Genomic DNA, 55643 nt, shown 5'->3' on the forward strand with positions numbered 1-55643 from the left:
CTCCACGCCAAGTACCGGACACCAACCGGCGGACTTCTGTTTCTCTCTCTATGTTTTGTCCTCGTTCTCGGTGTACTCTATTTCGACATGATCGACTTGTCCAGACTCATCGAGCTGCCTAATGCAACCTTTTTTGCGACTTACATCGGCGGGTGTCTGGCTGGTGTACGACTCTTGCGTAATAGTCGCGTAGGCCGAATCGCTTCCTGGACTTCTCTCGTCTGTACAGTAGGACTCTATCCTTTTTTGGGATGGTCCGCCCTCTATCCCCTCGTGATTGCATTCGTCCTTTTTATCTGGCAAAAACGGCATGCCTGACACAAAAAAAGGCTGGGGTCATATCCCAGCCTTCTTTTCTTATTCATCTTTTCCAATCAGTCTAAACGTTTTGCCATCGCTCGAGGAAAGGTAAAACGTGCGATCGACACTTCCACCCAAATCCCCTGCGTAATATTGAACCGTCATTCTGTATTTATTCATTCCGATTTTTGCAAAGTACATCAGCTCATTAAATTGCGGAAACCGGACATAATCATACACTTCATACTGCATAAACGAAAAATGCTCACGTAAAAACGATTCGCTGACAGGTAGATTGTTTTTCTTTACATACGCGGACAAGTCATCAAAGCGACGAATCTTTTGCTTATCCATCACGTCTCCCACAAATGACGAGACGGCTTGTGTCATTGCCTTTTTCTCGCTCTCTGCTACATTGCCAGGGTACAGCTCGTCGATTTTTGTTTCCAAACGATTTAACAGGACGACTGCCTGTGCTCTGTTGATTTTGTCATCAGGACGAAAGCTTCCATCTGGAAAGCCAGCCAAAATCCCCATTTTGTAGGCAGGGTAGACCGTCATCACCTGTGTTTCATTTTCGACTGAAAGATCCGTGAAAAATTTCGCTGTCGTTCCCCGATATTTTTCCCCTTCTGATTGATGCCCGATGGCTGCCAGCAAGGTTCTTGCCGCTTCCAACCGTGTCATGCTATGCGTCGGCTTCCCGGATGGCATTATACCCGCTGAAGCCAAATGGTGATAGGTTTTTTCCGACCAACGTCCCGCAGCATCCTGCAAGTAGGTCTCTTTGCTAAAGCTGTCAGGCTCATGACCTGTAAAGGAAGGAATGACGCGTTCAATTAGGGATAAAAACTGTTCTTGCGTCACTGTTTGTTCTGGCTTAAAGGTCCCGTCGGGAAATCCTTTAATTAATCCTTTTTTGGTAGCGATCCCTATTTCTTTTGCTGCCCAATGTCCATTTGTGTCGATAAATGCAGGTGAATTGGCCACGTATTCTTCCCGTGCGTCGGCCTTTTTCAATCCTGCAGTTGCAATGCCCGTCAATAAAACCGACAAGCTAACAACTAGTAGAGTGGCTTTTTTCCCGATTTGTTGTAATGTAATCTGCATCCCGAGTACCACCTTTCCCCAAAAACAATCCATTACTACTAATACGCAGAATTTGTCGGAAAAGTTTCAGCATAATTAGAAGAAAAGTTTTCCATCAGCTTAAACAACAAAAAATAGCCGGGTCCACTTCTAGGACGATCCGACTATTTTGTACTGCATTTTACAGGTAATAAAGTTGATGAGTACCATCATGCGCGAATGGCGCATCTACTAAACGGTCAACCAAGCCAAGACCATACTTATTTGCAAATGGGAAAAACGAATGCTTTCTTTCTTGCAGAGCACCTTCGGGCAACAAAGCGGTCTCAATTCGTTGGACACGCACATGCTCCACATCATCTTTTTGCTGTAGCGAACGAATCAGACGCTCTTCCAAAAAGGATACTTGCTCTAATAGCAGCTTACTATTTTTCTCAGCCAGACCACGCAATCCGCCATCCAAAGAAACGACCTCTTCTACCAGCGGACGATAGATCGACATGATCAACTCCCTTGCCGATGCGAATTGCTGCTCCAACGGATGCGGTGCCTGGTTTTTGGACCACTCGGTTTTCCAAGCGGTGAAATCAGTCAAGACTTGTTCCATAGAAAGCCCCAAGCTATCCAGCAGTCTCTGTTGAGCACCTTCCACAAGGGTAATGGACATACGAGGCAATACGATCGGCATCTGCATCCCGAACAGCTCGAATACCTCCCGATAAAACGCCCAATAAGCAATCTCGCCAGGACCTCCAATGAAGGCAAGCGTAGGAAACAGATGCTCCTGCATCAACCCGCGAGTAACGACATTTGTGCTAAAACGCTCCGGGGAATCTGCAACCTGCTTGAGCAATTCATCGCGACTGTAAGAGCGTCTCCGATTGATAAAGCGCTCCCCGTGACGTTCTAGCAGCAATCGATCATTGCCCTCATAGACGAACAAATTAGCTTGATGCTCTTCCACTTGCAATTGAAGCGGATAGCCAGCCGTTGAAATCCGATCCGCCGCCCGTAGCATCACCTTTGTCAATTGCTCATTGTTCTCAATGATCTGTGAAAAAATGGGTTGCTGCAGTTCACGAACAAATGGCAACGAGGATTCAACCAGAACTAGACCGTGCTTGCCAAACAGTTTTGCCATCAAGCGGGCAAACCACTCTGCGACTGTAGGCGAATCTGCCGCAGTCTGCATCAGCAACTCACGAATCTTCTTGGTTTCGGCAGTCTCTGTTTGTCCCTGGAAAAACTTTTCCAGGAACTGTGTACACAGTTCAGAGTCCAAGGGTAGCGTACTTGCAGATTGGCGGCCCTTTTTGTTCAGAGGCAGCCGCTCTTTATGCAGGCGCTTTCCATCGTCCGCTCCCCAGTACACATGATCGATCTCATCGATGTCATGGTCTTCCCCAGCAATCCAAAACACCGGAATGACGTTCGCCTGAAGCTCGGCAGACAGCCTTTTCGCTGCCTGGATCAGATGAACAGCTTTGTTGACTGTATAGAGTGGTCCACCCAGAATTCCTGCTTGCTGACCGCCGATGACCACATATGTGTCTGGCTGTTTGAGCAACTCGATATTTTTCAGTGCTTCAGGGTGAGTACCCATCTCTTTATTAAAACGATATAAACCTTCCACGAGCTGGTTCCGGTGAGGATAGGATTGACTTTGAAGCCATTCCACGCGTTCTCGGTAGGACTGTTCTCGGTAGGGATTATGCGCAAAAAACTGTAATGCAGAGGCATTTTGCTGCTGGTACTCCTGTGCCAGCGGATTCGCCAATGGAAGCGCGAGACATTCAACATTCATGCTAGCTCACCTTTCTTAGGGCCATGGTCAATCAAAATTATAACATGCTCCACAGCCACAAAAAACAAGACAACCCACTTTAATGGGTTGTCAAAGTGTAATACAGGCTCGTTCGCGCTTGCATTAAAATTGTGGAGGGGTGACGGACCAAATTAACAAAGCTTCCGTTTCTCCTGTATTTTCGATTGAGTGTGTTTTGCTGCTGTCAAATGAAATACTGTCTCCTGCTTCCAATACATGCTCTTCATCGTTGAAGCGCGCTGTCACACTACCAGTAATGACCGTGAAGCACTCTTCTCCCTCAGACTGTACGAATTTGTCGACAGCCATTTCTCCAGGCATCAGTCGCACTTCCAGCATCCCCAGCTTGGCACTGCCTCCCATCGAGAGCAGCGAATAAGTGCCCGTCGATTCAGGAAAGACTAGTTGTCTGCGTTTTTGCAAGCGAGTCACATGCACCTGCTTCTGATCAATATCCTCGAAAAAATGAATGATGGGTGACTCCAGAGCTTTGGTGATTTTCCACAGCGAATCAAGCGACGGCTGCGAAATTCCACGCTCTACTTGGCTCAGCAAACCTTTGCTTAACCCTGTCTTGCCTGCCATAATTTCCAAGGTAAAGCCGCGTTCTTTCCGAATCATTCGAATCTTGTGACCGATGGTCTCGATGGGAAGTCGCATAGTTCCAACCTTCTTTCTTATCGGAATAAATACGATATGTATCAACAGTGCTTTACACGACACCCATCGTTTTGATAATTCCGGTCGTAAACAGCACTATGTAGACGATTCCAAACCAGAGAAACGACAAACGCCAGGCCGAAAATCCTACCTTTTTGAGGGAGAGCCGCCCCTTCCACTTCATCTGTACCCACCCAAGAAGCACGGTTACCACTAGGTAAAAGCAGAATACCCACCACCAAGCGGACAAAGCCTCGGGCCAGATCAGTTCGTAAGCGGAAACGGCAGAACGAATCACCAAAAGATTCGTGATATTTATCGCGAAGCGGCCTGCCAATTTCTTATTCCGCGTCGTCACATACAAGATGAAATAAACGAGCGGAAACCCGAGAAACGGCACAACCGTCAGCGTACCCCACAAATAGGCCCAGACATTCGCCAAAAAGGTCATCTACTGTCGCCTCCCTCCTTCCGTATTCCCATGTCTGACTTCAGAAGGATAACGCGAAGCAAGGTTTCGTGCAGCGGAGTCGGAATCCCGGCCTTTTGTCCTACTTGGACGAGATAGCCGTTGATAGACTGCACTTCCGTCTGTCTGCGCTTCTTTATATCCTGCAACATGGAGGAAAGATTACGGGAAGTATTTCGGCAAATGGAGACAATTTCCTGCAAGTCTGCATCCTCGATTTTTTGTCCGGCATAGGCAGCCACTGCAGCTGCTTCCACAAATAAAGCACGCATGAGCTGTTGCGTATGTGAATTTTCGAGGAGAGCACCATTTGGGATTTCAAAAAGCGCGGTTAACGGATTGATCAGCGCATTTGCGATGAGCTTGCGCCAAGCGAAGGGCTGTATTGCCTTTTCATAGACAGCCTCCTTGCCTGTTGATAGCGCCCACTCAACAAATGTGCGAATCAATGGATCATTGCAATCAGAAGTCTCCCAAGAACCTACGCGCAAAGTACCTGTACCGGTATGCACGACTTCTGTAGGCGACAATCTCCTTGCTCCTTCCGTATTAATTGCAAAGAAACACTGTGTCTCCGTTAAAACGGTTCGAAGCAATTCGTAATGACCCATGCCATTTTGCAAAGCGATCACTCTTGCCTCAAGGTCTACCCCTTGTAAGGCTGGAAGCACGCTGTGCAAATCTGGCTGCTTTACAGTTAACAGATACAGATCCCCTTCAGGCAATCCTTCTTCAATGGGGCTGGCGGTGACAGGAATAGTGACTGTTTCGCCATTCAGCTTTTGAAAGCTGAGCCCGCGTTCATTTAGCTGATTCGCCTGGAGTGAACTGCGTGTAACAATCGTAACAGGTTGTCCAGCGAGTGCGAGCCTTGCTGCATACAGCAGCCCGACAGACCCTCCACCTATGACTACCACCTGACACGTCCTTGGTTTTAGCAGCATTTGTTCACCCACATTAATCAATGCTTATTTTTCAAGAATAACAGAGTTTTCGGGATTGTTCAATTGATTGACACAAAAAAAGATCGAAATTATCGAAATATTCCTAGGTTGTCACACATTTTCTGTAAAAAAAATCAGGCCATCGCCTTTTGACGACAGCCTGAACCCTGAATTATACGGGATAAACTGCATGCTTTCTGTCCGAAAAAACGTGACGCTTTTCCTTGTAAACCTCGTAGCGCTGGATTAATTCTCGTCTCAGGTCACTTGGAGGTACAACAGCATCTACAATCAAGTTGGATGCCAGTAAGTACAGATCGATGTCCTCCTGATACTCTCTGCGTTTTTCCTGAATAAACGCTTGACGCTCTGCCGGGTCCTCAATCGCCTGAATTTTGTTACTGTAGACGGCATTGACCGCTGCTTCTGGACCCATTACGGCGATTTGGGCACCAGGGAGTGCGAGGCAAGCATCTGGCTCAAATGCAGAGCTGGCCATTGCATACAAGCCAGCACCATACGCTTTGCGTACAATGACGGAGATTTTCGGTACGGTGGCTTCCGCCATGGCGGAGATCATTTTGGCCCCGTGTCTGATAATGCCTGCCCGCTCTACTGCTGTCCCGATCATAAAGCCAGGAACATCCGCCAAGAACAGGAGTGGGATCGAAAACGCATCGCACAACGTGATGAATCGAGCCGCCTTGTCAGCCGAATCTACAAACAAGACTCCTCCCTTCACACGCGGCTGGTTGGCAATGATACCGACAGGCTTTCCATCCAAACGTGCCAATCCGGTAATCAGCTCTTGGGCAAATAATTTTTTGATTTCAAAGAACGAATCCTCGTCGACCAATGCTGTAATGACATCATGCATATTGAAAGCTGCATTTTGGTTCTCCGGCACGATGCTCGTGATTTCCTTCGCTGTAGACACAGGGGCCTTCGCCAGTACAGTCGGTGGCGTCAACGTATAGTTCGCCGGGAAGAAACGGAGATAGCTGCGCGCTGCTTGAATCGCTTCTTCTTCATTGGCAGCCAGTACGTCGCCGCATCCGCTGACGGAGCAATGCATCCGTGCGCCGCCCAACTCTTCCAAGCTCACTTTTTCTCCAATCACCATTTCCGCCATACGCGGAGAGCCCAAGTACATGCTCGCGTTTTTGTCGACCATAATAACTATGTCACAAAAAGCTGGGATATAAGCGCCACCAGCAGCAGAAGGTCCAAACAAAATGCACACTTGTGGAATTTTGCCGGAAAGCTTCACTTGGTTGTAAAAAATTCGCCCAGCACCCCGTCGGCCTGGGAACATCTCCAATTGGTCAGTGATACGCGCTCCTGCTGAGTCCACTAGATAGAGAAGAGGAACACGCATTTTTTCAGCGGTCTCTTGAATGCGAATAATTTTTTCGACGGTCCGCGATCCCCAAGACCCGGCTTTCACTGTCGAATCATTAGCCATCACGCAGACAGTTTGACCATTTACCTTGCCGATTGCGGTCACAACTCCATCCGCCGGCAGATCGCCTGCCATGACATTCGCGAACAGCCCATCCTCGACCATGAACTCGTCATCGAACAATAGCTTGAGACGATCACGGACGAACAGCTTGTTTTGCTCCTTGAGCTTGTCATGATACTTGGCATCGCCCCCTTGCACTACTTGGGCGATTTTTTCGTGCAATGTGTCTTCCAAATGTTTGGTCATCAGCGTAATCCCCCTCGTCACTCTCCGCGGTATATCGGTTTTCGTTTTTCTTGAAAGGCTGCGAGTCCTTCTAGGCGGTCTTTCGTCGGGACGAGCAGCTTATACGCATTGCTCTCAATCTGAAGTCCGCTAGCTAGCTCGACTTCCACTCCACAATCGATAGCAAACTTGGCTTGGGCTAGGGCAAGTGGAGCATTCGCTGAAATTTGCTCAGCCACAGCAATCGCTGTCGCCATAAGTTGATCAGCGGGAACAATCCGATTGATCAACCCAATGGACAGTGCCTCCTCCGGATATACTCGCCTTGCCGTAAAAATCAGTTCCTTGGCGACGCCTTTTCCGACCAGCCGAGGCAAACGCTGTGTTCCGCCAGCACCCGGGATGATCCCGAGCGATGTCTCCGTTAAACCCATCTGGGCATGCTCACTCATGATCCGCAGATCGCACGCCAACGCCAATTCTGTACCGCCCCCCAGCGCCAGCCCGTTAATCGCCGCGATGACTGGCTTCGGTAGCTTTTCCAGCTCTGTGAAGGTATCTCGAATCGTTTGGATATAGACATCCACCTGTTGTGGTGACATGGAGCGCCGCTCTCTTAAATCCGCACCAGAGCAAAACGCCTTGTCGCCAGCACCTGTCACAATGACCGTTCGGATGTCACGATCATGGCTGATTTCACTGATCAAGCCGCGCAATGTCACGAGCGTTTCAAGATTGAGGCAGTTAAAAACTTCTGGCCGTTGCAGCGTTAGTACGCCGATTGCGCCCTCTCTTTGCAGGGAAACCGTCATATTCTATCCCCTCTTTGCGAATGTGTAGAACATACAGATCATCCAGCTGGTTTGCTTGCGAGCGATGCCCGCAGCACTTTTGAGGGGAGCTCTTTTTCCAATTGCTGCCCAATATACGCACCAGCCTCAATCAACTTCTCGAGATCGACGCCCGTTTCATAGTCCATTCCATGCAGCATGTAAACCAAATCTTCAGTCGAAATGTTGCCGGCAGCTCCTGGGGCATACGGGCATCCGCCGAGGCCGCCGATTGAGCTGTCAAAGATCCGGATTCCTTCCGCTAACGCTGCTGCTACGTTCGCCAATCCAGTTCCTCTCGTATCGTGGAAATGGGCGGCTAAGCGCTCGTTCGTAACATCTTTCACAAGTTCTCCAAAAACCTCATGAACCTGCTTCGGTGTTGCAACCCCTATCGTATCCCCGAGAGAAATCTCGTACACTCCCATTTCCAAAAGAGCCTGTGTCACCCTGCGGCTATTGTCCAGCGGAACATTTCCCTCGTATGGGCAACCGAACACCGTTGAGATATATCCGCGAACTTTCATCCCGAGAGCCAGCGCTTCCTGGGCAACCTCCCGCAGGATCGGAAACGTGTCTTCTATCCGTTTATTGATGTTTTTTTGATTATGCGTTTCAGAGGCAGACATGAACAGGGCAATCTCTGTCAGTCCACATTGGCGCGCCCGCTCCAGACCGCGAATATTTGGAACCAATGCACTAAGCGTTACCTCTTGGCTGCGATTGATTCCCTGCAAGACCTCATCTGCATCCGCCAATTGCGGTATCCATTTTGGATTCACAAACGAACTTGCTTCGATCCGCTTCAAGCCTGCTTCCATCAGCTTATGAATCAGCGTGATTTTGGCTGCCGCCGGAACGATCGCGCTCTCATTTTGCAGCCCGTCACGAGGGCCGACCTCCACGATTTGCACACGCACTATAAGCCCACCTCCTTGCCTAGCGGTCGCTCAGTTTAGAAGTATTCTAATCCTATTCCAAAACGACAATGATATCGCCATCGTTGACAAAATCGCCAATGTTCGCTTTTACTTCCACAACCTTGCCTGAGGCTTGAGCCTGTACAGGAACTTCCATTTTCATCGATTCCAGTACAAGGACGTCTTGTCCTTCATTGATCTCGTCACCTGGCTGAACCAGGACATTAATAACAGTTCCTGCCATATTGGCTGCTACTTGTTTCATGGATAGTCCTCTCCCTTACCTATCATTTTTATTAGCTTAGCGTTTTTCCTTGCTTGACGCCGCTCCACGCTCAGTAACGAACCATGTCGTATAGTTACCTGCTCGGAATTGGTCGTCCTGTAATACTTCTTGCAAAAACGGAATGTTCGTTTTAATGCCAGTAATCAGAAAATGATCCATAGCCTTCTGCGCCTGTTGCACAGCCTCTTGTCTTGTCGCCCCAGATACAATGACCTTTGCAATCATCGGGTCGTAAAAAGGAGTCACCTGTGTACCTGTCTCTACCCCATCATCAATTCGTACATGTTCAAATGCAGGTGGCTGGTATAACGTAATCGTCCCTGGCGATGGAAGGAAGGTGACAGGGTCTTCCGCATAGACACGTAGCTCAATCGCGTGCCGCAGAGCCTTGACGTCCTTTTGCTCGATCGACAACGGGTGACCATCGGCAATGTCCAGTTGGAGCGATACGAGGTCAATGCCCGTCATTTCTTCCGTCACGGGATGCTCCACTTGCAAGCGTGTATTCATTTCCAAGAAGTAAAAGTTTTTCTGTTCATCTACGATAAATTCAACTGTTCCAACACCCGAATAGCCCACTGCTTTCGCCGCTGTAACCGCTGCATCGCACAGAAGCTCTCTCGTTGCTATGTCCAAAAAGGGCGACGGGCTTTCTTCGAGTACCTTTTGATGTCTGCGCTGTATGGAGCATTCCCGTTCTAATAAGTGGATGACGTTTCCATGCTGATCGGCAACGACCTGCACTTCGATGTGGCGCGGGCGTTCCACGTACTTCTCCATGTACATCGCATCGTTACCAAAATACGCTTTTGCACGACCTTTCGCCGATTGGTAAGCTTGACGCAGCTCAGCCTCGTCTCGACAAATGTGCATCCCGATTCCTCCGCCACCAGCACTGGCCTTTAGCATCACAGGATATCCGATGGACATCGCGATGACAGCTGCTTCATCTGGTGAATCGATAGCCTGTTCGCACCCTGGAACGACTGGTACTCCCGCAGTCTCCATAATATGACGAGCAGTCAGCTTGTCACCCATTTGACCGATGACCTCCGGGGTTGGACCAATGAAAAGAAGACCTTCCTCCAGAACACGGCGGGCAAAAGCTTCGTTTTCTGACAAAAGACCGTATCCCGGATGAATGGCATCGGCACCGGTGCTTTTCGCTGCTCCAAGAATGGCTTCTACGTTCAGGTAGCTGTGTGGCACAGGCGGTGGACCAATATGGACTGACTCATCTGCTTCACGAACAAACGGCAGATCCTTGTCTGCATCCGAATAGACAGCAACCGTAGCCACTCCTCTTGCCTTGCATGTACGGATAATTCGTCTGGCAATCTCACCACGGTTTGCGATTAATACCTTACGCATGGCAACGCTCCCCTCTTTGACAAACCGACTACAACCGTAAGCGCTTCCAAATTGTTTGCCTGGTTTGTATCATGTGATGCTACTTTCTATTTTGCCACGAGAATGATCATAGTTCTAGGATGAAATTTTAAATTTTTCCAAGGAAGCGAAATCATTTCCTGACAATCCCTCCAATAAAAAAAGAAAAACACTTCGGAAAAGCCCATCATCGTGTATAATAAAGGGGCGGGGCCGAAAGGTGGCCAAGGCAAAGAGCTGTGAGAGGAGTGGCTAACCATGTTTGAAGTAAGACGTTTGCAAATCAACTATAAGACACTGGAGGAATTCCAGAAGTTTCGCGAATTTGGCCTGGAGGAGCTTTCTATGAAGGAAGACCTGGAGGCGAACATCGTGGAAAACGATTCGGAATCTCCATTTTACGGTATTTATGACAACGATCTTATGGTAGCACGTATGAGCCTCTACAAAATTGACGGGAAATACGACCGTTACTTCCAACCTGCGCAAGACTATTATGAGCTGTGGAAGCTCGAAGTCCTGCCTGACTACCGTCACAAAGACTACGGAACTGCTTTGGTCAACCACGCGAAGAGCTTTGGAGCTCCTATTAAAACCAACTCACGCTGTCGCGCAGACGATTTTTGGTTGAAAATGGGCTTCACGCCTGTGAAATACAACCTCATGCGTGATCGTGGTGAAAACCCGTACGTATGGTTGCCAGAGAGCGTAGAGCTGCAAGACTAGCTCTTCCTTTCCCAACATGAATGACAAATGAATGCGTAAACAAAAAGAAGCGGATCAATGCCCGCTTCTTTTTTCATCCCTAATTTCTACGCTTATTTTTCTACGCGCTCCAAATTTCCGTTTTCATCCATTTTGAAGATCGCTTTGTTGGAATCCTCTTCCTGTAAAAAAGCAAGCTTGCGTGCACGTTCCATGATCTGTACCAACGCACGGTAGTCATCATTGACCCCCTGAACCTGATCCAGTTCTTTTCTAGCGCGTTCGTGGGCTTCTTTCAATTCTTTTAACTCCAACTCTTTTCCTTCCAACTCTTGTTCCAATTGTCGCAAACGACGAGTCATTTCTTTTTGATTGACGAGCATGCGAATGACTGCTTCAATCTGCTGCTCCTCTACATCCGCGTACTTTTGTACCTCTGTTACTGGTGTTTCAGATCGTTTTGTGTGCAACGCGACGACCTCGACCTCAGCCACCACAGGGGGCGGTACTTGAATCCTCCCGAGCTTTTTCAGCTGCTGTCTTTGGCTTTTCGCAATCGAAATAGCCGCATCGTACCGTTTGCGCACGCAACTGTTCCAGCGGAAGCCGCACGCAGCTGCTGTCCTTCCTAACCTTTGACCCACTTCTTCAAATGCAGCAAGCTGTGTGCCGCCTTCGCGTATGTGGCGCAAGGTGACTTCCGCCAGCACTAGATCGTCATCTTCGGTCCATGCGTCTTGTCTGGAAGCTACCATATGAGTCCCTCCCGTTACCTTTAAAAAGGATGATGTAATTCATCCTATGCTTTTCCCTACTCTTGTAGAATCGCTTTCTACTAGAAAAAGTATGTCCAAGCAAATAAATGTTTAAACGAAATGGACTACATCGATCAGGACGTTGGGCGCTTAGTCAGGAAGCTTTCCACTACGGCGACGTGTTCAGGGCTACCCCAAAGATGCGCACATTGACTCACTTCGCGCCGGATTCGTTCTTCTTGCGGAATGCCCATACGCTTCCACTGCAAAATCTTCATGTACGCCTCAATGCCGGCTAGCGGCTGGGCAGCGATTTTTCGAGCGAAACGATATACTTCCTCATGTAGCTTCTCTTCCGTGTATACCTCGTCAACAAAACCGTAGGACTTAGCTTCCTCTGCACGCAATCTGTCACCAGTCAACAGGAGAGCGAGTGCTTTTGACTCTGGCAACAAGTCCAACAGCCGACTTCCTCCACCCCAGCCTGTCGTAATATGCATGCTGATTTGTACAAACCCGAAGGTCGCCCGGTCACTGGCAAAACGAAAATGGCACGCGCCCGCAAACTCACAGCCACCTCCGACCGCTGCACCGTTAATCATGGCAATCACCGGTTTGGAATTCTGATCAATGGCGGACAAAAGCCCTGTCACTTTACTGAGCAATGGTTGCGCCTGTTCATAACCGCGCGCTGCAATAAACTGATTCAAATCGCCTCCGGAAACAAAGCTTCTGCCTGTCCCCGTCACAATCAGAACCTTTACCTCTGGATCGGCTTGGCAGTCTCGCAAGACCTGATGCAGTTCATCAACCAGCTCCACGCTAATGGCATTATGTACATGTGGTCGATTTAATGTGATTGTGGCGATACCGTCCTGTTTTTGCAAAAGCAAGGTCTCCATAAGAACTCCCACCTTTTTATCAGCTTGTGGCTTTATTTTACCTTTCGATGGACAAACAAAAAAGAGGAGGTCTTTACCCCCTCTTTATTAGGACAACAGATTTTTCATGGCGGAAGAATTGAATCCGACGATCAGGTTTTCACCGTCAGTCAGGATCGGACGCTTCAAAAGCTGAGGCTCTTCACTAAGCATTTCGAGCAATTCCTTCACTGACATATCATTAATATCGACATCCAGGTTTTTAAAACGCTGACTTCTCGTCGACAAGATTTCATCCAAGCCATTTGAAGTCATTTTAATAATATCAAGCAGTTCTTCTGCTGTCGGTGGATTTTTGAACAAGTGACGCTCTTCGTAATTCACTCCGTTTTCTGCCAGCCATGCCTTCGCTTTGCGACAGGATGTGCAGCTAGGATAAGTGAAAAACGTTAATTTTTGTGTTTGTGTACGTTCAGCAACGGCCATTGGTTACCCCTCCATCTCATCTATCACGTATGATTTCATCTATAAAAGTCTTACGATTTGCTGTTCGTGATGTTTGGTTCAAGCTCTTACAAAAAGTTAGCCAATAAAATTTCCTTCCTTACTTTGGATTTTAATGCTTGATTAACACTATGTCAATAGTAGTTAATCTAAAAACTAGACGAAAATTTATGCGAAATGCTGTTGTAGCACACTGCTACCTTAACAAGTAACACAAAATGGGATACACTTATGGAGATTGTTTTGAGAAAGGGGTATCGGCATGGACCACGATGCGCAAAAGTTAACCAGTGCTTTAGCTGACCCCACCCGTTTTTCCATTTACCAATTTGTCGCCTACAGTAAAGATTCCATCACGGTTCAGGATATAGCTGATCACTTCTCTATCCACCCTAATGTGGCACGCTTGCACTTGACGAAGTTGGAGGACGTGAATTTACTCACTGCTGTTACAGACAAAAGTGGTAAGGGAGGACGTCCCAGTCGGTTGTACTCACTGTCTGAACAGGTTGTGAGTCTGCAATTCCCTCCTCGTGACTATCAGCTGTTAGCCGATATCGCGATTGAAAGCCTGCTCTCGCTCGGCGAAGCTGGCGAAGCCGCTCTAATTAAAATGGGACATCGCATTGGAACTGAGATGGCAAAACGGGCGGTTGTCCAAAGCGGAATCAATTTAGAAATCGCCTCTATGGAAGAAAAATTGGACCTGATCCATCGGATTGTCGTGGCTCAGGGATTGAAACCAGACATCGAAGCAATGGATGAAGGAAAGCTGCGTTTTCGCGTAAATAATTGCACCTTCTCTGACAGCGCAAAAAAATACCCGAATGCCGTATGCCAGATGCACAACGCTCTGTTGATGGGAATATTCGAAACGTACTTGGGGAACATTGAATTACGTGAGGATGATTCCAAAATTCGCGGATGCCAATCCTGCAACTATACGCTGATTCAGTATTAGCACCGCAAGTCCAGTCTTTCCTCCCCGGGTGACAACAATCCGTCATACCTTTATCGTTTACACGTGTTCACCTGTCCTATATAATGGGGGAGGAATCTTGTAAATCTTACCGATCGAGGCAAAAAGGGGGGACAAAAATGGATCGTATGTATCGCGTTCTTGGTTTCTGGACCATCGTGATCGCGTTGATGGCGTTTTGGGCAGAGTTGTACCCGATGGCGCTCATCTTCTTCAGTTTGACTGCATTCTTCGTAGCGTTGAGCTACATGAATCTGACTGAACGAGTATACCTAAACATTTTCTTCGGCTTCATGTTCCTGTCTTTTGTTGGATTCACGTATTACACGTTCTTCGTGATGCCTGTAGGACCACAAGAACACGCTTTTCTACAATTGATCATGTAAGAAAAAAGATGCTCGCCATGAGCATCTTTTTTTATGTTTTCCTCTTCTTTTACTCCCAGGTGCCTTTCTCTTGGACCATGACCCAAAAACGCCCACCTAAGCCAGCAGGATCAATCAACTGCTGGATCGCCCGATTCCGTTTCATCGCAACGCTCGTGAAAGGGTCTGTATCCATATGCGCGACCGCTTTATGAAGCAAGCCATTCCGCATCAAAAACCGATCCTGTCTCATATAGTCTATTTCCCGTAAACCAGCCTTTTCTCCATACTCTTGCCACGCAGAAAAATTCACATGTGTCGTCAAGTCTTGTTCGCCTATGTTGATATACGGATTCGCATGAGCCTGATGACGATGGTAGCACATCAATGTTCCGTTTTTTCGACTAGGATGGTAAAGCTCTTCTTGCAGATCACCGTAATCAATCGTGATGACGAACCCTTTTTTCAATAGGCTGGAAACTTCTTGTGCGGCTTGCTCCATCGCCATATTTATCTCGATCCGCATGCCGATTGGCAGCTTCAAGTTTAGCTCGCGCAAATATTCCTCAAGCGTTGGTGTCATATCCCCCAGACACTCTTCCAATCCATCCTCGCCAACACGCACCCATACTTCCTGCCAGCCGGATCTGGTTTTCTCCACAATATGTACTGGAAATGCGTCCAGCCATTCATTCGAGAAAATAACCCCTTCTATTTTTTCATGCTTGGCAGCTTCATTCACAGAAGAATACCAGCGCTTTGGACCCTCGTGCCACTGGAGCGCCTCCTGCTGCATTTTCCGGTGATAAGGACTCGCCTCTATCAAAATGATCGTCAGCTCTTTGTATACCTCTGGCTTGCTCTCACGGATGTGCTCCAGCATGTGTCGGCAAACAGCCCCGGTGCCACCACCGATCTCAACGAGCACAGGCGAAGTAATATCCGACTTCTCCCACAATGCCAAGATTGCATCTGCGATTGTTTCCGCAAAGACAGGATGCACCGATGCACTCGTATAAAAATCTCCCGCTTTGCCTACTTTGGGTTGTTCGACCATATAATATCCATACGTGTCATGATAGAGGGCCAACTCCATAAAGCGCGCGAACGTAATCGCTTTCCCTGGTTGGCTTGCTATTTCCTCGCGAATCAGTTCGATCATCGGCATAAGCTCTTCTCCTGCTATCCAAATTCAACTAGATAAGGCTATAATACGAAAAGAAGCATACAATATGGAAAGGCAAAAGCAAAAGGTGAAATCATGCGCAAATTTCTTCTCGTCTTGTTCCTACTTGTATGTCCACTGACGGTATTCGCACAGGAAGAGCCCTCTACTCCTTTGGAGCAGCTCATCCTGCAGCAGCATTTTACACAAAAAGAGCTGGAGCGAACCCTCACCTTACTCAAGGAAGAAGAGACGCGGACATACGGGGAAATCGCTCAAATGGATCTCGATTTGCAACGACAAAAGCTGGTGATGGAAGCGACACAACGCCGGGCCGGTGAGGTAGCGCGAGCCTATTACATGGGCGAGCGTACTAATCTTCTGACGTTACTATTAAATGCGGAAAATTTCAATCAGTTCTTATTGATGTACGACTTCTACGAGATCTTGTACGAGCGTGACATGTCTCGACTAGAGTCCTATCATACTGAGCGCACCAAGCTCACTGCGATGCAAACCGACAAAAAGAATCGATTGGACCAACTTCAAACGCTGCGAAAAAAATACGAGCTTCAATTAGCAGAAATGCTCGCTGTTGCCGCTGAAAAAGAAAAAAACGTACAAAAGCTGGATAACCCGACAGTTGTGGAATCCATGATGAATCACTTGATTTTAGACTGGGAAAAACGTGGTTTGCCCGCATTCCAGACCTTCTTCGGAATGCTCGCGCAGGTGATGGTTCAAGTTCCCGAGTTGGCGACGCCGGATCGAATTCAGTCGGAAGGTCTCCTCAAGCATACACTAACCATCAATCAGACTGACTTCAACAATTTTCTGATAGAGAAAGACGCCTTGTTTAAACAATCCCATTTCGCCTTTGAGGATAACAAGCTGACCGTGGAAGGCACGTATGATCAGATGGAGCTAAAGCTCGTTGGTAACTATGAGCTCGTCTCACCTACCCATCTCAAATTCCACATTACCGAGCTGTACTTTGACGGCTTTGCCTTGCCTCAATCGACCGTGGAGGAAATGGAGGAAGCGTACGATCTCGGATTTTATCCGGAGCTGATCTCCCCCAACATCCAAGTGCAAGGCATCACGCTGATGGACGAAGAATTAAAACTCCAGCTACAATTCAATCTTCCATTTGGATTTGGAAAGAAGTAAAGCCAGCTATTTGTTAGCTGGCTTTTTTCTTGGAGACAACCTTATTGACATGAACCGGCATTTCCTTCTGCAATTGTGTCATGTACTGGATCGCTTCTTTCGTCAGCGTAGGGTATTTCTGCCCCTGCTTCAGCTTCTCCAATGTTTCTGACACCGGGTAAATGACATAGTTGCGCTTATTATTTTTCCGATAAAAATGAACGTAGGTCGGAATCATTTCAGCACTTTCGATGCTGGCCTCTCCTGACTCATTCTTGTACAGCACAAGCTTCAGGATTGCGCCAACATCCTTGTAGTCCCAACGCTGCGCAGAGATGAAATTGCCCAACGAATAGGCGATCAGTCCTTTGTGTTGACGTCCATCTTCGAGAGTAACCGTCTTCCATTCATAAGGTTGTACCACATGTGGATGCGCCCCCAAAATCAAATCCGCTCCAAATGTTAGAGCTTGCTCGGCGGTCTTGATTTGTTCAGGACTAGGCATGCGTTGATACTCATTTCCGAAATGAAGCGCCACTGCAACCAGATCGGCTCCTTTTTCTCTTGCCCGTGCGATGTCTTTTTTTATCAGCGCAGGCGAAATCAGATTGACCAGATACGGCTTGCCTTCTGGAATCGCGATTCCATTCGTTCCGTACGTATACGATAGCAAGGCTAGTGTGAATCCGTCCTTGGTCAACAACAAGGGCTCATCTCGATCCTCGGGACTGGCAAACGTTCCCGTGTGCGGAAGACCGGCTTCATCAAGATATTTGATGGTTTGCAGAACCCCTTGTTCTTTGCGGTCCATCGAATGGTTATTCGCTGTCGATACCGCAGTAAATCCAAATTCCTTCAACGAATGTGCAAGCGACTCAGGAGAATTAAACATCGGATAGCCTGAGTATTTGGCCTTGCTACCGCTCATCGTTGTCTCAAGATTGCCGATAACCCAGTCTGCCTCACGGAACATCGGGATGACATTCGGGAAGAATCGTTGAAAATCATAGCTTTTCGTCGCTGGGTCCCAGACGGCATCCAACTGCTCCTGATGCATCATGATATCCCCAACAGCAAGAAGGGAGATACGCTGTTCCGGAAATCTTGATGGCAAAGTCGGAGGTTGTGTCTCCTGATGATTGGGCGCTGTCTGCGGTGGTGTTGCGGGATCAGGCGCTTTCACGTCGGGAGCTTGGTTGGTCTTATCTGCTTGGGCGATGGGTGCTGCACACCCAACCAGACTCGTGCAGGCGATAACGAGAATGAATGCCCATTTCCATGTTCGCTTCATAATGAATAGCTCCTTTAGTAAATGGTGACCCCTTCCTTTTCTCCACCACCTGACAAAATCCTCTCCCATATTTTATAAAGAATGATGAAGTGACTTAACGGAGCATGCCTGTGACAAACGGATTGTACGTTTTCTCGTAGTCGATCGTCGTCTTCGGTCCATGCCCTGGATACACAATGGTTTCATCATCAAGCTCAAACAGCTTGTCTTGGATACTGATCATCAGCGTTTCGTAATCTCCTCCGAAGAGATCCGTACGCCCGATGCTTTGGTTAAACAGAACGTCGCCACCGAAGCAGTGCTGGCCAATGACAAATGAACAGCTGCCTGGTGAATGCCCTGGCGTATGCAGCACCTGAATGTGAAAACCTGCCAGTTCCAGAGTCTGACCATCCTCCAGTTCGTGCTCGGCCCGCTCACATACGATGAGTTCAGGCAGATTCCAGCGTCGAGATCCGTTGAGATCAGGGTTTGTGAGCCATTCCTGCTCCAGTGGATGAATGTAAACCGGTGCTTTTGTCAATTCTCTTACTTGGTTGAGACCACCAATATGATCCAAGTGGGCATGCGTCAAAAGAATGGCAACGACGTTTTTATTTACGAGAGCGTGAAGCAACTGATCTGGCTCCATACCCGGGTCAATCACAATGGTTTGATTGGTATCGGTGTTTGTCACCACATACGCATTGGTTTGAAATGCTCCCAACGCATAGGATTCAATGGCAAGATTTTGATTCGTCATAGGAAACCTCCTTGATTTTTTGATACGATAGAAAAAACACGCTTGCAAACATGGGGGTATGACATGCGCCATATGTACGGAATTGAACTGAATGTACCAGCCGGGAAGCTCCCTGGCTTCTATGCTCAAGTCATACATAAAATCGGAGATCATGTCAATGTCTTTGATCGGGACAAACTGCTTTTTATTTTAGAGAATCAAGCCGAACTGGAGAAGCTGGAAACCATTTTGGAGAAGTCCAACATGTTAGGCGATGCCTTTTCCCTATTGCTGCTCCCGTCAGCAACCACAATCGATCAACTCGATGATATCGGTTTTGTCTCCCAAAATGAACATTTGTATGTATATGCAGATCAAGTTGCCATCGTAACGCTCGGGGCTCCATCCCACTCAGAAGATCAGTGGGCTGCTACGGAGCAACTCCGTGAGCACATTCTAGGCGTGATACCCGAAAATACACAACAACCCGAAGCCTACCTGATCGATCAAAGCTTGATTCCACTGGCAGAGGGCATCGCGAAGGCTTATCAAGTGAAGCTCGTTTGGCACCATCCGACTAAATGAATCCTTTACACGCAAAAAAGGGAGTTCCTCATAAGCGAACTCCCTTCTCCTTTTTACGATGATTTACGATCAAATCGGAACCACGCTACTTGATTGTCCACAAGACCAAAATTGGCGGTGTATTTACTGCCCTCAAATACCACTTCTGGTTCGCCTTTTCCTTTTCCGTACAGCTTCTCTAGCTGTTCAGCACTGTCAAACATGGCGAGTCCTCGGTATGTTTTGAATTTTTGCCCGTCCTCACGCGGAACTCCTCCCAGCATGATTGATGTCAATTCACCTTTGTGGACTTTGATCATCATCTGGGTCTGATCAACCAGCAGCATCCCCATTACAGCATCTCCCGCACCCTGCGACATCTGCTCTACCGTGTAACTTTGCCTTGTCACCATATCCATAAAATCAGCTTTTGTCGGCTTCAAAATATCCATCGCTTCTTTTATGTTCTGCCCGAGATACATGCCGTTGACTCCGTATTCCTTTTGATTTTCAGAGTCAAATGTAGCAGTTGGTTCCGACTGGGCCGAACACGCCGCCAAGACAACAACTGTTAATACCCAAACTGCAGTCATTCGCAAGCATTTCCACATCATTCACCTGTGCCCACCTTTGCTACCACTCTTTTGGTTATCTTAGCTTATCCGGCAAGCATCGGGCAACCATAGGGAGACGAGCTTATTCTCGTGTTCCGCTGACTTTGCGGCGCGGTCGATTAGGCGGCAGATTGCTGTCCACCGATTGTTTGAAGTTCTCTAGTATTTTGAGGAGTGATGCGAAAAAAGGCGAACCAAACACCGCTACAATTCCCCACATCCAGGTTCCTAACTGCCACGAATTTTTTACATAAGCGGATTCAGCACCAGTTAAAATGAGAGCTGGATCCAGACCAAGCATGCCAAAAATGACACCAGCAGCCAATACGGAAATAAGCAGATTGAAAAAGCGCTTGTAGTGCATCAGTCTAGCAGCGTGATACTGATCCTCCCAGCAATTTTCTTTCGCCTCATAGTCCGTCGCCAAAAAGGGAACGACTGATTTAAAAGCTTCCGTGACACCTGCTGCCGCGCTGGACACCGCTGTTATATAAATCAAAAAAGAAATAGATGAATCCAACGTAACCATCATGCTTCCCCCCTTTGTACATATGTATGGAGATGGAGGGACAACTTGCAAATTTTTTACAGTTTGTATATTTCCCCTTTTCTGTTTATACGGTAACATGTTGGTGCATGTAAATATGAGGAAGGGCAGGGATTGCTATGCAGGACTTTTCTTTTGTATGGAATCAGTACGACTTGATTCGCGGAATGTTTTTGGCGAGATTGACGGAAATAACCGAGGAAGAAGCAGACGTGGTTCCAGATGGCTTTAAAAACAACATTCGCTGGAATCTTGGTCATATTCTCCTGACACAAGATTACTTGCTCTTCGGATCAGAAGGAATGAAATGTCCTCCGTATTACGCAGCCATGTTTGCTCCAGGAACCAAGCCTGCTGATTGGCAAAAAGAAGGACCTTCCCTCGAGACCTTAGCTGCAGAGCTAAAAGAACAACATGTGCGTATTAAAGAAGAGTTGCATTCCCGATTGAATGATCCATTGCCAAAACCGTTTCAGCTAGGGGACAAAGGCACTATGCATACTAATGGGGAAATGATGGTCTTCACTCTTTTCCATGAAGGGATGCACATCGGATGTATTTCGTCATTGCGAAATGCGATCACAGCTGCTAAATAAGGAAAATCGGACAAAGACGCGGGAATTTTTTATCCGCGTTTTTCTTTTTCCTCCGAATCTGCAAAAAATGAAAACCGCTCCAATGAGGAGCGGTCCTTGTCGAGCCCGAATTGCTTATGGGGTTCTACCGGTTATTCTCTTTGGCTCTTCAACCTCCATCGTAGAGAAAAGTAGCTAAAGGAATCGGTTAATCTCCATACGACTTTCGTCGATTGCTTGATCATGATTATCCACGGATCTTCGCCTCCTGCAAGGCATTTCGCCGTTTACTTACATGAATCATCGGGCTCGACAAAAATAGTATGACCTCCTCGCTGTTTTTCATACATCCTCTTTACAATAAATCTGCGGCCAGCTGTGCAAGCACACTCCGTTCGCCTTTTTCCAACTGGATATGTCCAGCCAGCTTTTGGTCTTTAAATACTTCTACCACGTAGGTTAAACCGTTGTTGCTCTCATCCAAGTATGGATGATCAATCTGCTCAGGATCACCCATTAGCACAATTTTCGAGCCGTCCCCTACCCTCGTCAGGATCGTCTTCACTTCATGCTTTGTCAAGTTTTGCGCTTCATCAATGATAATAAATTGTTCGGGGATGGAGCGCCCACGAATATACGTCAAAGCTTCCACCTGCAAACTACCCATGCCTGCCAAAATTTTATCCAGATCACCTGGGCGCTTTGTGTTAAACAAATATTCCAAATTATCATAAATCGGTTGCATCCACGGTCGAAGCTTTTCTTCTTTTTCGCCGGGCAAATAACCGATGTCTTTTCCAAGCGGAACGATAGGTCTTGCCACTAACAGTTTTTTGTATTTTTGCTGGTCCTCGATTTGCAGCAGGCCCGCTGCTAATGCCAGCAAAGTTTTTCCTGTACCGGCCTTACCGGTCATAGTTACTAAAGGAATATCATCTCGTAGCAGCAATTCGGTTGCCATCCGTTGCTGTACGTTACGGGCTCGGATGCCCCAAATCGGATCATCATCTGACACAAGCATTTCTAACGTTTTTCCGTCCGGGTCGACCTTTCCAATCGCTGAAATAGATGGGTTGCATTCGTCCTTCAGCACTAAAAATTGATGAGGGTAAAAGCGATAGCGTGGAAAACAGGAGGCCAACTGCAGCTTTCTTGTCGCGTAGTAGTTCTTGATGATATCGGACGCTACCATCATCTTCTGATACCCCGGGTAAATACTGGAGAACTCCCCAACAACTCGATCCGAAAGAAAATCCTCTGCGGAAATATTCAATGCATCAGCCTTAACTCTCATGAGAGCATCCTTACTTACCAAAATGACCGGTCTTGGCTGTGGTTTTCCGTTTTCCTCCTCCTGTAAGTTTAGTGCGACCGCCAAAATGCGGTTGTCATTACTCATTTCTGTGAATTGTTTCTGAAGGCGGTGGAAAGAGGAATGATTCAGTTCCACCCGAAACAACCCGCCTGTTTCTAGGGTAATACCAGTGTGTAATTGCCCCAGCTCACGAAAACTGTCAAAGAGCCGAGATACGTACCGAGCATTGCGGCCGATTTCATCCATGTACCGCTTTTTGGAATCGATTTCTTCTAATACGACAGCTGGTATGACTATTTCGTTGTCAGCGAAAGAAAACATCGCCCTTGGATCTTGCAGGAGTACGTTGGTGTCCAGTACGTAGATTTTCTTCAAAATCTCGCCTCCTATTACCCTTCTTATATACCCTATGCAATTTTTGGAGGGATGCTCAAGTGCGGCGACGTGATGTACTACAGTCTATGTTCAGGTAGACAGAGATAGACGACCCATTGGCAGAATGAAAATCGGCAGCCCAGAACAAAATACTTGTAACCCTGCCCTCCTCAAGAAGGAAGGCAATACTGGGAAAGGGAGAATGCCTGTGAAACGGATCATGATCTGCTGCCTCGGTTTTAGCTTGTTGCTTACAGCATGCATGTCGGGCAAAAATCCACCAGCCAATCAGGCTGCACAGCCGAAGCATGCCACTCATACGCAACGCGTTCAGCAAACAGCTCCTGAGCCTGCTTATAATCAATCTTCTCAAGCCACCGCTGATCGTCTGGCCCAACTGGCAACACGTGTGAAAAGGGTACACAGCGCGACTGCTGTGGTCTTGGGTAAATATGCTGTAGTCGGTATTACTGTAGACCCGAATTTGGATCGCCCAGAAGTCGGCGTCATTAAGTATACGGTTGCGGAAGCACTGAAAGAAGACCCTCAAGGAGCGAACGCTGTCGTAACCGCAGACCCTGCCGTCGTACAGCGGTTACGGGAAATGAGAGATGATATTCGTCGCGGCCATCCTGTTGCCGGTATTACGGAAGAGTTGGCGGATATCGTAGGTCGGATCATTCCCCAACTGCCGCGCAGTGTGCAGCCTCGCGATGAAACACCTTCTCAAGTAAAAGAAAAACGCATGCACAAAGAGCCGCAAGGACAAAACAAAATCAACGCAAATCGTACAGGAACCCCTTAAAAGAAAAAGAGGTATCCCCCGGATTTAAGCCCGGGAGAATACCTCTTTTTCTTTATGGACTGGTGCTTCAGATGGCAAATGATCCAAAGCTTGCTTCAAATCTGCTACCAAGTCATCGAAATCCTCTAAGCCAGCTGACAACCTGATCAAGCCATCTGTGATTCCCCTTGCAGCTCTTTCCTCAGCAGGCATCGCTGCATGTGACATCGTAGCTGGGTACGAGAGAATCGTTTCCACTGCCCCGAGGCTGACAGCCACAATCGGCAATTTTACACGATTAAACAATGCTTTTGCTCGCTCCCGACTCCCTACATCAAAAGAAAGAACAGCCCCATGACCAGTCGCTTGTTGTGTTTGAATCAGATGACCAGGATGATCCTCCAGCCCTGTATAGTAAACGCGGCTTATTTGTGGATGCGATGACAACCAGTCGGCCAAGCTCGCGGCTGTTTTCGTGCTGACATCTAGTCGGGCTTTCAATGTTTTGAGCCCACGCATCACCAGCCAGCAGTCCTGCACACCCAAAATCGCTCCCATGCCATTCTGGATAAAGTAGAGCTGCTCCCCTAACGCAGCCTCCCTGGTAACGGCCAGGCCTGCCACGACGTCGCTATGCCCTCCAATAAACTTCGTTGCACTATGAATGACCACATCTGCGCCAAGTTCCAATGGCCGCTGGTAATACGGGGTAAGGAACGTATTATCGACAATGACGAGCAAGCCGTGCTCCTTCGCGATACGAGAAACCGCTGCAATATCTGTCACCTTTAAGGTAGGATTGGAGGGGGTCTCCAGGTAAACCCCTTTCGTTGCCGATGTAATGGCCGCACGAACGGAATCAGTATTTGTTGCATCCACGAACGTAACGGAGATGCCCATTCTCGATAATACCTTGGTCAAAAACCGAAACGTGCCACCGTATACATCTTCCGCCACTACAACATGGTCTCCAGCTGAAAACAACATGAAAACGCTGGATATGGCAGCCATGCCAGATGAGAACGCGAAACCGCGTGCGCCTCCCTCCAGAGACGCAATGGCTTCCTCCAAAGCCTGCCTGGTCGGATTGCCTGATCTGGCATAATCGAATGTACCTGGCTGATCGATATCAGCCTGATGAAACGTCGAAGCTTGATAAATCGGAACCGACGACGCACCTGTGAACGGGTCAATGTAAGTCGAACCGTGGAGGATCTTGGTTGCAAAATTCATCGTACACTCCCCCCTACGACTAAACTAGCATTCAATGCCTGAAACAAATCGGCTACGACATCATCTGGATGCTCGATGCCAACCGACAGTCGCAACAATCGATCACAAACACCGACGTGCTCTCTGACTTCTTGCGGGATATCGGCGTGAGTCTGCGTCGCCGGATACGTACACAATGACTCGACACCACCCAGACTTTCCGCAAAGGATACGATTTGCAGATTTTGCAGGAACAATCCCACCTGCTCTGCATCGTGTACGCGGAACGATACCATCCCACTATGCCCAGTTGCTTGTTGCACCTGTATCTCATGCCCCGGATGCTCTGGCAGACCTGGATAAAATACCTCCGCCACTGCCGGATGCTCACGCAGCTTTTTCGCTACAATCAAGGCATTGGATTGATGACGATCCATCCGCAATGCCAATGTTTTCATCCCGCGAACGAGAAGCCAGCAATCTTGTGGTCCAAGTACAGCACCGATTGAATTGTGCAAAAACCTGATTTTTTCCGACAACTCTCCCCCTTTTGTTACGATGAGTCCAGCCAGTACATCGTTATGTCCTGCCAAATACTTGGTTGCACTATGTAGAACGATATCTGCACCAAGCTCCAGTGGGCGTTGACAATAAGGGGTTAAGAATGTGTTGTCTACAATCGTAAGGAGACCATGCTGTTTCGCCAATTGCGTTACTGCTCGAATATCGGTAATCTGCATGAGCGGATTGGTTGGTGTCTCGACGAAGATCGCCTTTGTCTCAGGGCGAATCGCATTTTTGAGTGCACCAATGTCACGCAAATCCACATACGAAAACGTCAGACCATAGCGAGAGAGCACTTGCTCGAACAATCGATAGGTTCCCCCGTACAGATCGAGTGAAACGATCAGATGATCCCCTTGGGAAAACAAGCCCATGACGGTATGAACAGCAGCCATTCCTGAGGCGCAAGCGAAACCTGCATCTCCTGATTCCGCTTCAGCGATGGTCTCCTCCAAAATAGTGCGAGTAGGATTAGCTGTGCGTGTATAATCGTATCCAGTGCTCTGGCCCAAGGCCGGATGGCGATAAGCCGTTGCATAGTAAACAGGAAAGCTCACCGCCCCTGTTTTTTCATCTCTGCCTACTCCCGCCTGAATCAATTTCGTTTCCAAATTCATGTCTGTTTCTCTCCCTCCAATAGTGTACAAGGGCATCAAAAAAGCCCTCTTTCCTCTGAAAGAAGGCTTTGTTTACGTCACCGTAAGCAAATCCTTCTCATCTTTCAGAGTTTGATAACTCTGCAGGAATTAGCACCATTATCTCCCTGATAAAATACAGGTGATTGGTTGCCGGGCATCATCGGGCCAGTCCCTCCGCCGCTCTGGATAAGAAGATTGCTATTCAATTTGATTGACCCTAATACTAAAGGATCGGCAGGATTCTTGTCAACAATTTATTTCCACCCGTTAATTTACATCTTTCAAGGCGGTCATCACTTGATTGTCCAGCTTCGCTGCCGCGTTTTTGTCATACGTCTTTTCATATTGTGGTTCTACGGAAATACGGGAACCGTAAAACATAATATCACGAACAGCCTCAATTTTGATTTCTGCCATGGCCAGCTTGAGCGGAACGCCTTCCAGTCGGTCTGTTTTGACAGAAGCACGACCATTAATGGCGAAAGACGAGCCGGCACCGATCAAATGCAAGACAACTTGCGGTTCCTTCGCAATATTAGCCAAAATACGTGAGCGATTATCCACGGCAAAACGAATCGTATCGGCGGTGACAGCATACGTCCAGGACAAGGAGCTGAGCGATGGTGCTCCTGACTCATGGTCTACTGTGCCCAAGGTAACAAAACGCTCCTTTTGCAAGAGCTTGAATAAATCTTCGGAAAGAGATTGGGAAACAGTTTCAGCCATTTCAAAGCCTCCTAACAAACGTTTTGTACGTTCATTTTACCCTTCGCCTAGCTGATAGGCAAACGTTTCCTCTTCACCTTGATTCTGGTTGTCTTTTTCCCTAGACTGGTAGTAACGATACCGAATGATGGAAGGGGATGGACAGCTTGTCGCCTACAGACCGCCTCATGCAGCAAATTGATCAAGTCCTTGAAGAGCTTCAGGAAGTTCGGAAGGTAAATGAGCGGATGCATAAAATTGCGATGTTCCTGGAAGATATCCGACTAGCAGATGTGATCCAAAATTACACAGCCCCGCGCAAGCTGCTCTGGATCAATTTCCTCGCAGGTCTTGCCCGGGGTCTGGGGTTGACGATTGGTACTGCTATCGTTTTGGCTTTCCTCGGCTCCCTCTTGACGCAATTTCTTTCCATCCCCATTCTGGGGGATTACATCAGACAATTGGTGGAGTACGTCGAGACTTACAAGCAGCGGCCTTAACGCTAGAGACTAGTCTCTGTCGTCGTCACGATCGTCATCTTCATCGTCATCATGATGTTTGTCGTGCTTTTTCCAATAGCCATACGCGTTGCCGTTGGGATGCTTATCTTTCTGCTTCCCTTTTTCTTTTTTCTTTTTGTCATCATCATCGTCTTTATCCTCATCTGTTGGCTTCACAGGCTCGACAATGACTTTTGTGCTTAATGCAACGTCATCTTTCTTAACCAGCTTATCATCTTCATACAATGCGAATTGAATGGTTTTGGCACTAAAGGAATGATTCTTGTACGACAATGTCAGCGAAAACTCGCCTTTGTCATTTGGCTTAATCTCTTTTTTCTTCCCGTCAGGAGCGATCACATACAATTCAGTGTCGTCCTTTTTATTCCAGCCGCTTACTGTCCCCTTCACTTGAATGGACTTGGCGGCAGGATTGTTTACAGCAGTCGCCTTAATGGCATATACGGTCGCTTGATCCTTGTCAGGAGCGTTAACGATTTCTACCTGAACGGATTCGGAATCAACCTTCTTGCCATCCTCGTAAATCTCGATCAAGGCTTTTTGATCTTTTGCTGCTTGTACATCCTTTACTGAAACTGTGAAGCTGCCTACGCCGTCCCACAGCTTCTTCACGTTTGCTTCTTTTTTCACGCCATTATAGGTGACAGTTACTTTGTCTGCCCCTTGCTTGACAATTCCTTTTACTTTTAATTCCTTTTTCTTCGCATCCAATACAGACATGGTATGGATGATCATTTCCTTATCTTCTTCTGCTTTTGGTACGATCTTTACTTTTTCGCTATCGACCAGCTTGCTGCCTTCATAGGCACTCACAGTTACATACGGTTCATAGGATGCATCTGGAGCTTCAAAGCTGACCGTAAAAGAGTGCTCCTTGGTCGGAACGACTTCAATAATGTCGGAATTCGGCTTTTTCACAACCACCTTGGTGACATCCGAAGTCACAATCCCCTTTATGTACACCTTGTTATTTTCAGTCTTGGCATTTACGCTCACGATTTCTTCATCATTGTCTGTCAAGCGCACTTCCAGCCAAATATCGCCGTAGTACTCGTTGTAAATACGCTCCCACTCCGCTTTGTTTTCTTCCATATAGGTTTGCAGTTTCGTATTCAAGTTGATTTCTTCTACAATGATGTACAAGTGATCCGCTTGATTCTTCAAGAGCATGTTCAACGTGGTTGGATCATTTTGGGCAAGTTCTTTCAGATTGTAGCGCGTTACTTGTTTCCCTTCGTCATTCATGACTACCTTTGTGGCACTTGGACTAGCAATCGAGCTTGCATCGGCAAAAATTGGCGTCAAACAGCCAAGAATACCTGCAGCTGTCACCACTGCTAATACGGGCTTGGTCATGTACTTTTTCAATGGTAGTTCCCCCTTCTAGTCTGGCAAAATCCCCCTGGTTGCTTGGGGCATGAATATTGACGGGAAATCATTTTCAAAAGTTGCATCCTCCAAGAAACCGCGTCTTATTACCTACAAAAAGCGCTTGATACAAAAAAACTCCACCCAACTTCCGAATCATTTCGGCAAGTGGAGGGGAGTCTTTGTCCCTTTAGTTGCAGTTGTACTTGGGTTCGCCTTCAATCGCGGCCAATAAAGCTTCGACTGATTCAGCAGGGTATCGTACTTCCAAGGCTTGAGATTCAGCGTTTCCAAAGAGCACGTACCAGCTGCCTTCCTGACGATAGCCGATATCGCTCATTTGATGATCCTCTTGCAGCAATTGCAAGAAAAAAGCAGCTGTATCCAAAGCAGAGTGGTCTTCTGGTCGCGCATCGGCAACCACTTGAATTTGGAGCCAGTTAAAAAGTGCATCTTCACGCTTCACTCGGTTCTCCTCACTTTCGCCCAGTTTGCTCCGGCTTGATCCGTACCTTTACAATCACGAGAATCGCAATCGCTACGAACATTGCACTTTTCACAGGAAGCTGCACATCCAAAATAGCGAAAATGAGAGCTCCAGCAAACAAAAGGATGTACAAGAGCACGTTTTTCAAAATAGGCATACGGATACGTGTAGCAAAGCCAAGATAATAGACGATAATTAATTCCACAAACAAAATCCAAGCCCGATATTTATCAGCCCATATGCGAAAGCTGTCATATGCGGTGAGCTGATCTGGATTCGTTGGCACATAGGTTGATGCGATTTGTATCCAGTCCATCACTTATCTCTCCTGTCTTCAAGCGGTGAAACTCCTACCGCTTCACATGCCACCTCATAGGCGGAATGAAACGAATAGTCACTCCTTTTTTCTTAGGAAAACGCTATCTTTCTTACTTTATCAGGTGGTGGATTCTGTGTCAAAAAACGGTAGGCTCTTCCATGTTGCTGGCATGAATTTCGCCGTACATGCTATGATGAAGATATGTCAGTAGAAAAAGGTGGGAATAAGATGAGCTTGTATGATATTGCCGTCAAAACCATTTCCGGTGAAGAAAAGACGTTAGCTGCCTTCAAAGGGCATGTCCTGCTAATCGTAAACGTCGCCAGCCAATGCGGCCTTACTCCTCAATACAAAGGGCTACAGGAGCTGTATGAGCGTTATCAGGATAAAGGTCTCGTTGTTCTCGGCTTCCCTTGCAACCAGTTCGCTGGACAAGAGCCAGGAACAGAAGAAGAAATCGCAACGTTCTGCGATCGAAATTACGGCGTGACGTTCCCGCTGTTTGCAAAGATCGATGTCAATGGTCCTGATACTCACCCGTTGTATCAGTACTTGAAGGAACATGCCCCGAGCGAAGAAAATCAAGATATCGAATGGAACTTCGCCAAATTCCTCGTGGATAAAGACGGTCAGGTTGTAAAACGCATCAGTGCTCGTACTCAACCTGAAGAGCTCATCGCTGCTATTGAAAGTCTGTTGTAAGGACAGCCCAAACAAAAACGCCACTTCATCCCAAACAGGATCAAGTGGCGTTCTTTTCTTTTCTATCTTACGCTTGCGGTTGTGCTTCATAGCGTCTTTGCTTCTCATAGCGCTCACGATCTGATTTGTTCAGATATTTTTTGCGCAGACGAACGGATTGAGGTGTTACTTCGCACAGCTCATCGTCGTTCAGATATTCCAATGCCTCTTCCAAAGACAACATGCGAGGAGCCTTCATTTTGACAGTCTCATCCTTGGTCGCAGAACGTACGTTGGTCGCATGCTTTTCTTTACATACGTTAACAACAAGATCGTTGTCACGGTTATGCTCGCCCACGATCATGCCCTCGTATACTTCTGTACCTGGGTGAATGAACATCGTTCCGCGATCCTCTACGGACATCAAGCCGTACGTGGTAGCTGTTCCTGTCTCGTGGGAAATAAGTACCCCTGCGTGACGTCCTCCTACCGCTCCTGGTACAAGTGGACGATAGCTGTCAAAAGAGTGGTTGAGAATACCGTAACCGCGTGTAATCGTCAAGAACTCTGTACGATATCCGATCAAACCACGGGATGGAATAATGAATTCCAGACGAACTTGTCCGAAGCCGTTGTTGATCATGTTAACCATCTCGGCTTTACGTTGACCCAATGTCTCCATAACCGGCCCTGTGTATTCCTCAGGTACATCAATGATCAACAGCTCAGCCGGTTCCATTTTTTGTCCATCGATCATACGAATGATAACCTCAGGCTTGGACACACCCAGCTCAAAGCCTTCACGACGCATGTTCTCTACCAAGATGGACAAGTGTAATTCACCACGTCCAGAAACCACATACGCATCTGGCGAATCTGTTTCATCTACACGCAGAGATACATCTGTCTCCAGCTCAGACATCAGACGATCACGCAGCTTGCGGGAAGTCACGTGCTTACCTTCGCGACCAGCAAACGGGCTGTTGTTCACGAGGAATGTCATTTGCAGGGTAGGCTCGTCAATTTTCAAGAGTGGCAATGCCTCTGGATGATCAACATGGCAAACCGTTTCCCCTACGTTAATATCATCTATACCAGAAATCGCTACGATATCTCCCGCTCTTGCTGTTTTTTGCTCAACACGTTGCAGACCGGAGAAACCGAACAGCTTTTGAATCCGCGCTTTTTTCACTTCGCCTTCGCGCGTAGTGACGGATACCATTTCATTCAAATTCATAGTACCGCGATAGATGCGGCCAATCCCGATACGACCCAAAAAGTCGTTGTAATCCAGCATGGTTACTTGCATTTGGAGCGGAGCAGATTCGTCTGCGTCAGGAGCAGGCATATGCTCTACGATGGTGTCAAACAGTGGGCGAAGGTCGCCTTCCAACTTATCTGGCTCAAGTCCTGCAATCCCTTGCAGACCGGAAGCATATACGATTGGGAATTCCAGCTGGTCTTCCGTCGCATCCAGATCAATGAACAGGTCGTACACTTCGTTGATAACTTCTTGAGGACGTGCATTGTCGCGGTCTACTTTGTTCACGACAACGATAGGGGTAACTTTTGCTTCCAGCGCTTTTTTCAACACAAAGCGTGTTTGTGGCATACAGCCTTCGAAGGCGTCGACGATCAACAGAACGCCATCCACCATGCTCATGATACGCTCAACCTCGCCACCGAAGTCAGCATGGCCTGGTGTATCCAAGATGTTAATCGTGAAATCATTGTATTTGACAGAAGTGGTTTTCGCCAGGATCGTAATTCCACGCTCGCGCTCCAGGTCGTTAGAGTCCATCATTCTCTCTTCTACCTGTTGGTTCGAGCGGAATGTGCCCGATTGGATCAAAAGTTTGTCAACCAGCGTGGTTTTTCCGTGGTCAACGTGGGCAATAATTGCAATGTTGCGTATGTCAAGACGCTTCATGTGAACCTCCTCTATTATGCATACCTTCCATATTAACAGGTAGTGAAACGCGGCACAATGGGCAGTTTTTTACGGGAGCCACTTCCAGAGTAAGGGACTTTATTTTCGTCATACTAAGAAAAATGGAGGTGGCATACGTATGAAACGGTACGGCCCGAAATATTTGGTTGGCTTGCTTATGATCACAACCATGATGACTGGATGCGCAAGCTCGAACAGCCATCCAAAAAATCAAGCGCACACACAAAGTACCACCTATCAGCAAGCCCCAGGTGCACGGACAAGCCTCGCTCATGATTATCATGCCTACACTGGCGGAATCAATGCCCGCAATTATCGAAACGGATATACGGTCAATGGTTTTAATCAGGATTTAGCTGAACAGCTCACCACGGTTGCAGATGACGTGCCTGGTGTGGAACGTGCTACTGTTCTCGTGAGCGGCACAGATGCCGTTATCGGAATTCGTGTTCGGAAAAATTTTGGCCCTGAACAAACGCGCATAATTGAACAGCAAGTCCACTCAGCCGTTCGTTCACGTGTTCCCAACTTCTCGATCCAAGTAGCCTCCGACGCAGGGACATTTGACCGGATTCGTGCCATCCATGCAGATATTTATGAAGAAGCGACGCATCGGACCAATCAAGTTGATGTGAGACCCGACATGAAAAGCCAGATCTCCAATACATCCACGGAATTTCGTTCTCTGCTCCACGATATTGGCCGCAGAATTCCTACTGTCACTCCATGATGACAAATAGGAATCGAAGCTCCATATAAAAGAGGTGCGGAATGAGCCCGCACCTCTTGAAAACTTTTCCATTTGTTACTTACTTTGCCGCTTCAACCAGCTTCATTTCTGGCTCAACAACTTGCAGTTCACCCAAACCACGAACTAATTTCTTCGCGTAAGTTTTTTCCGGCTTCAGCACGGATACCAAGTAGTCGATGGCGATTTGCGGATCAACGGTTTCCCCACACGTGTAGCAATCCAGAGCAGCAAAGCCGCGCTCAGGATACGTGTGAATGGACAGGTGGCTTTCCGAGAGAAGAACCAGTACGGTAGCACCCTGAGGAGAAAACTGCTTCGCTTGCACACTCAGTACCGTAGCACCGCATGCCTCAGCAGCCTCAATCATTTCCTTTTTCAAAAATTCTGCGTCGTTCAACAAATCAAACTGAACTCCCCATGTGTCAACAGCAACGTGTCTTCCGAAAGTCGAATATTCCATCTTTCGGTTCCCCCTTCCTAACGAGTGTAATGTTAAACATCGCTAGGACCTGCGTCATTCACTAACGGGGGCGGTTTCCGTTGTTATCCACCCTTTAAAGTGAATCCTGGTTCCTAATCCTGTTTCCAACGAAAACAACAATACCATGCATCGGCCTAGTTTGACAATACCCTTTTTCAAGATTAAACAAGAACTATAAAAATAAATTGATCAAACGCTCGACAGAATGAAGGCGCCCCCTTGCTACAAGCCGCTCTCGTTGACATCAAACAGGTAAGATTCTAAACTTTTCGAGAAAGGAAAACGAACAAGAATGGAGAGGATCGGAACACATGATCACTATCCGCAATGCCAAAGCAGAAGATTTGCCAGCACTGATCGCCATCGAGCAGCTTTGCTTTTCACCAGAAGAGGCTGCGACACAGGAAGCATTTGAGAAACGCATTCGATTGATTCCAGACAGTTTTTTTGTAGCGGAAGAGGATGGCGTTATTGCGGGGTTGGTGAATGGACCCGTTATCGAAACCCCCTTCATTACGGATGATTTGTTTCAAGCGATTAAAGAAAATCCGGCATCGGGCGGGCATCAAACCATCCTAGGACTAGCGGTTTCTCCCGCTTTTCAAAAACGAGGCATTGCTTCCATGCTCCTCACACACCTGGAAGCATCAGCAAGAGTGGCCGGTCGTGAGACGATCACGCTGACGTGTAAGGAAAATTTGATTGGCTATTATGAAAGTCATGGATACTTCAACAACGGTGTTTCCAGCTCAGATCATGCTGGAGCTATTTGGTACAATATGAGCAAACCATTACAATTGCGCTAAGCGAAGGGCAAAAAAGAAAAAGCGGGCACCTCTGGTCAGGAGGAAACCCGCTTTTTGTTATTCGCTGTGTGATCACATATATAAAAAAGGGCGCCTCAGGCACCCTTTTTTCTAAACTTCTAATTCAAATAGACGTCGCGATAACGTTACTAATCGAACATCAATTGCTGGAAGTTTTTCCGGGGCAGTTCTCTTTGCCCAATTACGCAAATCCAGCCATCGGTCCGTTTCTTGACGTAAGGACTCAATCTCCTGCTCGCTGCCATCCTGCTGGAACAAAGCCTCCAGCTCATTGGCCATATGCAGAGAGTTATTTTCAAAGATGGACACTTCTTCGTCTCCGGTTAGCTCCTGAATGCTCACAACCGATCCTTGATCGTAGTGATACACCATTGTGAAGCCGTCATAAATCCGGTGGACAATCCCATAGCCTCGGAACGCTTTCATTGCTTTTCTCATGGCATTTGCCAGCTGCCTATCTCGGATCAGATACGAGCTGTCGCATGAGTAGCGGCTGCCAACCCGACAGAAACTCAATTGAATTTCGCCGTTCTTGTCATTCAGGATTACGTCACGATCGCCATTGTCACACACTTTGACTTGGACTGAAATGTGTTCATTGGTGAAAAGCGAAACGAACTGGTTCAGCTCTTCTTCATTCACCGTGAAATAGGCCTTGGCGTAATTAGTTGCTAAACGCTGTGCCATAAATATCTCCTCAATTCTTTTGGTTTGCATGGGCCGAATACGACCGAACAGTTATCCAAATCAGAGGAGATACGCTAAGTGTCAACAAAAGAACGCTGTAGAACCTGGCCTTGCCCCGCGAATCGAAAATCGATTTGGGTAATGAAGGCGGATCACCTACTTTTTGTTTTTCGCAAAAAAGCCATTTTTGACATCTTTATTATACCTCAGGTGCCTTCAAAAGTCTTGAGCAAAATGACGATGAATTTTAGCAAAAAACCGGAATATCCGCAATCAGACGCAGGGAAATGAAAAGAACTCCCTGATTCATTCATATGCTTACTGTTTCATTGAAATTCAGAGGGACTTATATCCCTGCAGTTGAGGTCATCGCTTTTTTGATCGCAGCCTGTTCTTCTTCAGACAAATGGTAGCTCGATGTCCCTTGCTCAAGCGGCTTGGCGTACACGCGAGATTCTTCTCGTCCAAAAATGCTGGTGATCACGACACCGTTCCCAGCGTCATCTGTTACCGCCAGCGAAAAGCTAAGATCACTGCCGACATCCCCGAAGGCATTGTAACGGATAATCGCTACTTTGCCACATTGCGCTGCCATTCGCTGTGACAGACGATTGATGGCAAACTGCTGATCGCTATGCTGCTTTTTCATTTCCTCTACCTGATCCAGCAGTCTGTGCAAGCCTTCCTCGAGATTGGCTCCTCCCGTCCCTGTCATGATCCGGTTGATTGATTTCCTCAATCGACTAATCCGGACAGACTGCATAATCACCATCCATAATAGGATCAGTGTCAATGCGATGACGGCTAAAAGCAGGATCGCTACATTGGGGATTTGTGATAGGAATGCTTCCAAAACTTTTCTTCCTTTCCGGTGCGTGCGTAAATATGCTGTCAAAAACCTTCTTTATTGTACAACCGCCGGGCCTCCCATTCAAACAAGTCTTTCATAAAAACAACAATTACTAAATAAGCGACGGTCAAACCAAAAAAAGCGACACCCTCATTTGTTTGAGATGTCGCTTTTTCATTCCGTATTCGTTTGTGTCAAACTCATCGTCCTTTGGCTATCCTCCAGTCTGCCTACGCTTCCAAAAGCAACATTTCCCGACGGAGCTGTTTTAATCGCTCTGTGGACTGTTTCATTTGACTTTGGTCTTTGGCTTGCATTGCGTCATACAACGTCGCCAGTTCATAATCCAACTCCAGACGCAGCACCGGGATGCGTTCTTCCGAGTCACGTCGTTTCATCGCGGCAATTACCTGATCCATCGTTACATTGCAAAATTTTTCATAGATCACTTTTTTCTCAGCTCCTTTTAATTCCACTATTCTGATAACTTCTCCGTACTGGATTTGCTTCAGCAAGACGCACTCTTCAAAAGTGACCTTGATCATGGCATGCCCTTTTGCCCGCTCTACGAAGTGGTAAAGTACAAGTGCCACCCGCGAATCATTGACAGGAATGCCGGTAATGTGCAGCTTATAGGACCCGTTTAAACGCTGCATTTTCCAGTCGGATCGGCCATCTGTGGTGTTCACGAGGAGGTGAAACTGCTCGGGAGATTCTTTCCACGTGACGCTCACCCCTGCTTCCACCAGGGCCTGCACCATCGCGTGCAATGTTTTGCGGTCAAACCAAACTGCCAAATGAAAATACTCCAACTCCATGCCGAGATTCATCTTCTACAGGCCCCTCCCGTTGACAGAATACTCAGATATCAAATTAGCCGCAAGGGAGTGAGTGGTATATCATATTATTCAGGCTTTGGTTTTGCTATTCATAAAACTCGGCATGTATTTTTTTCCTGGATGGTATGATATCATATGGAGGATTCCAAGCTCCCTTGACGGGGACGATCGCCCTTTTCTTTCCAGTGGGGTTCGATGATGCTTAAAAGAGGTGTTTGTTACATGCTAACGTTTCCAGGCTTTCGTCAAGAAGATTTTGATGTTTTTGCCATTGATGGACTGGATGCTCGGATGGACGCGATCAAAACCAATATCCGTCCTAAATTCGAAGTACTCAGCCAACATTTTGCGCCTTTTCTCTCTGTAGCAACCGGAGATGAAATGTTTACACACATAGCAAAGCATGCACGCCGTACGGTGAACCCACCAGCTGATACGTGGGTTGCCTGGGCTAATGATAAACGCGGTTACAAAAAACATCCGCACTTTCAAATCGGCTTGTGGGGAACACATTTGTTTGTTTGGTACGCGGTAATTTACGAGTCTCCTTCCAAAGAGATCATCAGTCATGCGTTTAACAAGCGTCTAGATGAGGTCATCGCGATGGTTCCGGAGCATTTTCACTGGTCTCCAGATCATATGCAACCAGCAAGCACTTCTCAAAAAGAGCTGGGCACTGCTGGCGTGAAAAAGCTGGTGGACAGGCTGGCACAGGTAAAAAAAGCGGAGTTGCTCTGTGGTATTACCATTGACCGTCATGATCCAATCCTAGCAGACGGAGAAGCATTGGTGAGTCGTCTCGAAGAAACATTTGGCGTGTTGAGTAAGCTCTATACCTTAGGAAATTCTCGTGGATAGACCGCCTCCCGCTTTCTTTAGTTAAGTTATATGCAAAAGAACAGGTCCGCTTTCATTTGAAAAACGCAGGCCTGTTCTTTTGTTTTAGGAAAAAGACCGCAGTCGATCCAACGACTTGTTCACATCGCCAAACATGCGGTCAAACAATTGCTGGACACTTGGTACATCATCAATCAATCCAATAACCTGACCTGCCCAACCAAAGCCACGCTGGCTGTCGCCCTCATAAATAAATGTGCAATTGTTCTCTCCACTGATGAAGCTCTTTAACTGCTCGTAGCCTGCCCCTTCTTTTTCCAATTGGAGAATATGATCAGAGCCTGGTGTACGAACGACCCTGGCAGGTGTCCCCAGTGTGCGCTTGATAACTGCGGTATCGTGCTCGGTTCCAGCAACCAACGCCTCTTTGTAGGCAGAATGCGCATGGACACATTCTTGCGTCGCAATAAATCGCGTCCCCATCTCCACACCTTCTGCACCAAGTGAAAGCGCTGCCAAAATCCCCCGACCATCGCCGATACCACCACTAGCCAATACCGGAATTTTCACAGAATCCACCACACGCGGAATTAAAACGAACGTCCCAATATCATCTCGTCCCAGATGCCCCCCACCTTCTTGACCAACAGCCATCACAGCATCCGCGCCAATCGATTCTGCTTTTTGTGCTTGACGGGCAGACGCAACCAAAACAAGCTTTTTGATGGGATGACCATCGAGTCTGCGCAGCAGCGGCTCTGGATTGCCTCCTGTTACCGAAACAGCTGCCACTTTTTCTTCAATCGCCACATCCAGCATTGCTTCATACGGCCGACCGTGTTGACCAATTGCATAATTCACACCAAATGGTTTATCCGTCAATGCACGGACTTTGCGAATCTCCTCCCGCAGTGCTTCAGCCGATGGCAAGGACATAGCCGTAATTTGACCGAGTCCCCCGGCATTTGACACAGCAGCAGCCAAGTCTGCGTAAGCCAAATAAGCCAAGCCACCTTGAACGACCGGATATGTAATTTGAAGTAGCTCCGTTACTCTCGTTTTCATCCAATTATCACCCCATGTAAATGACCTTCTCGGCTTACAGGCCAAACTCCTGCCACCACTCGTAAACATGAATAAAAATTCGCTTGCTTTCCCCCCCTATTTTGCTATACTCAATTTGTTTGTTTTTCCCCTTATTATTCTTGATTAGTAAAGTGAGGCGATCGTAGTGAGACAAATGAAAACTCCTTTGTTCAGCGGGTTGTTGGAGCACGCCAACCGGAACCCGATTCAATTTCACATTCCGGGCCATAAGAAGGGTATGGGTATGCATCCGGCATTTCGCGAGTTCATCGGGGACAACGCTCTTTCGATAGACCTCATCAACATTGCGCCATTGGATGACTTGCATCACCCAAAGGCAATGATTAAAGAAGCACAAGATTTGGCAGCCGAGGCATTCGGCGCTGACCATACATTTTTTTCCGTGCAAGGAACAAGCGGTGCCATCATGGCGATGATTATGGCGACATGCAGTCCTGGCGACAAAATTATCGTACCGCGTAACGTACACAAATCGATTATGTCGGCGGTTATTTTCGCTGGAGCAATCCCAATCTTTATTCACCCTGCAATGGACGAGCGTCTGGGTATTTCTCACGGGATCACAGTAAAGGCTGTGCAAAAAGCACTGGAAGCCCATCCTGATGCTGCTGCCCTGTTGGTGATTAACCCAACGTACTTCGGTATTGCAGGTGACCTACGTGAGATCGTGCGGGCTGCGCATAACTATGAAATTCCGGTATTGGTAGACGAGGCTCACGGTGTGCATATTCATTTTCATGAGGAACTGCCGATTTCGGCCATGCAAGCAGGTGCCGACATGGCAGCAACCAGCGTACACAAGCTGGGTGGCTCTTTGACCCAAACATCGATCTTGAATGTACGGGAAGGCCTCGTTGATGTCGATCGGGTGAAAACGGTCATGAGTATGCTCACGACGACTTCGACTTCTTACATCTTCCTCGCGTCGTTAGACATGGCGCGTCAGCATTTGGCCCTCAACGGGAAAATGCTCGCGGACCAAGCGATGGAACTGGCAGCAAAAGCACGCGATATGATTAACGAAATCCCGCGCATCTACTGCGTTGGCAAAGAGATTCTCGGAAAGCCTGCGACTTTTGCGATGGACCCAACCAAGCTCCTCATCCACGTACGCGATCTCGGAATCACTGGATGGGAAGTCGAGAACTGGCTACGTGACAAGTACAACATTGAAGTAGAGATGAGCGATTTGTACAACATCCTCTGCTTCGTTACTGCGGGCGATACGGAAGAATCCATCCGCACGCTGGTAAATGGATTGCGTGATCTGTCCGTTGAATTTTCGCACGTACAAGCAGAAGAGAAGCCGACCATCTCACTGCCGAATATCCCTGTACTGTCCACCACCCCTCGAGAAGCATTCTATGCAGAAACAGAGACGATTCCGTTGGCGGAAGCAGCAGGTCGAGTCATCACTGAGTTCATCATGGTCTATCCTCCAGGTATCCCGATCTTCCTTCCTGGAGAGGTAATCACCGAGGAAAATATCGCGTACATTCAGGAAAACATCCGAGTCGGATTACCCGTACAAGGTCCTGAAGATGAGACATTGAAAACGATCAAAGTCGTAAAAAGACAAACTGCCATTTCTGGCTAAGCGATCCGAACCAAAAAACGCTGCCTCTTTCACAAGAGAGCAGCTTTTTTTATTTTTTATACAAACACTTTAAGATAAGATGGAATTGGGAAAAATTAGGAAAGGTGGGCTATGCTGCCATGCCAGACTGGTCGTATCAAACGATGTTTCGGCCACTTCTCTTTCTCATGCCACCCGAACGGGCCCGTTCTATTACCTTGAAGTCAATCGGCACTTTGGCAAAAATTCCGGGTGGTCCGTACATCATCGAATGGATGGGACATATGGAGCCTCCCTCACAGCTCTCCAAAACAATTGGTCCAGTCACGTTCCCTACTCCAGTCGGGTTGGGTGCCGGATTAGACACGGAATGCATCGCCATTCAGGCGCTGTCCAAATTCGGCTTCGGGTTTCTAGAGCTGGGGCCTGTGTCCAAAGAACCGATTGATTCTGACGGCACCGTTCAACGTGACATTGCCGCGATGAATATCCACTATTCTAGTCCATTGGAAAATAATGGTATACACACCCTTGAGAGGCGCCTGGAGGGGGCTTCTGGCATCCAAATTCCTATCGGAGTCAGATTGGCCTGCCGACCAGAGGCCAGCCTGAGAGATGCCACAGAAGAGCTTCAGGAGCTGATCGCCAGATTGGAGCGTTTTTGTTCATTTTTCACAATAGATACGCGGGCGAATATGGGACAACCAGAATGGAGCCATACAGCTTGGAAGGAACATTTCTCCTGTTTGCGTAACAAGACGGATATGCCACTCTTACTGGCGATCCCACCGAGTCTTGCAGAAGCGGAAGCACTCCCGATTCTTACCTCGGCAAAAGAAGCAGGACTCAACGGCTTCGTTGTCGCTGGAGGCACGATTCAGGACAACTCTGTTTACATCACGGGGAGGAGTTCACACGAGCAAGCCGTCAAATTTGTCTCCTGGGCACGGGAACAGTGGTCAGATGCCCTTATCATTGGATCAGGTGGTATTCTGGAGCCACAAAATGCTCTGACTCTTCTGGCAGCGGGTGCCAATTTTGTACAGTTGCACAGTGGCTTGGTCTATTCTGGCCCTGGCTTGCCAAAACGAATTAACGAAGCCATCTTGCAAACACAGCCAGACACTGACGCTCCTCAAGAAAAGCGACCTGCTTTTTTATTTCCTTCTTGGATATGGGGACTCTTGTTGGGCGTGGGCATGATTATTGGTGGGGCACTTGCTTGGCTGGTCGCCGCAACAACCGTCGTCCTCCCCTACGACGAACGCTTTCTCGGGATGTCAGCCGACCAGCTTGCACTCTTAAATGCGCAAATCCTCTCTTTTATGTCACACGATCGGATTAGTCTGGCAGGAACGATGATATCCATCGGAATTTTGTATAGTCAACTGGCTTACCATGGTCTACGCAAAGACATTCACTGGACGCGGACCATCTTGCTCGTCTCCGGTGCTGTTGGATTTTCCAGCTTCTTTTTATTTATTGGATACGGATACTTCGATTACTTGCACGCGACTTTAGCGCTCGTGTTGTTCCCCATGTTTTTGCTCGCATTACGAGCACCTGCAAAGGTTCATTTGACTCGCCTACCGCCTCAGCTTCACAATGATCAGGATTGGCGAATGGCTCTATGGGGACAATTGCTCTTTGTCATCATCGGATTTGGTTTGACAGGGGCTGGTATCATCATTTCGATCATCGGCGTCACAGGTGTCTTCATTCCTTCCGACCTCGTCTTTCTCTGTGTATCAGCTGATACCTTGCAGTCTTACAATGAGCGATTAATTCCGGTGATTGCTCATGACCGTGCTGGCTTTGGCGGAGCCTTAGTTTCGAATGGCCTGGCCGTCTTACTGATTAGCCTTTGGGGTATCAGACGAGGAGAAGCGTGGATTTGGTGGACATTGTTTTTAGCAGGCATTCCAGGCTTTATTTCTGGCATAGGCATACATTTTACTGTTGGCTATGTCGATTTTATTCATCTCTTGCCTGCTTATGTCGCAGTCATTTTATTTTTCGTAGCACTTGTACTTTTGAAGCCGTATTTATGCCGGACATAAAAGAAAACAGACGAAAGAATTCCTTTCGTCTGTTTTTCTTTATAAAAGCCTGACTACTATTGTGCAGAATCAGTCTTCGTCATCTTCGTCATCATCATTACCTGGAGCGAATGCCACCGTGTATACATATGGGTCTTTATCACGCTCATCGACCCAGACAACGCGATTTCCACCGATGCGGGCATTTTCCATCTCCGCATCATCATCCCACTCAATATTGCTATAGGAATCCTCTTCGAAATCATACAGCTCATAGTAAAATTCCTTGCTTTTTGCGGACAGACGATTGTCTTCATACAAAATCATATTGCGTGAAGCCTGTGGATTTTTCTGGTCACCATCCATATAACGTAGCAACGGATTGACTCTTTGACGGTCGATGTTGTAATAGTACAAATCCCAACCGGTTTTGGAATTGCCTGTATCTTCGCTCCAAACAACGAAGTTATCGCCGATTTCTGCTTTCTCTACTTTTACATTATCGCGGATTTCTGTCTCGTCATCTTCTTCGATATCGTAGAGTACGATGCTTGCACTCTTTGAGCCTTCTTCCACTACCCAGGTAGCGTAGTTTTTGTAAATATCAACACTTAATGGTTCATTTCTCACCGTCGTAACTTCCGTATGCTTTCCAGTCGTTAGATCTGTGATGATCACTTCTGTTTTGCCATCGATATTTACCCATAACAGACGCTCTCCGTCAATCTCATAAAGCTTCTCACTCGGTTTTTGATCATCATCTTCATGTGTAATCTGCTTTTGAGTGTCTTTACGAATATCGTAGGAGAAGAGTGCATCTTCATGCTCGTCATACCAGACAACATAACGCGAGCTTACAACAGGGCGAACAGAATCATGTTCTGGATTACTGATGACTTTACTTTTTTTATTTTCGACATCGTAGAAAACGATCGTATTATTTTTTTTAGACTCGGTTACGTACGCTACATAACGATCATGAGCACTTGGCTCCTTTGGTTTCCCGCCTGCATTACCTATCGGAACTAATTCCTTTTCGTCCAGGTCATACAGGTGGAGTTGGAGCTTTTTGTTGCTATCTTTTTTCGCGAATAAGATGAAATCGCCATAAATTTTCGGTCCGGTCTCACCGTACAGATTGCTCGCGATCTTTTTACCAGACGTTTTGCCAAGCTCACGATATTTCAAGTCATTATTGTCAGAATAGACATAATCCTCTTGATACAAATGTACATTTTGCTGTTCGTTTGCATCATCAGTCAATTCCTTAATTCTACCGTTACTGATGGAATAGGAATAGAGGTCGCCAGCCGATTGATGCTCATACACGATTTGATTGGAGAAAATGCTTGGACGCCCTTGATCCCCTTTAGCAGTAACGGCAGCCTTTTCCTGCTTTGCTTTGATGTCATAGTAATAAATGTCATCATTGCCATTACGATCATCTTCCCAAGCAACATAACCACTGCTTACCACCGGGTTGCTTGCTTTTCCACTCGCTGATACGATCTCTGTATCTCCAGTAGAAATTTTATGTAGATAAACATCGCCGTTTTCTGTCCAAACAACATTTTTATCGGCAATCTCCAAGCCATCGACCGAAGCAGAACCACTTGTCAAACGGATTTCTTTTTCTTTCACAATGTCATACAAATAGACATCTGAACCGCCATCTCGGGAATCAATCCATACGACGTAATCTCCATCGACCTTTGGATTCGTCTTTTCTGATTCCTTGTCACCTATTTCGCTCTGGTTACCTTTATCAAGGTTGTAGAGTGTTACTCTTTGCCCACCTTCAACCATCCATACCGCATATTTTTTTGATATATCATATCCTGCTGAGGATATTGATGGCTGGCTACCGTCTATTTTTTCTTCATCACCAATACTGTAAGCAAGCGCTGGTGTCCCGCTCCACAGAGATGTGACCAAAAGTGCAGCGGCCAGCATTCCCTGTATCGGTTTTCGCTTCATGACACAATTCCTCCTTTTGCAGCGATTTTCACACTTCTCCATTATCCTCCATGCGGAAAAGGTTGTCAAAAAAAACAGGCCTCAACATAGGCCTGTTGACTATTTATTCTTTTTCCTGTCTTTCACCAGGTCGGCAGTCACAGTTGCACACCGCATAAAGCGTTTTCACTGAATTACATTCAAAATGCTCGATGATGGTTCCGCAAGTCTGACATACGATAGTTCCCATCTATGTCCCCTCCGCATTCAATTGATTCACATATTACTACAAATGTTATGTTACATTCATCTTAATATGCCACGTCATTCAGAGTCAAGATGCATTTGTCGATAATTAGTATGTCACATTAATTTGAAATATTGTCATTCAACCAGTTCACGATTTTTTGCAAGACTTCTTCCTTTTCAGGCTCATTCAAAATTTCGTGCCGCAAGCCCGCGAATCGTTCAAAAGTCTGTCTGTCTGGAAGGCCCGCTGTAAACTGCTCCACTGCATCCGCATCAACCAATGTATCAGCACCAGCCTGCAAAACAAGGACAGGATGCTTGATTTGGTTTCTTTCCTCCCACGCCTTTTCCATCGAGCGGTTCAATTCTGTAAACCATCTGACACTTACCTTGGAATAATTGAGTGGATCGTTCTGATAAGCAACCTGAACAGCTTCGTCACGCGATACCATGTCGGGAGTGATTCCATTAGGCATGACAAGTGTTGGCCAGACCCGATCGAGAAACTGTGCCAATTGCTCCTTCCACGCCGGTACAGTCAGTTTCAGTTTCAAGCATGGAGATGTGAGAATTAACCCTGCCAACTCTTTACTCCGCTCATCCGCCTGAATAAAGCGAGTCGCGATGAGACCACCCAGACTATGCCCCATTAAAAATACTGGCTTCTCTCCTGACGCATCGGCAAGCGCGGTACTCGTCCACTCCCGTACACGGGACAAATAGTCTTCGAATGATTGAATATGCCCCCGTCTCCCAGGAGAGCGCCCCCATCCCGGCAAATCTTCCGCATATACGTCCCAGCCTGCCTGATTGAAATAAGCCGCTACATGCTCATAGCGCCCATGATGCTCTCCCGTTCCATGGACGAGAACAATCGCTCCCCGAGAATCTTTGGCCGACCATTTATGTACACCCATTCCCACTGTTCCTCCTACTGCTTGATTTCTTTCGATTATACTAAAAAACGGAAGGCCGTATTTTACTGAAAAACCAAAACGAGCAGAAGATAAACTTCTGCTCGTTACCTAATACTGATTTTCTTCAAATGGAATCGATGGTAAATGCTCCTGGAAAAACTCAGCAAGCGCGACTGCCTCGTTCTCTGAATCCAGTCTGAAAATTTTTTGCAGATATCCTGGATTCACCGCATCTTCAGAACTGAGAAGAGTCGATTGCCCTGTCTGCATACAGATCACCAACGGCTTCCCATAAAACTTGTGTGTAAATACCATGCCAAAGTCGTAGCGAGTTCCCTCTGAAATAAAACCGAGGAAACGTACATTAGCGTTCTCCGAAACGTCGTATAAGTGGTCGTAGTGCTCCATCAGCAATCCCTCCTCAACAGTATTTTGGCCTCCGAATTTCGTGAAATATTCGGATTATTCACTAGTATAAGCGAAAAATCACGTTTTTGCCACCCAAACAGCATCATTTACCAGACGCGTCGGGTTAATGACCCTGTCTTCCCCTTCTTGAATCCATCTCACTTTTTCTGCACCATGCAACGATTGCGCGACAAAGGAGAGACATTCAAAGAACAGTTCAACTACTGCTGTACTGTATCGTTCCTCCATTTTCTCCAATGCATACGTCAATCTAAAAATATCTGGTACACTTCTTCGACTGGCTTCTAATACTTCTTTTCCTTTTTCAGTCGGGTATACGTGAACTACACGCCCATCCAACTCCGACTTTTCGATGGTCACCATGCCTTTCTCCATTAATTTCTTGATATGAATGACAATCGATGAGGGATGCCAGAAGGTCCAATCTGCAATTTGCGTGACGCGTACACCTTCATAACAGTAGATGATCCAGAGAATGTTTAACTGTACGGAGGAATCCAATTCAGCTTCCTTCGCTGCCCGCTCCCAGTCTTCTTTGTTCACCACATCGATGGCGCGCATGGTGTTTAAAGCTTCGAATACGTGTCTAATTGAGGCCTCCTGCATGCGTATATTCCTCCATGATCCTTTATCGTTCATCTAACGGCATATAAATATGATATATATTTTACACTTTTCAGAAAAAACGCGCAATTGTTTTTGGTCGCCAACTGCCTCATTGCCAAAGAGTGGAAGACAATGCTACACTTAACGCACAGAATACCGGTACTAGGAGTGAGTGCAGTCGTGAAACTTCAATCGGCCTACATCTATTTCGTTGATGGTTCTACCGCAGCATCTGTAAGTATTGACGACGTGAAAGCCAAGTTTACGCGATACGTTGACATGACCTCAAAAACAGGAAAGCAGTTGGGCTGGACCTATGCTGACGCCGCTTTCCCTTACAACCTAGAAGAACGCCCTGAAGGAAAGGACTCGTGGTTCCTTCTCAAAGGAAAAGACCCAAACATGTACAAAGCCATCGTTGTTGGAGTCGGGAGCAAAAATGAAAACGGTTCCGAAAAGCACTACATACAGGTGTCCCTCCCTGAATCGGCCACGCATGGCGATAAAAACAAGGCGAATGAGTACTGTCGATACTTGGCACGTGATTATAAAGCAGAGCTCCATCTCTTCAATAATCGCATTCAATACTTCCAACCTCGAAAGCCATAAAGAAAAAACGGAGAAACAGTCGAGAAATCTCGACTGTTTTTTCATGTCCAGGCCTATTCCCCCTGACCTCTTTTTTTCATACGAACAACAAAGAGTGGAAAGGGGTGTGCTTATGGAGGCGCAAGCATTTGTTCAGTTGGTTGCTGACCACGCCAGAAAGTCTTATCTGAACCATCGTTTATTCCCCTCCATTATCATAGCGCAAGCCATACTCGAGTCTGGTTGGGGTAAAAAAGTACCTGTTGACCCTGCCACTGGGACATCCTCGTATAACCTCTTTGGAATAAAGGGAACGGGACCTGCCGGCTCTGTCACCATCGAAAGCAAAGAGGTGGAAAACGGAAAAACGGTCACACGTACCTCCCAGTTCCGCGCTTATGAAAATTACCAGCAATCCATGGAAGACCATACCCAGTTTTTACGTAGGCCCGCATATAAAAACGTGCTGGCAGCCACGACTCCCGCACAAGCCGCACAGGCTTTAGAAGAAGCCGGCTACGCTACCGACCCTGCGTACGCCGAAAAGCTGACGGGCCTCATTCAGACGTACAACTTGTCTCAGTACGATTCATTCACCTCAGAAGGGCCACAAACGTTTCCTCCCTGGAAATTGGAGCTGGGCAATCGCGCATTACAGGAGGGCTTGCTGACCTCGCCTGAATGGCTAAATAAGTTAGACGATCCAATGCCAGTATGGGCTGTTTTAGCGGTTGCCCTGCGACTGCTGGACAGACAGCGAGAGAAGCCATGAGTCCATGAATAAAAAACAAAAGCCCCATTGCCACAAGTAAACCTCGTGGATAATGGGGCTGTTTCGTATAAAAATGCAGTTGCCTCAGTCGTACGTTGCTTGAGCACGTTGATCAAATCATTTGAGACCTGGACAGCGAATAAAACCTTCCGTCCACCATCCGAATTCCCAGATCGACGCAATATTCCAATCCTTGCGTCACTCCGTACAATATCCATTCGGAAGAGAGGTGGTTGATATCAAAATCAGTGTAAAGGTCAGTGCCATCATTTCGGATCTCTTTGCGGTACGTCACATCAAAAAGGCGTAGGACAAAAGGCAGTTCAGCAAAAGGAATAGCAAACTTTCGCTCTATTTCTTGCTCGAACTCCTTCGTCATGCTCCACTCTGCCTGAATAGATTGCTCATCTTTCCAGGCAATGCGTATACTCGGGCCTTCTAGATCTGTGGACGATCGCGGGGGATTTGTCTCCATTCGCTCCCATCGTTCCTTTCTTTCATGTACTTGCTATTACCAAGTATATTGGCTTTTCCGTATATTATAGCACGGGGACATGCAAAGTGGAAACGCATCCAAGCCATAATTTTTAACGCCCAACTGTAAATGTATTTTCACCAACGGATACATAAGAAGTGAATTTCTCGGATTTCATTTGAACTTGTACTTTATAAGTGCCGTATGCTTCGAGTTTCGTAGATACAAAAGGCTCAGAAAAATAGAAGCTGTTTGCATTTTGTGTGGAGTATTTCCATTCCTTCCCTTTAGACACTTCTTTGCCGTCCGGTCCGATCAACACAAGTTGCATGCGCAAGTCTTTAGCTACAGGCGCGTCATCAACCTCTACGAACACGTTAAACGTACGAGGCACATTTTTGTCGCTGTATCCTTTGACAGGGTTGCTGAAAACGACATTTTTATTGCGGGTCTGCTGAATTCCTTCGACCACAATAATATTTACGTTTGGCTTAATCACTTGCAATTTGCCAGATTGCTGATCGTAATCGGCGAAACCACCGAGCTTGTTCACTATTGATTCTATCGATTCGGCCTTGGATGCTGGCATTTCACTCGCTACGGTTTCCGCACCGAAAAATACGCGCATTGCACCCTCTCCCACCGCAGTAGTGCTCCCTACCCCTGCTGCTACAGTCAACGCCAACAAGGCCGATAACCATGCTTTTTTCATGTCAATAATCCTCCTGTATGTGTGCGCGGCAGCGCTTGTTTTTCCGAAATTTCTTCTCTCTAGTTTATACGTTTGGAAAAGGAAATAGTTGTGCTGCCCTGATAAGTTTTTTCAACAATATCCACATTATCCACAAGCACAAAAACCTTAGGAAGAAAGACTTATGCACAGAGATGTTAGTAACTACTTCTTACTCTTGACGAAAATACGGCTGGGAATGACACAGAAAAAAGAGCGGCTATCCAGCCACTCTTTTTTGTTCCTGACACCTGCTACTCCTGTTGCGAAAGCCATGTAAAATACCGGGAGACCAGTCGAATAGCAACTTCGATCGCGTCTTCGTTCGGCTCAATTTTAGAATGATGCAAGCCGTACGGCGTTTGCACACCCAGCCAGAACAAAAAGCCGGGAATTTCTTTCAAAAAGTAACCGAAGTCTTCTCCGGTCATGGCTTCCTTGCAGGTGATAAGAGTTACTTCTTCACATTGTTCCTGTACCCACTGCATGAAGTCTGTCGTTAACTGCTCCTCGTTGTAAACCTGGCAGTAGCCAACCCCATAGTCAATCGTTGCCTGGCAATCGAAGCCTATTTCCACTCCCTTTACGAGAGATTCAATGCGGCTCTTGACGATTGCCATCGATTCCATCGAAAAGGTTCGGATGGTCCCTTCTAGCCTGGCCTTCTCTGCGATGATGTTCTGCTTCGTCCCGCTCTCCAGCTTGCCAATCGTTACGACAGCCGAATCCAATGGATCCATATTGCGCGAAATAATCGATTGAAGCTGTGTCACAAGATGGCTTCCTGCAACCACCATGTCATTCGCCTTGTGCGGGAAGGCTGCATGCCCCCCTTTGCCAACCAAATCAATGTACAACTCAGAAGTGTTGGCAAACAAAATTCCTGGCTTCGTCGCAATATGACCGACCGGATATTCTGGCGCGATATGCAGGGCAAAAATGCAGTCCGGTCGCCACCCCGCAAACTCTTCACTTTCCATCATCGGCTCCGCACCGCCAGGACCTTCTTCTGCCGGCTGGAAGAGGAACAGCAAATCATCTGCCATCGGATGCTCGGTAAAATGCGTCAGGAGGCCAAGAGCAATTGCCATATGCATGTCATGACCGCATGCATGCATGAATCCTTCATGAAGCGAGCGAAACGGATAGGACGTTTCCTCTACGATCGGCAGGCCATCCATATCCGTCCGCCAGGCAATTAATCGTTTTGGCCTTGTTCCTGCCAGCTTGACCAAAATGCCTGTCCGCCACGTTTTGATCTCGATTCGCTCCTGGGGCAGCTTTTTCAAATAATCCAGCAAGTATTGTTGTGTCTTCACTTCAGCGAAGCCTGGCTCCGGTATTTGGTGCAAGTCTCGGCGAATTTGTGTAAACAAGGAAGTCGTCATGGTCTACGCCTCCTTTTTCGTACCTGTTCTTGCTGTTAATTGCTCCTCAAACACAGCAAGAAAACGGTCCACATCGGCTTTTGTCAACGTCAGTGGCGGAAGCAGACGAACAATCGTTTTCTGCGTCACGTCAACGAGAATTCCTTCGTCAAGCAATGCTTGCTGCAAGTGGCTTACCTCTTCCGGGGTGGAAGAGAGCGGAATTCCAACCATCAAGCCTTTTCCGCGAAGGGATTGCAGCTGATCTGGAAGACGCGCTCGCAGCGCTTCCAAGCCCGACCACAGGTACGCAATCACTTCTTCTACGTGAGCGCTGAAGGCTGGATCAAGCAATTCGTCCAACACGACATTCCCTAGGGCAGCAGACAGTGGCGATGGTGCAAAAGTCGTTCCGTGATCCCCCGGTTTGAACTGGTTCATCAGCCTTGGGCCAGCGATGACACCACCGAGGGGAAGCCCTCCCCCTATGCCTTTGGCAAAAAGGATCAGGTCTGGCGTTACGCCTGCATGCTCATAAGCAAACAGCTTTCCTGTTCTGCCCATTCCTGTCTGGATCTCGTCCATGACAAAGAGCATGCCTTCTTGTTCACAGATCGCAGCTACCTCTCGCAAGAACGCTTCCGTTAACGGCACGACACCGCCAGAACCCAAGACTGGCTCCATGAGGACCGCAGCGGGTCTTGCTTCCTGGCAAATCGCTCGCAATCCTTCCGTGTCTTCCACATCCAGTTCATAAACAGGAAAAGCCGGCTGAGGAAAGTCTTGATAGACGTGAGCCTGCCTCGTCAGACGCACTGCTCCGAGTGTTCGCCCGTGAAAACTGTTGCGTAAGACAACGATGCCTTCACGACCTGCTCCCTCGTTCTTCGTCCATTTGTGAATCAGCTTGATCGCAGACTCTGTAGCCTCTGCACCAGAGTTGGTGAAAAACACTTTTCCACTAATGCTGTTCGCAACCAAACGCTCGGCCAAACGAATAGCTGGCTTATTTAAAAATACATTGGAAATATGCAAGAAGCGCTCTCCCTGCTCACGCAGAGCCTGTACAATGCGCGGATGAGAATGCCCCAGAACGTTTACCGCGAGTCCGGTAAACAAGTCGAGGTAGCTCTTTCCATTCGTATCGTACAAGTAATTTCCTTCGCCTTTTTCTATAGCAATCGGAAGTCTTTTGTAAGAGGAGACGATATATTGTTCATCGAGCGAACGCCAGTCCATGTGCACTCTCTCCCTTACAGCTGACGTAGCTCCTGCTTGATCTCTGTCTTGGAACGAGTTTTTTCATCGATTTGCTTGATCACACGAGCAGGCGTTCCCGCAACTACTACGTATGGAGGTACATCTTCAATCACGACAGCACCCGCTGCAACGACAGCACCTTTTCCTACGCGAACACCTTCCAGAATGACAGCATTTGCTCCGATGACAACATCGTCTTCGACAACAACTGGCTGTGCAGATGGTGGCTCGATAACGCCTGCGATAACCGATCCAGCGCCGATGTGGCAGTTTTTCCCGATGGTTCCACGTCCACCTACAACAACATTCATGTCGATCATCGTACCTTCACCGATAACTGCGCCGATGTTAATGGAAGCACCCATCATGATGACCGCATTGTTACCGATTGTCACTTGGTCACGGATAATTGCGCCTGGCTCAATACGTGCTTGAATTCCTTTTGTATCCAGCAATGGAATAGCGGAGTTGCGACGGTCGCTTTCTACCACATAATCTTCAATTTTGTCTGCGTTAGCAGCGAGCACTGGCTCAATCTCTTTCCACTCACCAAAAACAACACCAGTAGGACCAGTAATGAAGGCTTTGGAGCTCGCACCAAAGTCGATTCCCTCCAGGTTCCCTTTCACATATACCTTCACTGGTGTTTTCTTTTCGCTTTTTTGAATAAACGCGATAATTTCGTTGGCATCCATCATGTTCATGGTTACATCCTCCTCAAAATAACAGCATGGTAAATCAAAAAAAGCAATGAGTGCATTCGCTATCTCATTGCTCTTACTACTACAGAAGCAAATCATAAATAGCGCTCCACAAAAAGACTTTAGGTCCCTTGTGACAGGATGATCATTTTTCATGAGACACCCCAGCCTGTGCTACGTAGGGGCATAGCATAAGCTTCGGCGCTTTAGCCTTTCTTCCTTCTCCTGCCCCCTGGCAGATTGCGAAAAGACTTACTCTTCTTCGGCGCACCTCTATTTAGAGTACATTATTATAATTTTATTTAACTCTACCAAAATCAATGAAACGTGGCAATAAGAAAAAAGTTATTGACAACGATTCTCATTTTCATTATTTTTATTGATGAGAATGATACTCATTATCTGAATTGGAGGTTTTACGTTTTATGAGCATTTTGATGGTATACGCGAGCATGACAGGGAATACTCAGGAGATTGCTGAAGCAATTGCAGAAGGTATTCGTTCAACTGGTGCTGAGCTGGAGATAAAAGAAGTGATGGATGCGAACGCAAAAGAACTCGAAGCTTACGACGGAATCTTGCTTGGTGCCTACACATGGGGCGACGGTGAACTGCCAGACGAATGCCTGGATTTTTATGAGGAAATGGACAATATTGACCTCAGCGGGAAAAAGGTTGTTGCTTTTGGCTCTTGCGACTCCGCTTACGAGCATGTCGGTGCAGCTGTTGATATTTTGCTGAAAAAGGCGAGCGAGCGTGGTGCGGAAACTCCTCTGGAAGGTTTGAAAATCGAGCTTTCTCCTACTGCAAAAGAAGTGGAAACGTGCAAAGCATTTGGGGTGTCATTTGCTGAATTGCTCGGCTAATTGATGTTTCCCAAATACTCTGGCACATGCTATACTATCAATCCAACTTTTTAAGGAGGATTGATCTCATGTCACTACATACGGACGAGATTCTCTTACGGCCTCTCCAACAACAAGACGCAGCCGAGCTCCTAGAGCTTCGGCTGCGTAATCATGACTTTCTCCAACCATTTGAACCAATCCGCCCCGCTTCATTTCTGACCCTCATAGGACAGCAAGAACAGATTTCACAAGCGCAGATTGATTTTGAACGTGGTACTGCCTATGCTTTCGGCGTATTCTCCCGAGAATCCGGAAAGATGATTGGACGTGTAGCGTTGTCGAATGTCGCACGTGGCGCATGGCAAAATGCGACGATTGGCTACTTTATGGATCAGGCGTGCAATGGCAAAGGTTATACGACATCAGCAGTAAATCTCGCCCTCCGCTTTGCTTTAACGGATGCTAGGCTGCACAGAGTACAAGCTGCTGTTATGCCTCGCAATCAAGCTTCCATTCGCGTCTTGGAAAAAAACCGTTTTCGCCAGGAAGGGCTTTCGTTACGCTATTTGCAAATTAACGGTGTATGGGAAGACCATCTCCTGTACGCTCTTACTGCTGAGGAGTGGGCTCAGTAATTTCCTCCCTCATTTCGCTCTCTCGTAGCCGCTCCAGGATACGCCGTTTGCGGTACAGCATCATCCCCGCTTCGGCGACATCCTGTACGGTTGAACGGTTCAAATACGCCCCGAACAAAACACCTGCAATCGGCACCATTTGAAACAATTTTTTCCACCCAAAGTTTTCTGTGTACGTTACCACGACTTCACGCCATCCTTGCAATTGAGCCATAACCTCTCTCTGCGCATTTGGATCATCAAAGCGGGAGAGCTCAGCGAGTATCGCTTTTTTCCCTACAATGTCTGATGAAGCAAACTGCAAGCATTTGACGACAAACAGCCGCTCTCTTTTCTCTTCAGGTCGATAGCCATAGGCAAGAGCCATCTCTTGTAATACTTTAAGGGATGTCCCCATCAATAAAGGGATATCGATCGCGAGGGTAAAAATCCCTCCGAAGCCAGTCGTGGCACCTTGTACCGTGGCAAAATTCGCACGTGAATCCTTTAACTCCATTGCGACATCATTCATGATCGTAAGCGGTACAGCGGCAATCTTTTCTTTGTCAACAACAGACGCCCCCTGTCCCTCTAACCGTTTGCCAAACCGCTTGTAAATCGGTTCATCCTGCACCAAATAAGTTCCACCTGTCTCAAGAAAGGCTGCCATTTCATCTACGGCTTTTCCCAGCTTCTCTTGAACGAATGCAGGCGTAATCCGATCCAACAGAACAAACGGAAGTCTGCCAAGCTTTTCCCAGAACCACAAGTCGTTCTGGTCTCTCTCCCAAGCCTCCACTTCACGTAATGCCGTAACCAATGACTCCCTAGACTCACTCAACCCCAACAACCTCCCTGGCTGCTCACTCAGATTCTCCTCGCCTCCACTGACATTGGTTGCGCAAGATGGACTTGATGTAGTCCTGCAACTCTTCTGACGTGGTGTGACAGACGAATTCTTTTTTACTTCTTACGATTCCCAGCTTTAAATGTTTCACTTCCTCTCCTTCGATTCGAAACCCGAACTTTTCCAAGATCGTCTTCTGCTCATTTGTCATTGGACTTCCTCCCCATGTAGTCGAAAACCCCCATGCCAAAAAGTGCAAGGGGGTCAATCGTTATTTCACTTCGATTGTGAATGCGATCGTTTCTTTTCGTTCATCAACGTCTGTTTTTTTGACTGATCTTTTTTGTCTTGTAACGAGTTGGCAAGTCTTGTTGCTAAGGATGTTGGTTATTTTGATCTCGTATTTGCCGGGCTTCTGCCGATTAATGTATTTGCTAATATCAAGTGATTCCAGTCCGTTTTCAGTGCCGTCATCTCGATTTGAAGGCTTAATGGTAGTGATTTCTTTTCCTTCGTAGGAGATCTCGATCCGGTTTTCTGAAGATATCGTAGCACTGCTGTGCTCTTGTCTAGCACCAATGGCGTTCTCTCCATATATCCACTCATACTTGGGCATATGGTAAGAGGAAGCCTTCCTACTCTCTCTAATTTTCTTCGTCCCAGTCCGCTCTGCATACGTGGAGATGAGTTGTAGGTTTTCCAATTCAGCAAGATCGCTATCAGATTCCACAGTCACAATATCTCCATCTCGATATTCCTTGCCCTCTTTTCCTCTCATGAGCATTGGGGCTTGTGGTGGAGCTATACCTGAATCACCTGGATCACAACTTTGGGACGCTGGGATTGGTGGCGTGTCCTCAATGACCTGTATGTAACCACACCATGACTTGGCAGGGTCTCTTTTGCTGTAATAGTTTACCTTGTAACGCCCTGGCTTATAGCCAGACAGTAACAAGCCTGTATGATCCCAATTCAATTTATCACTATCGACCACGACGTTATCGACTGCCCATACGCCTGGTCCTTCATCGTCATCAGCTTCACTACCGAATTCGATATGCTCTGCTGCTGTAGTCAGCCATATTACATGTACCGGGTTTTGATAGAGCCTCACTGTATTGTCTGATGAATACACGTTTGCTTTCTCGACCAT

Annotated in this window: 64 protein-coding genes and 2 riboswitches (2 of these 66 cut by a window edge); of the genes, 20 read left to right on the forward strand and 44 right to left on the reverse strand. The window is 47.2% G+C overall.

Going from position 1 to position 55643, the window contains the following annotated elements:
- On the forward strand, window positions 1-318 hold the 3' portion of the coding sequence (locus HP398_RS06660) for an APC family permease (protein ID WP_173622195.1). The gene continues 945 nt to the left of window position 1, outside the view; 318 of the gene's 1263 nt are visible here — the last part of the coding sequence; its start codon lies beyond the left edge, outside the window; the stop codon is at window positions 316-318.
- Window positions 319-357: 39 nt separating this feature from the next.
- On the opposite strand, the gene HP398_RS06665 is transcribed toward HP398_RS06660, so the two are convergent.
- The 10 genes from HP398_RS06665 to HP398_RS06710 all read right to left on the reverse strand — a co-directional run bounded on the left by HP398_RS06665 (window position 358) and on the right by HP398_RS06710 (window position 10384).
- On the reverse strand, window positions 358-1410 hold the full coding sequence (locus HP398_RS06665) for an S-layer homology domain-containing protein (RefSeq protein WP_173622196.1): 1053 nt from the start codon (window positions 1408-1410) through the stop codon (window positions 358-360).
- Between the two features lie 160 nt (window positions 1411-1570).
- Window positions 1571-3193 carry a bacillithiol biosynthesis cysteine-adding enzyme BshC gene (gene bshC / locus HP398_RS06670; protein WP_173622197.1) on the reverse strand — a complete coding sequence of 541 codons (1623 nt, stop codon included), beginning with the start codon at window positions 3191-3193 and terminating at the stop codon, window positions 1571-1573.
- Window positions 3194-3316: 123 nt separating this feature from the next.
- On the reverse strand, window positions 3317-3874 hold the full coding sequence (locus HP398_RS06675; protein ID WP_007717657.1) for a helix-turn-helix domain-containing protein: 558 nt from the start codon (window positions 3872-3874) through the stop codon (window positions 3317-3319).
- A 52-nt stretch (window positions 3875-3926) separates the two neighbouring features.
- Window positions 3927-4325 carry a DUF3397 domain-containing protein gene (locus HP398_RS06680; RefSeq protein ID WP_017249573.1) on the reverse strand — a complete coding sequence of 133 codons (399 nt, stop codon included), beginning with the start codon at window positions 4323-4325 and terminating at the stop codon, window positions 3927-3929.
- On the reverse strand, window positions 4322-5287 hold the full coding sequence (locus tag HP398_RS06685; protein ID WP_173622198.1) for a ketopantoate reductase family protein: 966 nt from the start codon (window positions 5285-5287) through the stop codon (window positions 4322-4324). Before HP398_RS06685 ends, HP398_RS06680 begins: the two co-directional genes overlap by 4 nt.
- Before the next feature lie 172 nt (window positions 5288-5459).
- Window positions 5460-6998 (reverse strand): acyl-CoA carboxylase subunit beta, encoded by a 1539-nt coding sequence (locus HP398_RS06690; protein ID WP_017249575.1) that lies wholly within the window; start codon window positions 6996-6998, stop codon window positions 5460-5462.
- A 17-nt stretch (window positions 6999-7015) separates the two neighbouring features.
- Complete coding sequence (locus tag HP398_RS06695; protein WP_017249576.1) at window positions 7016-7789, reverse strand: enoyl-CoA hydratase-related protein; 774 nt, start codon at window positions 7787-7789, stop codon at window positions 7016-7018.
- Window positions 7790-7827: 38 nt separating this feature from the next.
- Window positions 7828-8727 (reverse strand): hydroxymethylglutaryl-CoA lyase, encoded by a 900-nt coding sequence (locus HP398_RS06700; protein WP_173622199.1) that lies wholly within the window; start codon window positions 8725-8727, stop codon window positions 7828-7830.
- Window positions 8728-8779: 52 nt separating this feature from the next.
- On the reverse strand, window positions 8780-8992 hold the full coding sequence (locus tag HP398_RS06705) for a biotin/lipoyl-containing protein (RefSeq protein WP_015892116.1): 213 nt from the start codon (window positions 8990-8992) through the stop codon (window positions 8780-8782).
- Between the two features lie 36 nt (window positions 8993-9028).
- On the reverse strand, window positions 9029-10384 hold the full coding sequence (locus tag HP398_RS06710; RefSeq protein WP_173622200.1) for an acetyl-CoA carboxylase biotin carboxylase subunit: 1356 nt from the start codon (window positions 10382-10384) through the stop codon (window positions 9029-9031).
- Window positions 10385-10660: 276 nt separating this feature from the next.
- Between HP398_RS06710 and HP398_RS06715 the strand changes: the two genes are divergently transcribed.
- On the forward strand, window positions 10661-11128 hold the full coding sequence (locus HP398_RS06715; RefSeq protein WP_007723302.1) for an N-acetyltransferase: 468 nt from the start codon (window positions 10661-10663) through the stop codon (window positions 11126-11128).
- A gap of 92 nt (window positions 11129-11220) precedes the next feature.
- Here HP398_RS06715 and HP398_RS06720 read toward each other — a convergent pair whose 3' ends face one another.
- The 3 genes from HP398_RS06720 to HP398_RS06730 form a co-directional block, all read right to left on the reverse strand.
- Window positions 11221-11862 (reverse strand): RsfA family transcriptional regulator, encoded by a 642-nt coding sequence (locus HP398_RS06720; protein WP_173622201.1) that lies wholly within the window; start codon window positions 11860-11862, stop codon window positions 11221-11223.
- A 134-nt stretch (window positions 11863-11996) separates the two neighbouring features.
- Window positions 11997-12764: an enoyl-CoA hydratase/isomerase family protein gene (locus HP398_RS06725; protein ID WP_173622202.1), complete on the reverse strand. Its 768-nt coding sequence runs from the start codon at window positions 12762-12764 to the stop codon at window positions 11997-11999.
- Window positions 12765-12851: 87 nt separating this feature from the next.
- Window positions 12852-13229 (reverse strand): Spx/MgsR family RNA polymerase-binding regulatory protein, encoded by a 378-nt coding sequence (locus tag HP398_RS06730; protein ID WP_016740704.1) that lies wholly within the window; start codon window positions 13227-13229, stop codon window positions 12852-12854.
- Between the two features lie 280 nt (window positions 13230-13509).
- Here HP398_RS06730 and HP398_RS06735 point away from each other — a divergent pair, with 280 nt between their 5' ends.
- Entirely contained in the window at window positions 13510-14208 is a 699-nt protein-coding gene (locus HP398_RS06735) for a helix-turn-helix transcriptional regulator (RefSeq protein ID WP_173622203.1), read from the forward strand.
- A gap of 137 nt (window positions 14209-14345) precedes the next feature.
- On the forward strand, window positions 14346-14612 hold the full coding sequence (locus HP398_RS06740) for a DUF2626 domain-containing protein (RefSeq protein WP_017249582.1): 267 nt from the start codon (window positions 14346-14348) through the stop codon (window positions 14610-14612).
- Between the two features lie 49 nt (window positions 14613-14661).
- Here the strand turns inward: HP398_RS06740 and HP398_RS06745 are convergent, their stop codons facing one another.
- Entirely contained in the window at window positions 14662-15759 is a 1098-nt protein-coding gene (locus HP398_RS06745) for a class I SAM-dependent methyltransferase (protein ID WP_173622204.1), read from the reverse strand.
- Window positions 15760-15852: 93 nt separating this feature from the next.
- On the opposite strand from HP398_RS06745, the gene HP398_RS06750 reads away from it, so the two are divergent.
- A complete protein-coding gene (locus HP398_RS06750; protein ID WP_017249584.1) occupies window positions 15853-16926 on the forward strand; it encodes a hypothetical protein in 1074 nt (357 codons plus the stop codon).
- A gap of 13 nt (window positions 16927-16939) precedes the next feature.
- Here HP398_RS06750 and HP398_RS06755 read toward each other — a convergent pair whose 3' ends face one another.
- Entirely contained in the window at window positions 16940-18196 is a 1257-nt protein-coding gene (locus HP398_RS06755) for a CapA family protein (RefSeq protein ID WP_173622205.1), read from the reverse strand.
- A 94-nt stretch (window positions 18197-18290) separates the two neighbouring features.
- A complete protein-coding gene (locus tag HP398_RS06760; RefSeq protein WP_173622206.1) occupies window positions 18291-18938 on the reverse strand; it encodes an MBL fold metallo-hydrolase in 648 nt (215 codons plus the stop codon).
- Window positions 18939-19001: 63 nt separating this feature from the next.
- On the opposite strand from HP398_RS06760, the gene HP398_RS06765 reads away from it, so the two are divergent.
- On the forward strand, window positions 19002-19502 hold the full coding sequence (locus HP398_RS06765) for a hypothetical protein (protein WP_173622207.1): 501 nt from the start codon (window positions 19002-19004) through the stop codon (window positions 19500-19502).
- 53 nt (window positions 19503-19555) lie between these two features.
- Here HP398_RS06765 and HP398_RS06770 read toward each other — a convergent pair whose 3' ends face one another.
- Entirely contained in the window at window positions 19556-20095 is a 540-nt protein-coding gene (locus HP398_RS06770) for a hypothetical protein (RefSeq protein ID WP_173622208.1), read from the reverse strand.
- Between the two features lie 82 nt (window positions 20096-20177).
- A complete protein-coding gene (locus HP398_RS06775) occupies window positions 20178-20624 on the reverse strand; it encodes a hypothetical protein (RefSeq protein WP_017249589.1) in 447 nt (148 codons plus the stop codon).
- A 137-nt stretch (window positions 20625-20761) separates the two neighbouring features.
- Here HP398_RS06775 and HP398_RS06780 point away from each other — a divergent pair, with 137 nt between their 5' ends.
- Window positions 20762-21238 (forward strand): DinB family protein, encoded by a 477-nt coding sequence (locus HP398_RS06780; protein WP_173622209.1) that lies wholly within the window; start codon window positions 20762-20764, stop codon window positions 21236-21238.
- 334 nt (window positions 21239-21572) lie between these two features.
- Here HP398_RS06780 and HP398_RS06785 read toward each other — a convergent pair whose 3' ends face one another.
- Window positions 21573-22907: a PhoH family protein gene (locus tag HP398_RS06785; RefSeq protein ID WP_069849661.1), complete on the reverse strand. Its 1335-nt coding sequence runs from the start codon at window positions 22905-22907 to the stop codon at window positions 21573-21575.
- Window positions 22908-23109: 202 nt separating this feature from the next.
- On the opposite strand from HP398_RS06785, the gene HP398_RS06790 reads away from it, so the two are divergent.
- Window positions 23110-23712, forward strand: coding sequence for a YhcN/YlaJ family sporulation lipoprotein (locus tag HP398_RS06790; protein ID WP_026043165.1), 603 nt, complete (start codon window positions 23110-23112; stop codon window positions 23710-23712).
- 24 nt (window positions 23713-23736) lie between these two features.
- Here the strand turns inward: HP398_RS06790 and HP398_RS06795 are convergent, their stop codons facing one another.
- From HP398_RS06795 to HP398_RS06805, 3 genes are all read right to left on the reverse strand, one after another.
- Window positions 23737-24924, reverse strand: a complete 1188-nt coding sequence (locus tag HP398_RS06795) for a trans-sulfuration enzyme family protein (RefSeq protein WP_173622210.1) — start codon at window positions 24922-24924, stop codon at window positions 23737-23739.
- Window positions 24921-26084: an aminotransferase class I/II-fold pyridoxal phosphate-dependent enzyme gene (locus tag HP398_RS06800; protein ID WP_173622211.1), complete on the reverse strand. Its 1164-nt coding sequence runs from the start codon at window positions 26082-26084 to the stop codon at window positions 24921-24923. Before HP398_RS06800 ends, HP398_RS06795 begins: the two co-directional genes overlap by 4 nt.
- A 94-nt stretch (window positions 26085-26178) precedes the next feature.
- A riboswitch (SAM riboswitch) is annotated at window positions 26179-26298 on the reverse strand.
- Between the two features lie 74 nt (window positions 26299-26372).
- Entirely contained in the window at window positions 26373-26831 is a 459-nt protein-coding gene (locus tag HP398_RS06805) for a pyridoxamine 5'-phosphate oxidase family protein (protein ID WP_173622212.1), read from the reverse strand.
- A 167-nt stretch (window positions 26832-26998) separates the two neighbouring features.
- On the opposite strand from HP398_RS06805, the gene HP398_RS06810 reads away from it, so the two are divergent.
- Window positions 26999-27310: a DUF5665 domain-containing protein gene (locus HP398_RS06810; RefSeq protein WP_015892138.1), complete on the forward strand. Its 312-nt coding sequence runs from the start codon at window positions 26999-27001 to the stop codon at window positions 27308-27310.
- Between the two features lie 9 nt (window positions 27311-27319).
- Here HP398_RS06810 and HP398_RS06815 read toward each other — a convergent pair whose 3' ends face one another.
- The 3 genes from HP398_RS06815 to HP398_RS06825 all read right to left on the reverse strand — a co-directional run bounded on the left by HP398_RS06815 (window position 27320) and on the right by HP398_RS06825 (window position 29502).
- Window positions 27320-28699, reverse strand: coding sequence for a hypothetical protein (locus HP398_RS06815; RefSeq protein WP_173622213.1), 1380 nt, complete (start codon window positions 28697-28699; stop codon window positions 27320-27322).
- A 190-nt stretch (window positions 28700-28889) separates the two neighbouring features.
- Window positions 28890-29165: a hypothetical protein gene (locus HP398_RS06820; RefSeq protein ID WP_017249597.1), complete on the reverse strand. Its 276-nt coding sequence runs from the start codon at window positions 29163-29165 to the stop codon at window positions 28890-28892.
- A 10-nt stretch (window positions 29166-29175) separates the two neighbouring features.
- A complete protein-coding gene (locus HP398_RS06825) occupies window positions 29176-29502 on the reverse strand; it encodes a YlaH-like family protein (RefSeq protein ID WP_017249598.1) in 327 nt (108 codons plus the stop codon).
- Window positions 29503-29733: 231 nt separating this feature from the next.
- On the opposite strand from HP398_RS06825, the gene HP398_RS06830 reads away from it, so the two are divergent.
- The gene (locus HP398_RS06830; RefSeq protein WP_017249599.1) at window positions 29734-30207 is read left to right on the forward strand and encodes a glutathione peroxidase; all 474 of its coding nucleotides are present in this window, start codon (window positions 29734-29736) and stop codon (window positions 30205-30207) included.
- 67 nt (window positions 30208-30274) lie between these two features.
- On the opposite strand, the gene typA is transcribed toward HP398_RS06830, so the two are convergent.
- A complete protein-coding gene (gene typA / locus HP398_RS06835) occupies window positions 30275-32116 on the reverse strand; it encodes a translational GTPase TypA (RefSeq protein ID WP_017249600.1) in 1842 nt (613 codons plus the stop codon).
- A 139-nt stretch (window positions 32117-32255) separates the two neighbouring features.
- Here typA and HP398_RS06840 point away from each other — a divergent pair, with 139 nt between their 5' ends.
- Window positions 32256-32867, forward strand: a complete 612-nt coding sequence (locus HP398_RS06840; protein ID WP_173622214.1) for a YhcN/YlaJ family sporulation lipoprotein — start codon at window positions 32256-32258, stop codon at window positions 32865-32867.
- 79 nt (window positions 32868-32946) lie between these two features.
- Here HP398_RS06840 and speD read toward each other — a convergent pair whose 3' ends face one another.
- Entirely contained in the window at window positions 32947-33348 is a 402-nt protein-coding gene (speD, locus tag HP398_RS06845; protein WP_007723244.1) for an adenosylmethionine decarboxylase, read from the reverse strand.
- 332 nt (window positions 33349-33680) lie between these two features.
- Here speD and HP398_RS06850 point away from each other — a divergent pair, with 332 nt between their 5' ends.
- Window positions 33681-34175, forward strand: a complete 495-nt coding sequence (locus tag HP398_RS06850) for a GNAT family N-acetyltransferase (protein ID WP_173622215.1) — start codon at window positions 33681-33683, stop codon at window positions 34173-34175.
- 111 nt (window positions 34176-34286) lie between these two features.
- Here HP398_RS06850 and HP398_RS06855 read toward each other — a convergent pair whose 3' ends face one another.
- From HP398_RS06855 to HP398_RS06865, 3 genes are all read right to left on the reverse strand, one after another.
- Entirely contained in the window at window positions 34287-34883 is a 597-nt protein-coding gene (locus HP398_RS06855; RefSeq protein ID WP_007723238.1) for a hypothetical protein, read from the reverse strand.
- Between the two features lie 346 nt (window positions 34884-35229).
- Window positions 35230-35736 carry a DUF4446 family protein gene (locus HP398_RS06860; protein WP_017249604.1) on the reverse strand — a complete coding sequence of 169 codons (507 nt, stop codon included), beginning with the start codon at window positions 35734-35736 and terminating at the stop codon, window positions 35230-35232.
- 227 nt (window positions 35737-35963) lie between these two features.
- Window positions 35964-36563: a hypothetical protein gene (locus HP398_RS06865; RefSeq protein ID WP_017249605.1), complete on the reverse strand. Its 600-nt coding sequence runs from the start codon at window positions 36561-36563 to the stop codon at window positions 35964-35966.
- A gap of 231 nt (window positions 36564-36794) precedes the next feature.
- Between HP398_RS06865 and HP398_RS06870 the strand changes: the two genes are divergently transcribed.
- Window positions 36795-37430 carry a YktB family protein gene (locus tag HP398_RS06870; RefSeq protein WP_173622216.1) on the forward strand — a complete coding sequence of 212 codons (636 nt, stop codon included), beginning with the start codon at window positions 36795-36797 and terminating at the stop codon, window positions 37428-37430.
- Between the two features lie 84 nt (window positions 37431-37514).
- Here HP398_RS06870 and HP398_RS06875 read toward each other — a convergent pair whose 3' ends face one another.
- Window positions 37515-38474, reverse strand: a complete 960-nt coding sequence (locus tag HP398_RS06875) for an NAD(P)H-dependent flavin oxidoreductase (RefSeq protein ID WP_017249607.1) — start codon at window positions 38472-38474, stop codon at window positions 37515-37517.
- A 166-nt stretch (window positions 38475-38640) separates the two neighbouring features.
- On the opposite strand from HP398_RS06875, the gene HP398_RS06880 reads away from it, so the two are divergent.
- Together HP398_RS06880 and HP398_RS06885 are read left to right on the forward strand one after the other, a co-directional pair.
- Complete coding sequence (locus tag HP398_RS06880) at window positions 38641-40113, forward strand: aminotransferase class I/II-fold pyridoxal phosphate-dependent enzyme (RefSeq protein ID WP_069849688.1); 1473 nt, start codon at window positions 38641-38643, stop codon at window positions 40111-40113.
- A gap of 119 nt (window positions 40114-40232) precedes the next feature.
- A complete protein-coding gene (locus HP398_RS06885) occupies window positions 40233-42152 on the forward strand; it encodes a beta/alpha barrel domain-containing protein (protein ID WP_173622217.1) in 1920 nt (639 codons plus the stop codon).
- 69 nt (window positions 42153-42221) lie between these two features.
- Here the strand turns inward: HP398_RS06885 and HP398_RS06890 are convergent, their stop codons facing one another.
- The 5 genes from HP398_RS06890 to HP398_RS06910 all read right to left on the reverse strand — a co-directional run bounded on the left by HP398_RS06890 (window position 42222) and on the right by HP398_RS06910 (window position 46288).
- Window positions 42222-44108, reverse strand: coding sequence for a TolB family protein (locus HP398_RS06890; protein ID WP_017249611.1), 1887 nt, complete (start codon window positions 44106-44108; stop codon window positions 42222-42224).
- Window positions 44109-44211: 103 nt separating this feature from the next.
- On the reverse strand, window positions 44212-44337 hold the full coding sequence (locus tag HP398_RS06895) for a GapA-binding peptide SR1P (protein WP_007723214.1): 126 nt from the start codon (window positions 44335-44337) through the stop codon (window positions 44212-44214).
- A gap of 118 nt (window positions 44338-44455) precedes the next feature.
- Window positions 44456-45253, reverse strand: a complete 798-nt coding sequence (locus tag HP398_RS06900) for an alpha/beta hydrolase (RefSeq protein WP_173622218.1) — start codon at window positions 45251-45253, stop codon at window positions 44456-44458.
- A 108-nt stretch (window positions 45254-45361) separates the two neighbouring features.
- Window positions 45362-45661 (reverse strand): DUF3055 domain-containing protein, encoded by a 300-nt coding sequence (locus tag HP398_RS06905; RefSeq protein ID WP_015892160.1) that lies wholly within the window; start codon window positions 45659-45661, stop codon window positions 45362-45364.
- 78 nt (window positions 45662-45739) lie between these two features.
- On the reverse strand, window positions 45740-46288 hold the full coding sequence (locus HP398_RS06910) for a MarR family winged helix-turn-helix transcriptional regulator (protein ID WP_007723208.1): 549 nt from the start codon (window positions 46286-46288) through the stop codon (window positions 45740-45742).
- Window positions 46289-46468: 180 nt separating this feature from the next.
- Here HP398_RS06910 and HP398_RS06915 point away from each other — a divergent pair, with 180 nt between their 5' ends.
- Window positions 46469-46897 carry a DUF1885 family protein gene (locus HP398_RS06915; protein ID WP_017249614.1) on the forward strand — a complete coding sequence of 143 codons (429 nt, stop codon included), beginning with the start codon at window positions 46469-46471 and terminating at the stop codon, window positions 46895-46897.
- A 112-nt stretch (window positions 46898-47009) separates the two neighbouring features.
- A complete protein-coding gene (locus HP398_RS06920) occupies window positions 47010-47648 on the forward strand; it encodes a glycoside hydrolase family 73 protein (RefSeq protein WP_173622219.1) in 639 nt (212 codons plus the stop codon).
- Between the two features lie 112 nt (window positions 47649-47760).
- Here the strand turns inward: HP398_RS06920 and HP398_RS06925 are convergent, their stop codons facing one another.
- Entirely contained in the window at window positions 47761-48123 is a 363-nt protein-coding gene (locus tag HP398_RS06925) for a DUF4912 domain-containing protein (protein ID WP_017249616.1), read from the reverse strand.
- 112 nt (window positions 48124-48235) lie between these two features.
- Window positions 48236-48835, reverse strand: a complete 600-nt coding sequence (locus HP398_RS06930; RefSeq protein ID WP_173622220.1) for a hypothetical protein — start codon at window positions 48833-48835, stop codon at window positions 48236-48238.
- Between the two features lie 163 nt (window positions 48836-48998).
- Here HP398_RS06930 and HP398_RS31150 point away from each other — a divergent pair, with 163 nt between their 5' ends.
- Window positions 48999-49133, forward strand: coding sequence for a hypothetical protein (locus HP398_RS31150; RefSeq protein WP_256436311.1), 135 nt, complete (start codon window positions 48999-49001; stop codon window positions 49131-49133).
- Here the strand turns inward: HP398_RS31150 and HP398_RS06935 are convergent.
- The 3 genes from HP398_RS06935 to dapD are packed head-to-tail and all read right to left on the reverse strand — an operon-like array spanning window position 49108 to window position 52184.
- Complete coding sequence (locus tag HP398_RS06935) at window positions 49108-50241, reverse strand: N-acetyldiaminopimelate deacetylase (RefSeq protein ID WP_173622221.1); 1134 nt, start codon at window positions 50239-50241, stop codon at window positions 49108-49110. The two genes, HP398_RS31150 and HP398_RS06935, sit on opposite strands and share 26 nt — an antisense overlap.
- 3 nt (window positions 50242-50244) lie before the next feature.
- Window positions 50245-51459, reverse strand: coding sequence for an aspartate aminotransferase family protein (locus HP398_RS06940; RefSeq protein ID WP_173622222.1), 1215 nt, complete (start codon window positions 51457-51459; stop codon window positions 50245-50247).
- A 14-nt stretch (window positions 51460-51473) separates the two neighbouring features.
- Window positions 51474-52184 (reverse strand): 2,3,4,5-tetrahydropyridine-2,6-dicarboxylate N-acetyltransferase, encoded by a 711-nt coding sequence (gene dapD, locus HP398_RS06945; RefSeq protein ID WP_007723196.1) that lies wholly within the window; start codon window positions 52182-52184, stop codon window positions 51474-51476.
- A 91-nt stretch (window positions 52185-52275) separates the two neighbouring features.
- Window positions 52276-52465, reverse strand: a riboswitch (Lysine riboswitch).
- 141 nt (window positions 52466-52606) lie between these two features.
- On the opposite strand from dapD, the gene HP398_RS06950 reads away from it, so the two are divergent.
- Window positions 52607-53047 (forward strand): flavodoxin, encoded by a 441-nt coding sequence (locus HP398_RS06950; protein WP_017249620.1) that lies wholly within the window; start codon window positions 52607-52609, stop codon window positions 53045-53047.
- A gap of 68 nt (window positions 53048-53115) precedes the next feature.
- On the forward strand, window positions 53116-53664 hold the full coding sequence (locus HP398_RS06955; protein ID WP_173622223.1) for a GNAT family N-acetyltransferase: 549 nt from the start codon (window positions 53116-53118) through the stop codon (window positions 53662-53664).
- Here HP398_RS06955 and HP398_RS06960 read toward each other — a convergent pair.
- The 3 genes in view from HP398_RS06960 to HP398_RS06970 are tightly spaced (at most 60 nt apart) and all read right to left on the reverse strand, a layout consistent with a single transcriptional unit that may run on beyond the window.
- A complete protein-coding gene (locus tag HP398_RS06960; protein WP_173622224.1) occupies window positions 53639-54493 on the reverse strand; it encodes an EcsC family protein in 855 nt (284 codons plus the stop codon). The two genes, HP398_RS06955 and HP398_RS06960, sit on opposite strands and share 26 nt — an antisense overlap.
- Before the next feature lie 13 nt (window positions 54494-54506).
- Window positions 54507-54701: a hypothetical protein gene (locus HP398_RS06965; RefSeq protein WP_173622225.1), complete on the reverse strand. Its 195-nt coding sequence runs from the start codon at window positions 54699-54701 to the stop codon at window positions 54507-54509.
- A gap of 60 nt (window positions 54702-54761) precedes the next feature.
- A protein-coding gene (locus HP398_RS06970; RefSeq protein ID WP_173622226.1) for a hypothetical protein crosses the window boundary here: on the reverse strand, window positions 54762-55643 show its 3' end. 1161 nt of this gene lie beyond the right edge of the window; only the last 882 of its 2043 coding nucleotides appear in the window; its start codon lies beyond the right edge, outside the window; it ends in the stop codon at window positions 54762-54764.

Source organism: Brevibacillus sp. HB1.4B, assembly GCF_013284285.1.
Taxonomy (GTDB): Bacteria; Bacillota; Bacilli; order Brevibacillales; family Brevibacillaceae; genus Brevibacillus; species Brevibacillus porteri.

Bases quoted from the DNA above. Each gene is read 5' to 3' on its own strand.
- HP398_RS06665 (WP_173622196.1), bottom strand. From the start codon at position 1,410: ATGCAGATTACATTACAACAAATCGGGAAAAAAGCCACTCTACTAGTT.
- speD (WP_007723244.1), bottom strand. From the start codon at position 33,348: ATGGAATATTCGACTTTCGGAAGACACGTTGCTGTTGACACATGGGGA.
- HP398_RS06780 (WP_173622209.1), top strand. From the start codon at position 20,762: ATGCAGGACTTTTCTTTTGTATGGAATCAGTACGACTTGATTCGCGGA.
- HP398_RS06930 (WP_173622220.1), bottom strand. From the start codon at position 48,835: ATGAAAAAAGCATGGTTATCGGCCTTGTTGGCGTTGACTGTAGCAGCA.
- HP398_RS06690 (WP_017249575.1), bottom strand. From the start codon at position 6,998: ATGACCAAACATTTGGAAGACACATTGCACGAAAAAATCGCCCAAGTA.
- HP398_RS06865 (WP_017249605.1), bottom strand. From the start codon at position 36,563: ATGAATCTCGGCATGGAGTTGGAGTATTTTCATTTGGCAGTTTGGTTT.
- typA (WP_017249600.1), bottom strand. From the start codon at position 32,116: ATGAAGCGTCTTGACATACGCAACATTGCAATTATTGCCCACGTTGAC.
- HP398_RS06940 (WP_173622222.1), bottom strand. From the start codon at position 51,459: ATGGACTGGCGTTCGCTCGATGAACAATATATCGTCTCCTCTTACAAA.
- HP398_RS31150 (WP_256436311.1), top strand. From the start codon at position 48,999: ATGCACAGAGATGTTAGTAACTACTTCTTACTCTTGACGAAAATACGG.
- HP398_RS06755 (WP_173622205.1), bottom strand. From the start codon at position 18,196: ATGAAGCGAACATGGAAATGGGCATTCATTCTCGTTATCGCCTGCACG.
- HP398_RS06925 (WP_017249616.1), bottom strand. From the start codon at position 48,123: ATGGAGACAAATCCCCCGCGATCGTCCACAGATCTAGAAGGCCCGAGT.
- HP398_RS06695 (WP_017249576.1), bottom strand. From the start codon at position 7,789: ATGACGGTTTCCCTGCAAAGAGAGGGCGCAATCGGCGTACTAACGCTG.
- HP398_RS06675 (WP_007717657.1), bottom strand. From the start codon at position 3,874: ATGCGACTTCCCATCGAGACCATCGGTCACAAGATTCGAATGATTCGG.
- HP398_RS06730 (WP_016740704.1), bottom strand. From the start codon at position 13,229: ATGGCCGTTGCTGAACGTACACAAACACAAAAATTAACGTTTTTCACT.
- HP398_RS06800 (WP_173622211.1), bottom strand. From the start codon at position 26,084: ATGAATTTGGAAACGAAATTGATTCAGGCGGGAGTAGGCAGAGATGAA.
- HP398_RS06680 (WP_017249573.1), bottom strand. From the start codon at position 4,325: ATGACCTTTTTGGCGAATGTCTGGGCCTATTTGTGGGGTACGCTGACG.
- HP398_RS06830 (WP_017249599.1), top strand. From the start codon at position 29,734: ATGAGCTTGTATGATATTGCCGTCAAAACCATTTCCGGTGAAGAAAAG.
- HP398_RS06760 (WP_173622206.1), bottom strand. From the start codon at position 18,938: ATGACGAATCAAAATCTTGCCATTGAATCCTATGCGTTGGGAGCATTT.
- HP398_RS06850 (WP_173622215.1), top strand. From the start codon at position 33,681: ATGATCACTATCCGCAATGCCAAAGCAGAAGATTTGCCAGCACTGATC.
- HP398_RS06775 (WP_017249589.1), bottom strand. From the start codon at position 20,624: ATGGTTACGTTGGATTCATCTATTTCTTTTTTGATTTATATAACAGCG.
- HP398_RS06950 (WP_017249620.1), top strand. From the start codon at position 52,607: ATGAGCATTTTGATGGTATACGCGAGCATGACAGGGAATACTCAGGAG.
- HP398_RS06810 (WP_015892138.1), top strand. From the start codon at position 26,999: ATGCAGCAAATTGATCAAGTCCTTGAAGAGCTTCAGGAAGTTCGGAAG.
- HP398_RS06920 (WP_173622219.1), top strand. From the start codon at position 47,010: ATGGAGGCGCAAGCATTTGTTCAGTTGGTTGCTGACCACGCCAGAAAG.
- HP398_RS06805 (WP_173622212.1), bottom strand. From the start codon at position 26,831: ATGGCTGAAACTGTTTCCCAATCTCTTTCCGAAGATTTATTCAAGCTC.
- HP398_RS06910 (WP_007723208.1), bottom strand. From the start codon at position 46,288: ATGCAGGAGGCCTCAATTAGACACGTATTCGAAGCTTTAAACACCATG.
- HP398_RS06875 (WP_017249607.1), bottom strand. From the start codon at position 38,474: ATGAAAACGAGAGTAACGGAGCTACTTCAAATTACATATCCGGTCGTT.
- HP398_RS06790 (WP_026043165.1), top strand. From the start codon at position 23,110: ATGCCTGTGAAACGGATCATGATCTGCTGCCTCGGTTTTAGCTTGTTG.
- HP398_RS06795 (WP_173622210.1), bottom strand. From the start codon at position 24,924: ATGAATTTTGCAACCAAGATCCTCCACGGTTCGACTTACATTGACCCG.
- HP398_RS06955 (WP_173622223.1), top strand. From the start codon at position 53,116: ATGTCACTACATACGGACGAGATTCTCTTACGGCCTCTCCAACAACAA.
- HP398_RS06935 (WP_173622221.1), bottom strand. From the start codon at position 50,241: ATGACGACTTCCTTGTTTACACAAATTCGCCGAGACTTGCACCAAATA.
- HP398_RS06905 (WP_015892160.1), bottom strand. From the start codon at position 45,661: ATGGAGCACTACGACCACTTATACGACGTTTCGGAGAACGCTAATGTA.
- HP398_RS06840 (WP_173622214.1), top strand. From the start codon at position 32,256: ATGAAACGGTACGGCCCGAAATATTTGGTTGGCTTGCTTATGATCACA.
- HP398_RS06890 (WP_017249611.1), bottom strand. From the start codon at position 44,108: ATGAAGCGAAAACCGATACAGGGAATGCTGGCCGCTGCACTTTTGGTC.
- HP398_RS06740 (WP_017249582.1), top strand. From the start codon at position 14,346: ATGGATCGTATGTATCGCGTTCTTGGTTTCTGGACCATCGTGATCGCG.
- HP398_RS06745 (WP_173622204.1), bottom strand. From the start codon at position 15,759: ATGCCGATGATCGAACTGATTCGCGAGGAAATAGCAAGCCAACCAGGG.
- HP398_RS06715 (WP_007723302.1), top strand. From the start codon at position 10,661: ATGTTTGAAGTAAGACGTTTGCAAATCAACTATAAGACACTGGAGGAA.
- HP398_RS06725 (WP_173622202.1), bottom strand. From the start codon at position 12,764: ATGGAGACCTTGCTTTTGCAAAAACAGGACGGTATCGCCACAATCACA.
- HP398_RS06735 (WP_173622203.1), top strand. From the start codon at position 13,510: ATGGACCACGATGCGCAAAAGTTAACCAGTGCTTTAGCTGACCCCACC.
- HP398_RS06685 (WP_173622198.1), bottom strand. From the start codon at position 5,287: ATGCTGCTAAAACCAAGGACGTGTCAGGTGGTAGTCATAGGTGGAGGG.
- dapD (WP_007723196.1), bottom strand. From the start codon at position 52,184: ATGAACATGATGGATGCCAACGAAATTATCGCGTTTATTCAAAAAAGC.
- HP398_RS06720 (WP_173622201.1), bottom strand. From the start codon at position 11,862: ATGGTAGCTTCCAGACAAGACGCATGGACCGAAGATGACGATCTAGTG.
- HP398_RS06885 (WP_173622217.1), top strand. From the start codon at position 40,233: ATGCCAGACTGGTCGTATCAAACGATGTTTCGGCCACTTCTCTTTCTC.
- HP398_RS06895 (WP_007723214.1), bottom strand. From the start codon at position 44,337: ATGGGAACTATCGTATGTCAGACTTGCGGAACCATCATCGAGCATTTT.
- HP398_RS06870 (WP_173622216.1), top strand. From the start codon at position 36,795: ATGCTAACGTTTCCAGGCTTTCGTCAAGAAGATTTTGATGTTTTTGCC.
- HP398_RS06855 (WP_007723238.1), bottom strand. From the start codon at position 34,883: ATGGCACAGCGTTTAGCAACTAATTACGCCAAGGCCTATTTCACGGTG.
- HP398_RS06965 (WP_173622225.1), bottom strand. From the start codon at position 54,701: ATGACAAATGAGCAGAAGACGATCTTGGAAAAGTTCGGGTTTCGAATC.
- HP398_RS06705 (WP_015892116.1), bottom strand. From the start codon at position 8,992: ATGAAACAAGTAGCAGCCAATATGGCAGGAACTGTTATTAATGTCCTG.
- HP398_RS06825 (WP_017249598.1), bottom strand. From the start codon at position 29,502: ATGGACTGGATACAAATCGCATCAACCTATGTGCCAACGAATCCAGAT.
- HP398_RS06765 (WP_173622207.1), top strand. From the start codon at position 19,002: ATGCGCCATATGTACGGAATTGAACTGAATGTACCAGCCGGGAAGCTC.
- HP398_RS06900 (WP_173622218.1), bottom strand. From the start codon at position 45,253: ATGGGTGTACATAAATGGTCGGCCAAAGATTCTCGGGGAGCGATTGTT.
- bshC (WP_173622197.1), bottom strand. From the start codon at position 3,193: ATGAATGTTGAATGTCTCGCGCTTCCATTGGCGAATCCGCTGGCACAG.
- HP398_RS06770 (WP_173622208.1), bottom strand. From the start codon at position 20,095: ATGATGTGGAAATGCTTGCGAATGACTGCAGTTTGGGTATTAACAGTT.
- HP398_RS06710 (WP_173622200.1), bottom strand. From the start codon at position 10,384: ATGCGTAAGGTATTAATCGCAAACCGTGGTGAGATTGCCAGACGAATT.
- HP398_RS06750 (WP_017249584.1), top strand. From the start codon at position 15,853: ATGCGCAAATTTCTTCTCGTCTTGTTCCTACTTGTATGTCCACTGACG.